This is a genomic window from Coleofasciculus sp. F4-SAH-05 (assembly GCF_040222985.1).
Classification (GTDB): Bacteria; Cyanobacteriota; Cyanobacteriia; order Cyanobacteriales; family Coleofasciculaceae; genus Coleofasciculus; species Coleofasciculus chthonoplastes.
This window is the reverse complement of record NZ_JAVKBY010000044.1, coordinates 1-51363: the sequence shown is the minus strand read 5'-3', so window position 1 is coordinate 51363 and position 51363 is coordinate 1. Positions and strand designations below refer to the sequence as shown.

Genomic DNA, 51363 nt, shown 5'->3' with positions numbered 1-51363 from the left:
GGACATTAACTGAGCTTTATTAACGGCACGGGATGCCCCACCGCGCCGGAACAATACAAAAATGTTCAACACCAATGTAGCTGCTGGAATTTTACCCGTCCACAGATGCGACTACGTGTAGCCTGTTTCTGGACGGAACCCGCTATACCAGGTTGTCTTGGTTCAATGTACAGGAAGCGGTTAGCTTTATTTGATTAACCTGTACGGTATTATGGTAGCATTCAGAAAGCAGATTGACAACTATGAAGCAAGTGACAACACGAGTATCAGATAGGGAATATGAACACCTAGCTAGATTTTGCCAAGTAACGGAGAGAACCCAGTCCGATGTTATCCGTGAACTGATACGCAAGTTGTCAATCTCAGGGGTATTGAACCCCATCGATTGACTGCCTATCCATCCCAACGCCAACCTGGGTTGTTACTGAGCCTGTCGAAGTACAGGTATGGCGTGGGGCTTCCGGCAAAAAAGCCTAACTGCACTCGCACTCTACTGACTTTCGCACTCAATCGCCTGCAAAACAAGTTGATACTCTGTAATTGCCTGTAAGACTAACTGTTCCGCTTTGCCTATTGTACCCGCCCGTCCCAGGGCTTCTAATTGTTGACAAAGCTGGGCAAGTTTGAGCACTCCTAATGCCTGACTGCTGGATTTGAGACTGTGTGCTTTATGATACAGCAACCGAGCATCATTTTGCTTAACGGCATCATGCATGGATTCTAACAATTCCGGCGCTTCTTGTAAGTAACAGTTAATCACTTCGCTAAGTTCATCCCCTGCCATTTCTTGCAAGGTTTGCATCACCCCTGGATCAAGAATCGGCTGTTCCGTTGTCGGCGGTTGACATTGACTCAAAACCTGTTTTAAAACATCAACATGAATAGGCTTACTCATATAGTCATCCATCCCCGCAGCTAAACATTCTTCGCGATCGCCTTGCATGGCATTGGCTGTCATGGCGATAATCCGAGGATGGGCAGCTCCTGAAAATTCCTGACCAATCTGCTGTGTTGCGGTTAATCCATCCATTTCTGGCATCTGTACATCCATGAGTACCACATCGTAGGATTGACGGTGTAACGCTTGTAAGACTTCTAACCCATTGGCAACACTATCGGGTCGATATCCCAACCGCTTCAACATATTAATCGCTACTTTTTGGTTCACTACATTGTCTTCCGCTAAGAGAATTTTCAAGGGGAATCTGTGAGCAAAGGTGGGGTCATATTTGGATGAATGGGAACGAGTTTTTCTTGGTAAACTTACCTCCTGAGTCAGGATATTAACTAAGATATTGTACAACTGAGACTGTTTAATCGGTTTATGTAAATATCCCGCGATCGCAGGGCTTGAATTTGCTAACTGAATGTCAGGCTGTGTCTCGACTTGCCCGATTAATCCCAGCATAATTATCGGTAAGTTTTGGCAATGGGGATGCTGACGGATTTGCGTGATTAAACTCCAATTCTCCATCTGGAGAATCTGGGATGCCAAAATCGCTAAATCAAAGCGTTTTCCCTGTTCTAACCATTCTAAAGCTTCTGTTGTTGATGTGGTAGCTTCCACCTGTATCCCAAAGGATTGGGCTTGTTCGGTCAACATTTGCCGAGTTGCCGGATTATCTTCTACAATTAACAGGCGTTTATCCGTCAATACCTGCTCTCGATTATCGGGTTCTGAATCTGAGGGAACTGGAGTCGCGATCGCGGTGAAATAAAACGTTGAACCCACACTTTCTTGACTTTCGACCCACATTCTGCCTCCCATTAGTTCACTCAGTCGCTGACTAATCGCTAATCCTAATCCTGTACCGCCATATTGACGAGTGGTTGACGCATCAAGTTGGCTAAAGGGTTTAAATAGCCGCTCGATATGCGTTGTGGAAATGCCAATTCCTGTGTCACGTACAGCAAATTGTAAACAGACTTGATCATCGGAAATTTCGGCAGTAGGAGTGACCGAAATCACCACGTCTCCGGTTTCGGTAAATTTAACTGCATTACTAACCAAATTAACTAAAATTTGGCGCAATCGGGTCACATCTCCCCTAATCATCTCAGGCGTTTGATCGTCCATTAAATAGGCTAGCTCAATCCCTTTCTCTCTTGCCTTAGACGATAGCAGATCCAAAGATTCCTCAATACAGGAGCGTAAATTAAACGGATGTTCCTCTAAATTAAGATTGCCTGATTCAATCTTAGAAAAATCCAGAATGTCGTTAATAATCGTCAGTAACGCATCACTACTATTGCGGATAATATCGACAAATTCTCCCTGCTGGGCTGTTAATTTCGTATCCATTAGCAGGCTAGTCATCCCAATTACTGCATTCATCGGCGTGCGGATTTCGTGACTCATCATTGCTAGAAAATCACTCTTAGTGCGATTAGCTGTTTCAGCTTCTTCTTTAGCCGCTTTGAGTTGTTCTTGGGCAATTTTTTTATCGGTAATATCAGTAATAGTGCCGACAATACGGTAGGGATTGCCCTCGCGATCGCGAATACATCTGCCCTTCGCCGCAATCCACAGATAATGTCCATCTCGATGTTTAAGCCGATGGATATTTTTATAAATTTGGGTATCTCCGGCTAAATGATGATTGATATCCTCTATTACCTGATGAAAATCATCCGGATAAACCTGATCAGACCAGCTTGATAGACGGTTTGGCAAAGGATTCTCCTCATAGCCAATAATCCGCATCCAAACGGGAGAATAATACACCTCATTGGTTAAAATATCCCAGTCCCAAATTCCATCATTTGTCCCCGAAATAGCCAGTTCATAGCGTTCTTCTCGTTCCCGTAATAGGGATTCTATCCGTTTACGCTCTTTGATTTCGATGGCAAGTTCATCATTAATCAGTGATAGTTTTTGCGTGCGTTCTTGCACCCGTTCTTCTAATGTTTCTTTTGCCTGTTTAATTTCCTGGAATTTTTGAATCAGTACAGATGCCATCAATTTAAAGTTGCTAACCAGGGAATGAATTTCTCGGACTCGGCTTTGAGACCAATCAACAGGAACAGTGTTATCCAGAAGTTTTTGGGGCAAGTTAGTTGTTACCTGCGCCAATTTAAATAGAGGTTTTACTAATCGATGGCTTAACAGAACGGCAACCAGCAATGCTAAGATCATAATCAGCAGTGTTGTTGCCAGGTTTTGCAGGTAGAGTACTTCTAAATTATCAATGTAAGGGGCAGTCGGAATTTTAAGAATTAACGTCCAAGGAAGATAGGGATCGAGTGAGACTTCTTGGACATGAAAGGAATTTCGCCAACGCACCATGATTGGTGTGCCAGGAGCTTGGGGTAACCACTGAAAAATATCAGCATCAATGGCACGAATTTCACCGCCTTGACGCGGATCAAAGGGTTTCATTATACTCACATTTGACTGGGTACTGGCAATCAAGTTATTTTGATGATCAACTAATGTTATTTGTAATCCTCGTTCTTTAATATTCAGTTTTAGAAATTCCTGAATGTGACTTAAATCCAAGGAACTATACGCAATACCACGAAAACGATCATTGACCATGACTGGCACACTTAAGCCGACATGAGGTAATGGATATGCATCATCTATATGTACATCGGAGAGAATCGGCTTTAAACTAGCGGCAGTTTGCTCCAGTAAGGACTGTTTGGCAATATTCAAGCCGATGATTGATTTCCCGTCTGGATTGGACGGGGGTTGAGCGGCAATTATTGTTCCATTGGCATCGGTGACATAAGCCTTAATAAAATCAGCAAAACTGCGTTTGATTAATTCAGTACTTTGCTGTAACAACTCCGAAGGTTGCTCTGGAGATTGAGCCGCAATCTCAGCTAGTTCCTCAACCGCATGTAAATGTTGATGATACCAAAAATTTAGGTTAGCGACGAGGGATGAAGATGTGGCGTTGAGTTCAGTACGAATGTCAGATTCAATAGTGTTGAGAATCTGCCGCCCGTTAAAAACCGTTAAAATTAATACCGGGAATAAGACAAAAGCTACGAAGAGATTAAAAATCGTCTGCTGAAACGAAAGTCGGTTGGATTTGTGTCGAAGAGTTAGCCATTTTTGCAATGGCAAGTTCGTGATAATTAGCGTAGCAACCAAGGCATTAAAGATACCATTGACTGATTGCTTCAAGATAATCAACCAGGTTTGAGTTGCCCCAATATTTAAAACTCCCCCATAAAATAGTCCAACCAGAGGCATACCAATCAGCACCCAATAGATACCAGCGAGAAGCAGCATGTTTTCTGTTTTGCGGTGCAACAGCAAGCTAATAAACAGGGCTTCCCCGGTTAAAACAATAATGGCGTAGGGATGTCCCCAAAGAGTGTAGGTATAACTACTGGTAATGAAGGCGGCTAAAGTACCCCAGAATATGCCATAAAAATACACCACCATTAAGACGGCAATACTGCCAAATAAAAAGTCCACCCCAAAAAATAGGGATAGACTGAAATAGTTGCCTAAATACCCAATTCCAATCAGGGCGATGAGTAAGAGGTTAACGCGCTTAAACAGGGAGGAAAATCCTTTGATAAAATGAAAATGGAATTTCATAGATGAGAGAGCGTTGTCTGGTTTATCTGGATCTAGACGTGGCAGAATGACCAGAGACTGATCATTACCTGAGTTGGATTGAATCCACCTTAGATCTAGCTTAGACTCAGATATTGCATCTGTCGCTTTTTTCAGACACTATCAGGATCGTTGAGATTTTCGGGATTATCGCCGTTGTAGGGGCGAGTCGCTGCATATCGTAGGTGGTGCAAGAATTAACTTGTCTCGACTCGCCCTTTTCTAAATGTTGTGTCAGATTATCGATACCAGGTGGAGGGCGACCCGATTAAATTAAAGGTTGGGTGGTGTTGATTGGGTACGGCTCTTCGCCCCTACCATTGTTTTTATGGATGCGATGGTAGATAATTTCCAATACTGTATGGAATCCATTGTTGGGATGATCGAGATTATTCGGATGATCGGGATTATTGGGATTATCGCCCTTTTGTTGTATGTACGCGGTGTCGGATAATTACCAATACCAGGTGGAGGGCGACCCGATAACATTAAAGGTTGAGTGGTGTTGATTGGGTACGGCTCTTCGCCCCTACGATTGTTTTTATGGATGCGATGTCGGATAATTCCTGATACTATTCCTACAATGTCCTGGAATGCCACATTTTGGCAATATCTAAGGTACAACTGCAATACATTCAATTTCGACTAAAACATCTTTGGGAAGTCGGGACACTTCCACACAAGCACGGGCGGGCGCGGATGCTTCGTCAAAATAGCGGGCATAAACCTGATTCATTGCCACAAAATTATTCATATCTGAAAGAAATACTGTAGTTTTGACAATATCTTGCATCTGAACCCCAGCCTCTTCTAGAATTGCGGCTAAATTTGCCATCGCCTGTTCCGTCTGCTTGGCAATATCGTTTTCGCCAACAATTGCACCCGTTTTGGGGTCAAGGGGAATTTGACCGGCGACAAAAATCAGTTCTCCTCTGGCTGCGATCGCTTGGTTGTAGGGACCGACGGGTGCAGGGGCGTTGGTTGTGCGGATAATTTTTCGGCTCATGGGTTATTTGTCGTCATTCGTCCTTCGTCATTTGTCCTTCGTCAACGAATTATCGCATATAGGGACGGATGTAGGGGCAGGTTTTACAGATATAGCATTACGAGGATACGTTAGGACATCAGTTAATCCAAGAGGGAACAGGGTATAATGTAAAGCTTTGGCAAATCGCTCTGATCTGTGTGTCGTATTTACGATGAACCAATCGACTCAATCTACCTCGACTCTCCCCAAACTGGCTCTCGTTCCTGGAAAAGAACAACGTCGGCGCATCAATTTCTGGACGCTGGTGGTTTTAGCGATCGCGCTTTTAGTTGCTACCCCTGTCTTATTTGTATTGAGCAATATTTTTACCGATGCGGGTGAGATTTGGCAGCATTTGGCGCAAACGGTTTTATGGCGCTACCTGGCTAACTCGTTCTGGCTGATGATTGGCGTCGGCTGTGGTGTTGGTTTAATCGGTGTGGGAACCGCCTGGTTAGTGACGATGTGCCGTTTTCCTGGATCTCGCCTGTTTGAATGGGCGCTATTATTACCCCTCGCCGCACCTGCTTATGTCTTAGCCTATACCTACACCGACTTTTTGGACTTTTCAGGACCGATTCAATCCGCGTTACGGGATGGGTTTGGCTGGAGTTATGGTGATTACTGGTTTCCCAATATTCGTTCCCTGGGTGGGGCAATTCTCATGCTGACGCTGGTGTTATATCCTTATGTCTATTTATTGGCACGGGTGGCGTTTTTAGAGCAATCGGTTTGTACGTTAGAAGCTAGCCGCAGTCTGGGGTGTGGTCCGTGGCGTAGTTTTTTTACGGTAGCATTGCCCTTAGCTCGTCCCGCGATCGCAGCCGGTGTAGCGTTAGCCTTAATGGAAACCCTAAATGATTTTGGCACGGTGAAGTATTTTGGCGTACAGACATTCACCACGGGTATTTATCGGACGTGGTTTGGTTTAGGGGAACGAGTCGCCGCCGCCCAATTAGCAGCATTTCTGCTGTTATTTATTTTGGCGTTAATTTGGTTAGAGCGATGGTCACGGCGTCAGGCACGATATTATCAAAACACAAACAGTTATCGCCAACTGCCCAGTTATCAGTTAGAGGGTATACGCGGCATCGGTGCGTCGTTGGCGTGTTTTGTGCCATTGAGTTTGGGATTTTTACTTCCGGCTGCACTCCTACTGGAGATGACGCTAAAAAATACTACCGCGACGCTAGAGGGCGAGTTTTGGGTCTATGCCCGTCATAGTTTTATTCTGGCAGTGGTTACAGCGGTTTTGGGTGTTGCGATCGCAATCATCATGGCGTATGGGTTACGGTTGCGATCAACCCTGGTGATGCGTTTAGCCACGCGGATTGCGGCGATGGGGTATGCTGTACCGGGTTCAGTGATTGCTGTCGGAATTCTGATTCCCATTGGCAGACTGGATAATGCCGTTGATGCGGGGATGCAGGCAATACTTGGCATATCCACAGGCTTACTATTCAGTGGTACGATTACTGCCTTAGTTTATGCCTATTTGGTACGCTTCCTTGCCGTATCGTTCAATAGTGTGGAAGCCAGTTTAGGTAAAATTAAACCTAGTTTAGATGATGCTGCCCGTTCCTTGGGGTACAGTCCGACGAGTACCTTAGTCAAAGTCCATGCACCGATGATGTGGGGTGGATTACTCACGGCGGGGATGTTGCTGTTTGTGGATGTGATGAAGGAATTGTCGGCAACTTTAATCATTCGACCCTTTAATTTTGACACCCTTGCCGTCCGCGTCTACAATCTGGCATCGGATGAGCGGTTAGTGGAGGCGGCTGCACCTGCATTAGCGATCGTTGTGGTTGGGATAATTCCAGTTATTCTATTAAGTTGGCGAATTGCTCGATCAAGGTGATTTGTCATTCGTCATTTGTCATTTGTCATTTGTCATTTGGTCGGGGCGGGTTTTGCAGCCAAGCTAGGGATAACAATCAATAGTAGTCCCTAAACCCGCCCCTACACACAGACGCTCCATGGCTCGTCTGGAACATGGCTCCCCCATCTCCCTCATCTTCCCCATCTTCCCCATCTCCCCCATCTCCCGACACCCGACACCCCACACCCCACACCCCATCTCCCCCATCTTCCCTGGTGCGTAATGTCGGTTATTATGATAAATTTTTTAACATACGTTTTAAGATTTGCTGCATCAACTTAATGAAAGCCAGCGATGATCGAACCAGCTAACGAGCAAACCTTGGCAGAACAAGCGCCAAGTCGTTATGAATGCCGCTCTTGCGGCTACGTTTACGAACCAAATAAGGGAGATAGTAACCGTAATATTACTGCCGGGACGCCCTTTGAAGAGCTACCCAGCGACTGGCGTTGTCCAGTATGCGGTGCGAAAAAGCCCCAATTTCAGGATATTGGTGCCAGTGGTGCCCCCTCTGGGTTTCAAGAGAACCTCAGCTATGGCTTTGGGGTGAATCGTTTGACCCCAGGTCAAAAGAATGTCTTGATTTTTGGAGCCTTACTGCTAGGCGTTATCTTCTTTATAAGTTTATACGGACTGCGCTGAACCGAGGAGGCAATTCCTTAATACACAAATGTCTCAGTTACGCCAAACGATAGAATGTTGCCAATGAGCGATTTCATGAAAACCTTGAAACGAATCTTAATAGTCTTCGCGATCGCCTGCTTGTGTGTTAGTTGTAAGTATGCCGAACCCTTGAGCTATAACCCTTGGGAGCTGGTTTCCTTACCCACCCAAGAAACGCTACGGGATATTGGGTTTACCGATAACCCAAGTCATGGATGGCTCGTTGGCAGCAATTCCACACTCCTGGAAACCACCGATGGTGGCGAAACCTGGCAGGAGAAAGTCCTTGATGTTGGGGATGAGAATAAATATCGTTTCACATCCGTGAGTTTTGCGGGTGACGAAGGCTGGATTGTGGGCGAACCCTCAATTATGCTGCATACCACTGATGGTGGTGTTTCCTGGGTACGCATCCCCTTAAGTGAGAAGTTACCCGGAGACCCCAACACGATTTTGGCACTGGGTCCCAAATCAGCGGAGATGACGACCACAATTGGGGCAATTTACCAAACCCAGGATGGAGGTAAAACCTGGAAAGCCCAGGTCGAAGAAGCCGTGGGTGTCCTTCGCAATATTTCCCGTTCCAACGATGGCAAATATGTCGCGGTTTCAGCTAGGGGGAACTTTTACTCAATCTGGAAACCGGGTCAAAGTGCTTGGGAACAGCATGAACGTAGTAGTTCTAAGCGTCTGCAAAATATGGGATTCACCGAAGACGGGCGTCTCTGGGGATTAGCACGAGGAGGAATGCTGCAATTTAGTGGTAGTGAAGATTTAGAAGCGTGGGAAGAGCCAATTTATCCCGAATTTTCCACCAGTTGGGGATTACTGGATTTAGCCTACCGAACTCCCGATGAAGTGTGGCTCGCCGGGGGTAGTGGGAATTTGCTTTGTAGTTTTGACGGTGGCAAAACTTGGCTCAAAGATCTCGAAGTAGAAAATGTACCATCCAACTTTTACAAAGTTGTCTTTATCACGCCAGAACAGGGATTTGTTATTGGTCAAGCGGGTGTTTTGCTCAAGTATGAACCCCCAGCAAAAACAACGGCTTGATTGCTCATAAATCTGTGGTTGACATCTCGGCTTGATCATGGCTATAAAGCCAGCTCGATGTTTTAAAATAGTAAGGTCGAGTGAATTATAACTGTTACTGGGAAGGAGGAATCATTTATGTCAGGTACTACTGGTGAGCGTCCATTCGGCGATATTGTTACCAGCATTCGTTATTGGGTCATTCACAGCATCACAATTCCGGCTCTGTTTATTGCGGGCTGGCTATTTGTCAGCACAGGTCTAGCGTATGATGCGTTTGGCACACCCCGTCCAAACGAGTATTTCACGCAACCGCAGCAGGAAATTCCGATTGTGAGCGATCGCTACGAGGCGAAAAAGCAAATCGATCAATTTACCAAAAAGTAAAGTAAAATTTGGAGATTTTTGTAAAAGATCATGACTAATACTCCCAATCAACCCATTTCCTATCCAATTTTTACCGTTAGATGGCTAGCGGTTCATACCCTAGCGGTTCCCACCGTCTTTTTCCTCGGCGCGATCGCCGCCATGCAATTTGTTCAACGATAGGAGATAAAATCCATGCCAGAACGTTCTCCCAATCCGAATAACCAGCCAGTTGAACTGAACCGGACCTCTCTGTTTCTTGGTCTATTGTTGGTTTTTGTTTTGGGCATTCTCTTTTCCAGTTATTTCTTTAATTAACTCAACTCAATCATTCGTTAGCTTGAACTAGGAGGTATTAGCTGTGTCTGGAAGTGGAAAAATTCCGTTGTGGGTTGTCGCCACAATTGCTGGAACAGGTGTTCTAGTCGTTGTTGGTCTTTTCTTCTATGGTGCCTACGCAGGCGTTGGTTCTGCAATGTAGGATAGATCGCTGTCCTCAGTTGAACTGAATATCTGAGAATTGACACCGCCAGTTTTGTGGAGACTGGCGGTATTTTATGGTGATTTGTCATTTGTCATTTGTCATTTGTCATTTGTCATTTGTCATTCGTCATTTGTCATTTGTCATTCGTCATTCGTCATACAGCAGATTTCAGGTTGATGAGGTACAGCCTTAAGCAAGCTCCCCCAGCTCCCCCTGCTCCCCCAGCTCCCCCAGCTCCCCCAGCTCCCCCTGCTTCCCCTACTCTCTCATCGCCTCGGTACTGGAATTGGTGGGAAATCACTACTTTTGTGTGATCATTTCTGGATAATTGACACTTTTGGCTCAAAAATGTAAAAATATATACAGAAATATTTTGATAAAGCTATCTGAATTTAGGGATCTATCCCAAGTCAGATGCGTTTTCAGTCCAATTAGAGCAAGGAGCCCATTTCCTCCAAGCCAAGATTCACTGGTAGTGGAAATCAATCGGAGGCGTAAATCATGAAACTTCATTATCGAGGAGTCAACTACGATTCAGAGCCATCAATAGCAGACGTAACCGAAGGTGAGACTGGTGGCACATACCGGGGTCACACTTGGAAAATTCACAAGCCGAAGCTGCACCGGGGACGCCAAGGGTCAGTTGGACGCCAAGGATCAACGGAACTGACCTATCGAGGTGTCACTTATCGGCGCTGCTAAGACGCTTAGAGTCTAGACATCACTCAATTCAAATCATTTTTTTTAAAGACTTAAGGGAGACAAGGCAGATGAAACGTTGTTATCGGGGTGTTCATTACGATGAAACACCATCCACATTAGACGTAAGCGAAGGCGAGATTGGCGGCACCTATCGGGGTCAAAATTGGCGATTTCACTATCTTAGACATATTCCCGAACCCCCACCTACCCATGATTTAAAGTGGCGAGGCGCTGTATATCACACAGGAAAACCCCGTGTTGTCAAGTCTACGCCAGTCGAGACACCGATGACGATGGTCGGAACTCGTTCTTGGTTTCTGAAGAATTCGCGCCAAAAAGCCTTCCAGCAAACCAGCATTACTCATCTGGAAAATATCTGTCAGTCCTTGGAACGTCGCTTAGACGTCGCGAGGGCAAAAGGAGATCAAGACTTAGTGCGTCAGCTTGAGAAAGAATCCGAGCAAATTACCTGTCCTTTGAGATAAGAATTTCGTAGAGACGTTCCGTCGGAACGTCTCTATCACAGTTGGTTTGTCCTGTCGGCAATAAGGTTAGCCAAACAACAACCTACCAGTAATAAACCTTCTGCCCTAGAGCCTTTTGCTATATATCAAGCTCAGGGTTGACTCAGTGAATCGTCACTGCGGAGCTTAAATTTTATTTCATGGAGAGTTGAAGAATCAACAGAACCCGGTTGTGGAAAAATTAAAACAGACTGATCTCCGAGTTTGCCAGTCGCTAGCTTGAGTGTGATGTCAGCGTCTACCACTCTCAAATTTTTTATGCCACGGAAGGCTTGGAACGTTCGGTCAAGCAGAGCTGAACCTTCCTCTGGAGTCAGGGGTTGTAGTGGAGTTTCTTTTACCTGTGCAGACAAGCGTTGAACTTGAGATTGAAGCTGAGGATTAAGTTCTTTTAACTGAGCAACTTGAGGCTGTAGATCCTGTATTTGTTGCTGAGCTACCTTTATTTCTGTCTCGGCTTTTTGCTGAGCTTGAACCGCCTCTTGGGTTTTCTGTTTAAATAGATTAATCTCTTTCTCAAGAGCTTCGATGGTTTCACTGGATAGCCGATTTTCTTTGATTAACCCCTCGATTTGCTGTTGAGCCTCCTTGATCGTTAGTGCTTCAACCATACTTTTGTACTACTCTCAATTTATGTTAATATACTTTTCAATGGAAGAATGAGGGTACAAACTCTAAGTAGAAACAAAACACCAAAGCTTATAATTGTACCCCAATTCTGGAGATTTGTACATAGCTCAACTGAGCTAATGACTATTCACTATCGGAAATCTGGATACTGCGAAGGGTTTGACCTCTGAGTTCCTTCACATCTACAATCCACCGTCGTGCCGCACCGACGTAGGTGGTTTCGACTTGCAGTTCGCCAAAGACGTCCTGCAAGCGAGTGATATCGGGACGAGAAAGAACCTGCTCGCGAATGTCTGACGGTTTCCGCACGGGTGGACGGATTTCCTCATTAGGGACTGCCACCAAGCGAGCGCGTAACCCAGATAGAACACCAGGATTAAGATCCGCTAGTCTTGCCTCTCCCGCACTCACAGGTCGAATATTAACTCCAGAACTGTCTTCGTCGAAGACCATTTTTAAGTCAATCTCCGTCTCGCTGATGGCGATACCTGTTTGTAACCCTTCAAAACCAACAGGATGCTCCAGTACCTCAGCATTGATCTGAGCTTGAGCTTGGATCATCGACTTGCCAAACTCACTAAGAAAGGCAATGACTACCTCTGCTGTTGCTTCAGAAAAGGCAAGGAACGTCGGCAATATGCCCAAATCGAGTAAGCTCACCCTGACAGGTTCAGCTTGTTGAAATTCTACCGTCCCATCTTCTCGGATAATCTGCCGAATACTGGGGACAATATCAACTTGAGTTTGTGCTAACTCCTGAACAACTTGGGCGGATGATAGATCAAGCCTCGCCTGTCCTTCGGCAATTGCTTCTGCAAGTTGAGTCAGGACTTCCGCTAATGACGCACCCGCCAGTTCCTGAATTGGCTCATTTGGATCTTTGGGTGTGAGATCGAATGCCATTATGCACCTCCATCAGGACGATTATCTACCACTGTCAATATAGGTGCAATCCGTTCGGGTGGGGGGACGGGAGCGAGGCGAGTAAACAAGCGATTTGTCCCCTGCACTTCCTTGCCAAATTTGCGGTTATGAGAGACATCAACTCTTACCGATGAACTCCATAAGGCAAAGCCAACTTTTGCCTTGGCGGATACGTTAACATTAGTCTGCCGACTGGTTGTCGTTTTAATGTCCATTGAAACCTCAATAGTAGCTTCAGAAAACTGGTAAAATGTCGGCAATAGACCAATTTGTAAAAGTGAGACATCGATAGGAGGTGATGCAGTATTAATATTTATCCTATCACCGAAAGAATAAAAAACCAAGTCAATGGAGCAGAACTGTTTGCAATCGTTCTAAGGTGCGCTGATTCTCCTCTGGAGAACCCACCGTAATTCGTAATCCGCCACCTGTATTCCGGATTACTGTACCTTGGGCTTTCATTTGTTGAACAATCTGACTTAAGCTATTTTGTTCCAATTGGCGAGGGCGAATATAAATAAAATTGGCAGAACTCGACCAAACTTGTAAGCCGGGATACTCTGATAATGCTGCTAATAATTTATCGCGTTCGGCAATAATTTGGGGAATCGTGGTTAAGAGTTGATCGCGGTGAGTCAGGGCGATAAGGGCGGCGGCTTGGGAAAAGCTGGGTAAATTATAAGGTAAGCGCATTTTTTCTAATGCGGCAATTAATTCCGGGTGGGCGACGCAGTATCCTACCCGATGGGCGGCTAATCGAAAGGCTTTGGAAAAAGTTCGCAGAATTGCCCAGTTGGGATGCTGCGCTAATTCTTTAACCACAGAGGTTTGGCTAAATTCAAAGTATGCCTCATCAATCACCACCAAAATATGATCAGGTAAACTTCGCAACCATTTGAGTTCAGACGCCGTGAGAGAATTGCCTGTCGGGGAGTTGGGGTGAACAACGAAAACGACACGGATAGGGGGATGTTCAGATTGGGCGATCGCACGTTGGGCTTGATCTAGGTTAATCTCAAAGTTATCCGGAGAACGCTCAACTGTTACCACAGGAATACCCAGGGTTTGCGCCAGAATCCCGTACATGGAAAACGTGGGATTGGCGACGAGAATTGAACCTTCTCCCCGTAAACAGGTGGTAATTAATAGAGAACGAATCAGTTCATCCGAACCATTACCGACTGAGATTTGGCTAGAGGTTACGGGTGTTTCCAGAGAAGCTGATTCAGTCACATAATGCGCGATCGCGTCTTTGAGGGTTTGATGAGAACCATCGGGATAGCGGTTCGCCTCAATCTCCTGTTGATACGTCCAGGCTAGCTTTTCTTTTAACTCAACAGGCAAATCATCAGGACTTTCATTCGCATCCACGCGATCGCGCGACGACGACGATAGGATTGGCTTACCCGAATCTCCCCCTGGATTAGGAGTGTAAGCCGTAAATTGAGCCAAATCTGACCGGATGAACCCCAACATATTAATTACCTGTTTCTAGCGATACTGGTTTGCCCATTCCCTGTTCCCTGTTTCCTGTTCCCTTTGCCCTCGCCAAAGTAATTATGGTAACTTCTGGCGGACAAAATAGGCGTCCAGGTGCGTAAGTTCCCAATCCACGATTCACATACATACAATTTGCACCAATCTGATGCATTCCTTGTCCCCATTCCCAATGATCGACCACTTGATAACATTCTCTCAGGAAGGGAATCCATTTGTGCAGAGGTCGAGGGACATATCGCCGCAGAATCGGTAGCAATAAGGCGATGGGTCCAAATCCGGGAATAACCACTTGACCCCCATGGGTATGACCCGATAGTTGTAAATCAATGCGCCATTCCTGCAAAGGTTCAGCCGTATCTGGGTTATGAGATAAGACGATACGGGGTATTTGAGGAGCGATTTGGTTCATCACCGGGGCGGGATTGAACTCACGCGACCAAAAATCCGCTAATCCCACCAAGGCTAATTCCTTCCCTAAAGGATAGACAATTTCATTCCATAAAACACGCACGCCAATCTGGGTTAGCGCCTCAGTGACTGTGGTTTTGGCTTGGTGATGATAAATATCGTGGTTTCCCAGTACCGCATAGACTCCAGCACGACTTTCCAGGTATTTTAATCGCCGTACCAGTTGATGAATCGGTTCTGGCTGATATGTGATGTAGTCTCCGGTTAACAGCACTAAATCTGGTTCAGCCTGATTACTGACTTGAATTGCCTCAGCTAACATCGCTTCCGACAGGCGAAAACCATCATAATGTAAATCGGTAAGCTGTACCAATTTGGTTCCTTGCAACGACGGCGGCAAATTCGCGATCGCAACCGTTATCCGCTCAACCCTTAATTGTCCTGAAAATACCCACGCCATAGTATTGGTTGTAATGAATCTGGCAAGAATGATCCCAGATTAGCTTAGCGCTAAACTGGATGGGTTCCTTGTGATCCCCTATACTCAGGTTACTCCGTCGATTCCGAGAACTGATCGGCTATTAGGGCTCAATGACATTGCGCCAACGGTTTTCTAGCAATGTCGGATAATCCAACTTGTTGCAATACAGATTGCCAATTTGATGCTAGAGTAGAATCCTCAGGCTCGGAACAACGCAACTGGACTAGACTGTCAAGAGTTTCATACCAAATCCCATGATTGGCATAGATAGCAGGCTTCGCCTCAGGGGTAGCTCTGTTTAATTCCTGATTAATTCGGGAATTTGGCGTAACTCTGTGTATCCACCCCGCGACATAAGTGCTGTCACTGCGGTCATACTGATCAAAAATGATACTGAAATACCAGAAATAGGGTTTGCCCACCTCTAAGGGGGGTAAATCTGGAGCCTTGGCTAGATCAACGGCAACAATGCTATCACTCCCTTGTAGCGGTATTTCTTTTTCATAGATGATAGTTTTTAAGTTTTGATCGTAGAAACTCAACTCAGCTTTAACATTTTTTAAACTTACGTCCGGAATATAAAAATATAATGTTGGATATTCATCGAGAGTTTTGCCCAATGTAGATTGAGGGATTAACGCCATTAACGGAATCGGCGGGCGGTATCCTTGGCAACGAGTTGCGGCATAGTCTTCAATCCTATTTCCTGGTGTAATGTCTAATTGATTCAAGACTTCCTTATCAGGAGCTTTCAGCGTAATTTGTTCCTTAGTATAGCCACACTTTATCAAATCTTTAATTTGAGTTTCATTATTAAAATTTGTGACAAGCCAAGACTCGGCTTGGGCTGGCGGTGAAATTGCTAATCCAATTAGACTTATCCATGAGCTTAAACAAGCTAGCATCCAAGTTTTATGACTAATCATAGTATTCGCGATCGCGTTCTGCATGACTATGAATTCAGTATAGCTTTCCCGGTCATTGATCATTAGGACTGGACTTGATCCAGATCTTCACAGGACGAATTAAAAAGAATAGAGTCGGAAACTGATCTGTTTGTTGATACTATACAAGAATGTTGAGACTTGGTAGATTTATGCACCGAATGCGTCGAAATGTTACGCTGATTGGACTGGCTGTGTTGACGATGCTGTTCGCGATCGCGTGTCAGGGGGGTGGGAGTGCAATTAAGGTCGGATCGAAAGATTTCACAGAGCAATTTATTTTAGGGGAAATGTATGCTTTGGTACTGGAAAATCAAGGTTTTGACGTTGAACGGAAGTTAAACTTGGGAGGAACTCCCGTAGCACAAGCGGGGTTAGAAACTGGTCAAATTGATTTATATCCAGAATATACGGGGACAGCTTTTTTAACGGTGTTAAAGCGTCCTAACAATAGCAATCCACAGTACGTTTATCAAACCGTGGCGGATAGTTATCGAGAGAAATATAATCTGGTTTGGTTAGAACCTGCACCGATGATTAATACGTTTGCTTTTGTAATGACCCAGGAGGGTGCTAAAGAATACAATATGAAAACAATTTCCGATATGGTGGCTCAAGCCAGTCAATTAACTTTGGTTGGTCCACCAGCATTTGAGGGACGTGAGGATGGATTACCCGGTTTAAAACAAGTGTATGGTGATTTTCAACTTAAAAAATTTATCCCGACTGATCCAGGGTTAAGATATAAAGCCTTAAGCGAAGGGCAAGCTGATGTCGTGGTGGGGTTTAGTACTGATGGTGAAATCAGCGCGTTTAATTTGGTTGTCTTAGAGGATAATCAAAACTTTTTTCCGCCCTACCAAGTTGCGCCAGTGGTTCGTCAAGAAACACTGGACAAGCATCCAGGAATTCGAGAGGCGTTGAATCAGTTAGCGCCCAAATTAACGAATGAAACGATGCGACGACTGAATTATGAAGTGAGTGGCAAAAAGCGCGAACCGGCTGAGGTGGCTAGAGAGTTTCTGATCCAAGAAGGCTTTTTAGACTGATAGAGAATGATTGAGGTTGTGCCATTTAGGACTTACGCTTGCTTGACGGCACAGGCGCTACCTGTAGGGACACGGCAATGCCGTGCCCCTACAATAAATGGCGTTTGTGCGTAAGTCCTGCCATTATAGTGGCACACCTAATTGGATGAATTAGGGACACGGCAATGCCGTGCCCCTACAACTGTGCTGGGAAGTAATTACCCCCCTGAAGAAGTATCCTTAAAGTGAACTGGAATCGAGACTCTGGGCTTCACCTTGAGTTTTTGGCAGATGTAAACCACATTCTTGCTTAATTCCCCGGAAGCGGGTGTCGCGTTCGTGCTGATCTTCTGTAGTCACTGGGCGGCTTGAGTGCCAATCGCCTACAGTCGCATAGCCAAGTTCACGTAAGGGGTGATAGGGCAGATTGTGTTCAGTGATGTACTCATGGACATTTTGGCTACTCCAGTACAGAATAGGTAATACTTTGTAAATCCCAGACTGAATATCGATTGGACGCAATGTTTGACGGTGATGTGTCTGTTGAGCCCGCAATCCCGCTAGCCATGCTGTTGCCTTTAAGTCTCGTAATGCCCGTTGCATGGGTTCGACTTTACGCATATAGTCGTACTGATTCAGCGCTTCGGGATCATCTTTTGTCCAGAGTCTGCCATAGAGGGCTTCCATACGGGCTGGACTAATGGGTGACTGATAGACGTGTAGATTCAGATTCAATTGTTCGGTTAACTGTTCAGCAAATCTGTAGGTTTTTGGGGGTAGATACCCTGTATCGACCCAAATTACGGGAATGTCAGGCACGATGCGAGTGACTAAGTGCAGCATCAGCGCTGATTGGATGCCGAAGCTAGTACTCATCACCAAACCATCACCAAAGGTTTCGGCTGCCCATTTAACCATTGAGGTGGCATCGGCATCGACGAGTTGTCGATTTACCCCCTCTAGATCCAGTTGAGTTTTCTCTGCGATCGCACTTACCATTTCCCTAAACTCCCAGTCTTCTTACCCGTCTTGTGGTTGTTTCCAGTTCCGTGATTTATAGTGTACCGATTTAATCTACGGTAACTTGGTCGGTTTACTGTACTTTTACACCACATTGAACTGTACCACGCCTAATTGTCTACGACAATGCAATTGGAGACAATTAAGTGACATAAAATTAAGTTTTGTATCATTTTAGGGAGAGCGATCGCTCTAAATCTCCCCCTAACTCAAACTTATACCAAACAAAGTAGAAAGCACCCAATTCAGATCGCTAGGAATGGCGTATGTATTGATATCTTTGTGAACTATTTTTTCTTGACGCTGAAAAATAGCAAATTTCCAGGTATCCCCTGTTGTCACCGTGCCATAGAGCATCGGCACAGTTGAATCTGTCCATTGATCGAGGGCAATCAATTCTACCGCCAACTGAGTAAAACCTCTGGCTAAATCAGCATTTTTCGCTTCAATCACTAATAAACTTTGTTCAGTAGAAATGAAATAATCAAAACTGCCTTTGAGCCAGTTACTCACCCGCACGGGATATTCAATTTTGAGGGGGACTTGAATAAACTTACAAATCGTTTTGAGAATCGGAAAAATCAAGGCTTCACGTCTAGCTATCTCGGAAACCGGATCGACCAACGTGAGATTTTCTTGCAGTTCTATTCTCAGGGGTTCTGGATCGATTGGCAACTGCTGTGGAAGTTGGAGTGAGCTATTTTTGAGGGTGACACCGAATTCAGCTAGGATATCAGCAGTATCGTAGGCTAATTGGGCATATTTACTGAAAGTATAGCTCTCGTATGGGTCAAGAATCCTGGCTTTGCTCATAATGATGGCTGAACACCAACGCTAAATCAATGATGTTAACCATAATAGCAATGATGTTAACCATAATAGCAGTCCTCAACCTATATCTCTTTTACCGATGCTACGACATAAGCGTCTCAATTTTATTAAGCGTTTTTGCTCTAAGTGTTGATACCATTTGAATGGTCATATTCAAGGTATAGTTTTCCTCTAGTTTAGCCAGATTCAACCATCAAAAATGACGCCACCAATATTGTTCTAGCTGGTAGGCTTGGCGCAGGTGTTGTAAGGCGGCTGTTGATAGTAATCCTTTCACCAGAGCAATAAATTGTCCCCACGCTAGCAATTGTGATTCACTCGTCGCTCGGTTGAACTGATATCTATAGAAGTTTGTCCAAAACTCTGGAGCAATTGGAGATTTCCAGCGCTTGCGCCAGCGAACCATATCTTGAGGAGTGGGGGGTTCAGCTTCCAGGATGGGTGGAAAGTCGGCGTAGCTGACAAATCGGCTCAACCCTTTACCGTGAACATAAACGATATGTTGCCAACATTCGATGCGATAAATCTCGTCAGGAGAGCGGTTAAACAGCAAGGCGACTGTCTCGACGGTGACAAATCGTGCCAGGGGGTGACGGGTGGAGGATTTGTAATTTAGTTTTGAGGCTTCAAAGGTGGGCGTTTTTGTGGTATGTGTTGATAACATAGAAGATACTTCCCATTTAATGGGATATTGGTGCGATCGCTCTTAAGTTTCTTCGACTGGGAGAGCGATCGCTTTTTCAGATTCCCTTATTAAACGATGTAACTGCATCACTTGTCAAGGATGGGATTAGTTAGGCTAAAGATTCGAGAACTCGCACAAGAGAAGGGATGGACGTTGAAGGAAGTGTCCGACCGTTCCGGCGTAATTTACAGTACGGTGAGAAGTTATGCCCGTCGTTCCAAGTTGTCAATGGTCGATTATACCGCCCTCTATAAGTTAGCTCGAACCTTTGATGTGATGATTGAGGACTTGGTTGAGATTTTGGAGGAGTAGAGACTTTTCGTAACCATATCGTTGGCTGGGAGGAACGGATAACCGCGAGATATACCGTAGGGTGGGCAATGCCCACCAACCAAAATTTCAGTACCATTCACATTAAAACTCAATTACAAGAGTTGAAAGGCTTGAAGCATAAGTGAGTTCAATTGCTGAATTTGATTGACGCCTAACTTACCGATACGTCGTGTAATTCCTGACGCTTCTGGTAGATCCAGGCTTTTTCAGCTTCACAGGATAGAAGTATTTTTTTTTATTCTTTATCTTGGTTATCTAAGTCTGCTTGCACACTATCGATTGCTTGAGCCATAACTTCCTTGACTATTTCAATTCTGGTTTCAAAAGCTAGGGGAACAGTTTCGTAAAATTTTTGAAAAATTGTAGATTGAATTTTATAAAATTGCTCCAAACCTTTTTTAATTACTTCTTCTCTTATTTGATTTCGGATAGAATCATCACTTCCAAAAATACGCCCAATAAAAAACAGAGTACCTATCCAGGGTAAAAAATCGCCATACCCTTCTGTTTTATCCACATTAAATTTAAATTCGTAAGGAAGTTGCTGAACAAATACCTTTTCAGGGTTAATACTAGATAGTTTTGAATTGCCTAATGATTTTAATACATTTAATATTTGATTATCTAAAATTTTAAAATTGAAATTTATGCTATTTTTGTTTTGCTTACCCCACTCAATAATTGCATTTATTAAATCATCTTTAAATTTGTCAGTATAGTCTTTAACTACTTTCTCTTGCTTCCAAACTACGTCACCGTCAGATTTCCATTTCTTAGACTTTTCCTTTAAATCATCAGATAAGGATAAACGAATCCATTTATTCCAAGAACTATTTAGCTCCTTTTTTAAAGGTATATCTAGTTCCGTTATCCATTTTTTTGTCAAAATCTCAAGTCTGACGCTTTGTCCGCTCAACTCACCAATTTGCTCGATTAAAGCTTGTTTTTTTGTCTCAGCCTCTTTTATCTCTTGATTTAAGCTTACTTCATATTTATCTAAAAAAATCAACCCATTTTGAATTATTTCCCCCAGCTTAACTACAGCTTTGTCAAGCTCAGTATTACGGTTCTTCCGTACCTGTTATGCTAAATTGCCTCAGACGACGCCCAAAATCCTTGCTTAGCAAAGATTTTGGGCGTTATTTCGAGTTAACTTAGACTGTTGAGGCATAAAATCACGGTATAACTAAATTTGGAGCCGTTTTAACTAACAGTTTGGCATAGTAAGTCCGGAAGAGCCACTATGAGTTGAGGCTAATTGTCACTGTGGTCATAGCTGGGTGATGATGAGCGATCGCACGTTGATCGGTCATCGTCTTGTTCTCCTGAGTTGAGCCAGATTCAGTCGTCAAAAGTGACGCCACCAGTATTGTTCTAGCTGGTAGGCTTGGCGCAGGTGTTCCAAGGCGGCTGTTGATAGCAATCCTTTCACCAGAGCAACAAATTCTCCCCACGCTAGCAATTGCGACTCACTCTTGGCTCGGTTGAACTGATATCTATAGAATATTGTCCAAAACTCTGGAGCAATTCGAGACTTCCAGCGCTTGCGCCAACGCACCATGTCTTGATGAGTGGGAGGTTCAGCTTCCAGGATGGGTGGAAAGTCGGCGTAGCTGACGAATCGGCTCAACCCTTTACCGTGAACATAAACGATATGCTGCCAGCACTCAATGCGATAAATCTCGTCAGGAGAGCGATTAAACAGCAAGGCGACTGTCTCGACGGTGACAAATCGTGCCAGGGGGTGACGGGTGGAGGATTTGTAATTTAGTTTTGAGGCTTCAAAGGTGGGCGTTTTTGTGGTATCTGTTGATAACATAGAAAGTAATTCCCCTGCAATGGTAAGTCATTCCCTTGTAATGGGATATTGGTGCGATCGCTCTTGCGTTTGCTCGACGGGGAGAGCGATCGCTTTTTCCGATAAATCTATTAAATGACGGCACTCAATCACTTGTCAAGTATGGGGCGAGTCAGGCTTAAGGTTCGAGAATTTGCACAAGAGAAGAGGTGGACACTCAAGGAAGTGTCTGAGCGTTCCGGTGTAATTTACAGCACCGTGAGACATTATGCTCGTTGTCCTGGAATGTCAAAGATTGACTTTATTTCTGTCCAGAAGCTAGCTCGAACCTTTGATGTGATGGTTGAGGATATGGTTGAGATTGTGGAAGAGTAGCGGCTCAACTCTCTCCAAGGTAGCAATTGTGATTCAGTTGTGGATCGGTTAACAAGGATGGGCGTTTTTGTGGTATGTGTTGATAACATAGAAAATACTTCCCATTTAATGGGACATTGGCGCGATCGCTCTTAGGTTTGTCAGACGGAAAGAGCGATCGCTTTATATATCGGAATTATCATAAGGTGCAATTGCACCGATAGTCAAGTATGGGTTTAGTCAGGCTGAAAATTCGAGAACTGGCGGCTGAGAAAGGCTGGACGCTCAAGGAGGTTGCTGACCGTTCTGGCGTGATGTACAACACGGTCAAAAGCTATGCCCGCCGTTCTGAGTTGTCAATGGTAGACTTTACCGCGATTTATAAGTTAGCTCGAACCTTTGATGTGATGATTGAGGATGTGGTTGAGATTTTAGAGGAGTAGACGCAATACACTTCGGTTGAACACCACTAGCGTTAAACGACCTTGGGTTCAACATTTATTCAGCAACCCCTATTTACAAATTATGGAATTCAACAAGAATTTGACTTTTTTAGCATCTCGTATCATACCTAGCTCGATAAAATAATTATGTGCTTTGTTTGCATATTCTCTTGCTTTATTAAAATTTGACCTAGCCTTTTCCAACTTAGCAAAAGAAGCCAAATAATAGGCTGTTCTACGTTTGTCTTTAGCCGCTTTAACTTCATCAAATCCAATGAAAAGAAGATTTTCAGCTTTATCGAATTCACCTTCAGCAATAGCAATATCAGCTAGGATTTTTTGACTGTAATTTTTCTGGCGTTGATTTTTTATTTTATCTGATTCTTGAATGACCTGATTACAAAGAGCTTGAGCTTGAGAATATCGACCTTGCTCAAATAATACTTCTGATCGTTCTCTATCTATATAAATTTGATGAGCAATACGCTTTTCGTTCGTCAAATTTTTATCATTCAGAATTTCCTGTTCTCGGTTCAACCACTTGTGTGCTTCTTCCGGCTTTTCTAAGCGAAGATAAAGTCCAGCTAAGTGATTTGTTAAGTAGTCTAAATCATCAAAATCACCGTATTGGCGTAATTCCCACGCTTCCAATAAAAGTTTCTCGGCGTTTTCTAAGTCATCGGGTTTACCCATCAGTAATAATGTTCGTCCCTTACGAGACTTGGCTCCCAAAGTAGTCTTATGCTCCCCTCTTAATGTAGATGCTTTAATAATCCAGCCAAGCCAGAATCGCCTATCTTGCCAATGACCTCTGAGATTAGCATAGTTATTCAAATATGACCAGAGTTCTTTAACATCTTCATAACGTTCTTCATCTTTACACCAGCGAAGAACAGCTAAAAGATTTTCCCACTCTTCGTGTAAGCGATTGTACCCTGCGAAAAATCGCTCTGGTTTTTTTTCTGGCTCATGATGTTTTTTGGCAAATTTTTTATACCATTCCAGCCATCGATTCAAAGCTTCTTTTTTAAACTCTTGATTTTTGCGTAATTCTGCTAAGGCATACTCACGGGTCAAAGGTAACATTATATAACGTCCTTTGTAAAGGCGTATCAGAGAAATCTGTTGCAGTTTTTCTAACCCCTTATTAATTGAAATCATTGGTTCTGTACTGAGTCCAGCAACTTCAACAACTGCATCTCGATCAGGTGATTTGTGAAAGATGGCTATAGACATCAGTAACCTATATGCATGTTCATGTTGCCTCTTGAGATCATCGACTGACTGTTTAAAGCAAAAATGAGCTACATCATTATGGTTACTTTTTAAGTCTGCTAATACTGTTGTGAGAGAGTTGCTCATAGCTAAACGACCCATAGTATAAATAATGACAATAGGAATCCCTCCACTAGCTTTAATCAGGTTATTTTTATCCTCATTCGTTAGAGAAATTCCTTTATCATCAGCTTGCTGCTGAATTAGTTGTTTACTTTCCCGTTTAGATAATGACTCTAAGTGAATAGGGACAAAACAAACACCTATTTGCTCACGGGTAGTAATGACTGATTTCACAGTTTTGGGTAATTCGTAAAGAAAAGACAATACTCTATTTTTATTTTCGATTGTTTCCAGGTTATCAATAATTAATAAAACTTTTTGCTGTCGGAGTCTTTTCCTTATTCGTTCTATCTCATTTTCATGCATGATTGACGGCTCATCTAATGTAATTGAAATTTTTCTCATAATTTCTTGGAGTGTACGCTGAGAAGTGAGTTTATCTAAAATTCGGTCTGGTAAAAGTTGATTTTCTTTGGCGGAGGTAAAAATAATTGCATCAAATAAAGGGATTTCACAAGTGATTTTTGAAAGGGTAGAACTATCAGACCTAGCATTTCCGTATTCTCTGTACTCAAGACAGCGATATGCTGCTTCTACAACTAAAGCCGTCTTTCCAACACCACCAATCCCATCTACTGTAATAATTGGAGCGGCATGATCCTCAGATAGGTATCTCATCAAGTCGCATAGTTCTTTTTCACGACCGATGAATTTATTATCCTGTGGGGGTAGGTTCTGATTTGGAAGTGTGCTTAAACGTTCACGACTCGGTTTCACGACAAGCGAGTCAGTAGACTCTCTGGTTTGAACAGGTGGATACCAATCATTGGGATCGACGATATCTGTGGGTTCTAGCTGGAGAACTTTGGCAATTTTCTGGATTGCGTCTTTTTGAGTTTTACGTCCCCAGTGAGGATGTAATAAATTTTTAACCTGCTGTTCACCAACCTCAGCCTCTGTTGCTAGACGTTCTTGGGTATAACTCATTTCGCGCATTTTGTTGTCAAGATGTCTCGAACCATCTTGGCTAGCCAGAAAACCTCTTCTGCGTTGCTGAGTCATGAGTGGTAATTAGATGGATTTACTTCTACTGTACTCAAAAATATTCACAATGCCGATAACTGTGGTTAAGTGCGAATAAGAAATCAAGACTTATTTACATTTATTTCGTCTGGACATTAACTCACTAACCTCGATAGGCTTGAAACAAATGGAACGTTTTGAGGAGATACACTGATGTCTTTACAACATACTGCTCAAATCCTTGCAGAAGAACCAACTTCGCAACATTTGCTCAACACTCTCAACTCGGTCAATGTCCCACTATCAGGTAAAAATTTGTCTGCGAAAGTAGACCAAACTTTAAAAACGTCATCCAAAATTCGCATCTGCAAAATAATGAACCATAAACTTCGCCTGTTAATTCCGTCTACCATTCATATTGATATTCCTTGGGAAACTTCGGCTTATGTGGAACAAGCCAACCAACTATTGAGTGAATGTTTTGGGGGCAGTATTTGTAAAAAATTTGTCGGTTTCTATCAAAGTAGTGATTATCGCCTCATCAGTGAGTCAATTTTTGAAGTCGAAGTTTGGATGACAGAGGCAGAACTGCTGCACCATCTTCCCAAGTTAGAAGACTTCATCCTCCAATTGCTAACAGAATTGCAACAAGAAACAGTTTTTTTGGTAATTGATGATACAGCTTCACTAATAGAGAAGAGGAAAACCGATAATTTCAACTTTGAAGCCATAGCTGCATAGAATGATGCATTTAGCTTCTCCCTGGTGTAAGTGCAACCCCATCTGGGTTAGCTAGATCCTTTATAGCAATAGACACATCGATTAGGACGTTCGGCACCATTGTAGAGACCGTCCATGTTTGGTCTCTACATAAATGATGTGTCCTAACAGCCATGGCGGTTGCTATATAAGTCCGCGTAGGCGGACTTTGTTTGTGTAGCCGTGACTTCCAGTCGCTGGAGTAAAAAAGAAATTACTTAAACGAAAAATCCCCCACCCGAAGGCAGGGGATTTATTTAATTACCTACAAGGCTTCAGTTCGCTAACCGAACTTACCCGCAGTCGAGGCAATCACAAACGCCGCGTAGGTCAATATATACCCCACAGTAAAGTGAGCTAAACCAACCACACGAGCTTGAACGATGGACAGAGCAACCGGCTTGTCCTTCCAACGAACCAGGTTCGCCAGAGGAGTGCGCTCGTGCGCCCAAACCAACGTTTCAATCAGTTCTTGCCAGTAACCACGCCAGCTAATCAGGAACATGAAGCCAGTCGCCCAGATCAGGTGTCCTAAGAGGAACATCCAAGCCCAAACGGACAGGTTATTCGTGCCATACGGGTTGTACCCGTTAATTAGCTGAGAGGAGTTCAGCCAGAGGTAATCACGTAGCCAACCCATCAGATAGGTTGAGTTCTGATTAAACGTAGCTACGTTGCCTTGCCAGATGCCCAGATGCTTCCAGTGCCAGTAGAAGGTTACCCAACCAATGGTATTCAGCATCCAGAACATCGCTAGATAGAAAGAGTCCCAAGCGGAGATATCGCAAGTGCCGCCACGACCGGGACCGTCGCAGGGGAAGCTGTAGCCGAAGTCTTTTTTATCCGGCATCAGCTTAGAACCACGGGCATCCAACGCACCTTTGACCAGAATCAAAGTGGTGGTATGCAGACCGAGTGCGATCGCGTGGTGAACTAAAAAGTCACCAGGACCAATGGTCAGGAACAAGGAGTTCCCACCATCGTTAATCGCATCTAACCAACCGGGTAACCAAACGTTCCCGTAGTTGGGCCAAGCCGTAGTCGCAATGCTATCTGGATTAGATAGCAGCGTATCGAATCCATAGAGCAGCTTACCGTGAGCCGCTTGAATCCATTGAGCGAAAACGGGCTCAATTAGAATTTGCTTTTCAGGCGTGCCAAATGCCACAACCACATCGTTGTGAACATAGAGACCTAAGGTGTGGAATCCGAGGAACAAGGAAACCCAGCTCAAGTGAGAGATGATTGCTTCCTTGTGATCTAATACCCGTGCCAACACATTGTTCTTATTCGCTTCGGGGTCGTAGTCCCGCACCAGGAAGATTGCTCCGTGGGCGAAGGCTCCAACCATTAAGAAGCCCGCAATGTATTGGTGGTGAGTATACAACGCTGCCTGCGTGGTATAATCCCGCGCCATAAATGCATAAGGCGGCAAGGAATACATGTGTTGCGCCACCAGCGAGGTAACCACCCCTAAGCAAGCCAAGTGCCAGCCTAACTGGAAGTGCAGCGAGTTGTTATAGGTGTCGTAGATTCCTTTGTGACCTTCACCCAAAATGCCACCAAACGGGGTTCCCGGTGGGGGATTGTGCGCTGCCATGATGTCTTTCATGCTGTGGCCTATACCGAAGTTTGTCCGGTACATGTGACCTGCAATGATAAACAGAACAGCGATCGCTAGGTGGTGATGAGCAATGTCGGTCAGCCACAGGGATTCAGTCTGAGGATGGAACCCACCTAAGAAGGTAAGAATCGCAGAGCCAGCACCTTCGGACGTACCAAAGATATGGTTTGCTGTATCTGGATTCTGGGCATAAACCCCCCAGTTTCCTGTGAAAAACGGAGCTAAACCCGCTGGGTGTGGCTTGACGGACAGGAAGTTATCCCAACCCACATGCTGTCCCCGAGCTTCGGGAATCGCAACGTGAACCAGGTGACCCGTCCATGCTAAGGAACTCACCCCAAACAGACCCGCTAAGTGGTGGTTTAGGCGAGACTCAGCATTTTTAAACCAAGCCAAGCTGGGACGGAACTTGGGTTGTAAGTGCAGCCAACCTGCAAACAGGAAGACGGCGGATAGCACCAGGAGGAATAATGCCCCTTGATACAGATCCCCATTTGTCCGCATCCCTACGGTGTACCACCAGTGATACACCCCAGAGTAAGCAATATCAACAGGGTTAGACGCACCGGCTTGAGTAAACGCATCAACAGCCGGTTGACCGAATTGAGGGTCCCAAATCGCGTGGGCGATCGGACGGACGTTGAGCGGATCTTTAATCCACTGTTCAAAGTTGCCTTGCCAGGCGACGTGGAACAGACTGCCAGAGGTCCACAGGAAAATGATTGCAAGATGACCGAAGTGAGAGGCGAAAATCTTCTGATAAAGATTTTCCTCCGTCATGCCATCATGGCTCTCAAAGTCATGGGCGGTGGCAATTCCGTACCAGATTCGACGTGTTGTCGGATCTTGAGCGAGATCCTGGCTAAATTTCGGAAATTTTGTTGCCATCTGTCTTTCGTTAGGAAATCCTACAGAGACTTATGCTTTTGCTGCTCGTTTTCTGTCTTTGGTGACCCCCTGGAACCGAAGTTCCAGTTTGGTATAGGGTCGAGACAGGCAAGACATGGTGTCCTGCTTTATAGTGGTATCGATTCAAACAGCCGTCATCCGACTGCTAGTATTCGTGCCAGGAAGAATGCCCAAGTGGTGACAATTCCTCCTAGGAGGTAGTGAGCTACCCCTACAGCCCGACCCTGGACAATGCTCAGAGCGCGAGGCTGAATCGCTGGAGCCACTTTTAGTTTATTATGCGCCCAAACGATGGACTCAATCAGCTCTTGCCAGTAGCCGCGACCACTGAACAGGAACATCAAACTGAATGCCCAGACAAAGTGAGCGCCTAAGAACAGGATGCCATAGGCTGATAACGCTGTGCCGTAGGAGTTGATCACCTGAGAGGCTTGCGCCCACAGGAAGTCACGCAACCAACCGTTAATCGTAATTGCGCTGGTGGCAAAGTTACCCCCCGTGATATGAGACACGGTACCGTCGGACGCCACCGTTCCCCAAACATCGGACTGCATCTTCCAGCTAAAGTGGAAAATCACGATCGAGATGCAGTTATACATCCAGAACAGACCGAGGAAGACGTGATCCCAAGCCGATACTTGGCAAGTACCACCCCGACCTGGACCGTCGCAGGGGAAGCGGAATCCCAGGGAGGCTTTGTCAGGAATCAACCGAGAGTTCCGGGCATATAGCACACCTTTGAGCAGAATCAGTGCGGTGACATGAATCTGGAAGGCGTGAATATGGTGGATCATAAAGTCCGCCGTTCCCAAGGTGATCGGCATCATTGCCACTTTGCCACCCACAGCAACCATGCCACCGCCAAAGGCGTAGCTGACAGGTTCTAGGGCATTGGGAGCGGTTCCGCCAGGAGCCAGGGTATGCAAATGTTGCACCCACTGAGCAAAGATCGGTTGGAGTTGAATCCCCGTATCCGAGAACATATCTTGAGGACGACCAAAAGCCCGCATCGTGTCGTTGTGAACGTACAGACCGAAGCTATGGAAGCCCAGGAAGATACAAACCCAGTTCAGGTGAGAAATAATCGCATCCCGGTGACGGATGACCCGATCCAACAGGTTATCCACATGAATATTCGGATCGTAGTCCCGCACCATGAAGATTGCTGCGTGAGCAGCACCCCCAACGATACAGAACGCACCAATCCACATGTGGTGGGTAAAGATTGACAATTGCGTTCCATAATCGGTGGCTAAGTACGGATACGGAGGCATCGCGTACATATGATGCGCCACGATAATGGTCAGCGAACCGAGCAGCGCTAAGTTCCAGGACAGTTGAGCATGCCAGGAGGTGGTGAATATCTCATACATCCCTTTGTGACCTTGACCGGTAAAGGGACCTTTATGAGCTTCCAGAACTTCCTTAAAGCTATGACCAATTCCCCAGTTCGTCCGGTAGAAGTGACCTGCGATGATAAACAGAACCGCGATCGCTAAGTGGTGATGCGCGGTGTCTGAGAGCCACAATCCACCTGTGGTTGGGTTTAACCCACCTTTAAAGGTGAGGAAGTCAGAATACGCCCCCCAGTTCAGGGTGAAGAACGGCTTCAACCCTTGCTCGAAACTGGGATACAACTCTGCCATCAAGCTCTTGTTCAGGATGAACTCGTGGGGGAGAGGAATATCCTCAGGAGCTACCCCAGCATCCAGTAGCTTGTTGATCGGCAGAGAGACGTGAATCTGGTGACCCGCCCAACCTAATGATCCACACCCTAACAATCCAGCTAAGTGGTGGTTCATCATGGACTCTACATTCTGGAACCATTCCAACTTGGGCGCCCGCTTGTGGTAGTGGAACCAGCCAGCAAACAGCATCAGGGCTGCCATGACTAGACCACCAATGGCGGTGCAGTAAAGTTGGAATTCATTCGTGATTCCAGATGCACGCCAGATTTGGAAGAATCCTGACGTGATTTGAATGCCGTGGAACCCGCCACCGACATCCGCATTTAGAATGTCTTGACCCACGATGGGCCAGACTACTTGAGCGCTTGGCTTGATATTGATTGGATCAGTAAGCCAAGCTTCGTAGTTGGAAAACCGAGCGCCATGGAAATACATGCCGCTCAACCAGACAAAAATAACCGCTAGGTGACCGAAGTGAGCGCTAAAGATTTTGCGCGATACATCTTCTAGGTCACTGGTATGACTATCGAAATCATGAGCGTTCGCGTGTAGGTTCCAAATCCAAGTGGTGGTTTTTGGTCCCTTGGCTAGGGTACGGTCGAAATGTCCCGGTTTAGACCACTTCTCAAATGAAGTAGGAACGGGATCTTTATCAACTGTTACCTTTGCCTTCGTGTCCCGCTCAGGAGGGCTGATTGTCATCAGGAGTCTCCTCTCTATACAAGGAACGAGAAATATCCAAAAGGAAGTTTGCTTTTTTATCAATTTAGCGGAAAGTACCGCTTTTGGCGTAACTTTCCTGGAAAAACGATATCCCCTTTGAAATCTAGGGGATAAGTTCTTTTGTTGATGATAGGTCTTGCTGGAGGAAGTCTTGGGCTGCACTTAACAAAAATTCAAATTTCAGCAAATCAAGGTCTACTTTGGGTTTTGATTTGAGCAAACTCCCAAAAAAGTCAAGAGTCTGATTGATAAAATTTACAAAACTAAACAATAGGCGGGTTTAATCTCAGATTGATTCTTTGTTGATTGTTCATCTAGACCTGCCTAGTCTCTACATGGCTCCCCTGCCCCTCCAGAGGAGCCATTGTTCGCTATAGTTCCTAATGAGCAGAATTCGTTGAGGAGATGGTGTGTTGGCTAGGAATCTCTGGTGGAAAACAGTAAAAGCAATTTGTTCAGTCGTACTGATGGTAGTGCTGATGGTGGGACTGGTGGCATGTGGCAAAAGCACCGAAACCTTACCCCCCATTGAAGAGGAAGCCCCACCGCCAACCGAGCCAGTTAGCCGACTCTCAGAAGTCGCCCCACCCCCAGTGATTCAGCAACTGAACCGCCGCTTAGAAACCTATCAGCCTCAAGTCACCATCTTGAGTCCCACTCCGGATCAGATTCTCCAAGACACCACCGTCTCCGTACAATTCCAGGTGCAGGACTTACCCCTGTTCAAAAACCCAGAATTAAACATGGGTCCTCATCTCAATGTAATTCTTGACAATCAGTCTCATATTCCGGTTTACACCGTCGATAAATCCCTAATCCTGGAAGACTTATCCCCCGGAACCCACACCCTAAGAGTTTTCGCCGCTCGTCCTTGGCATGAAAGCTTTAAAAATGAAGGCGCCTACGCTCAAACCACCTTTCACGTATTTACCAAAACTGACGATAATAATCCGGTAGCCAACCTACCGCTCTTAACCTACAACCATCCCCTAGGCAGCTATGGTGCTGAACCTATTCTGATCGACTACTACCTGACGAATGCTCCCCTGCACCTCGTCGCCCAGGAAAACCCAGAAGACGAGATTGTCGATTGGCAAATTCGCGTCACCATCAATGGTGAAAGTTTTACCCTCGATCGCTGGCAGTCTGTTTATCTCAACGGCTTTAAACCCGGTAAAAACTGGGTGCAGTTAGAGTTTCTGGATGAGCAAGGAAATCCGGTTAAAAACGCCTACAATAACACAGCGCGGCTAATTAGTTATCAGCCAGGGGGCAATGATACCTTATCCCAGTTAATGCGGAACGAACTCTCTACTGAAGTTGCCCGTAGCATTATCGATCCCAACTATAAAGTTCAAGCCGAACCAACACCGATACCTTCCGTGTCTCCCACTCCGGTTGAACAAACCCCAACGGCTGAACCGGAGATACCCGCAGAAGTTCCCGCCCCTGAATCCGAAACACCTGTTGAACAAACCCCAACGGCTGAACCGGAGATACCCGCAGAAATTCCCGCCCCTGAATCCGAAACACCTGTCGAAGAAAAACCAATACCTGAAACCAAAACAGGGAAAGAATCCCCCACAGTCGTAGAACCTGCTACGCCAGATGCAACCGTCCCCTCAGCCACAGAGTTGGAAACTCCTGAAGTCAAATCGACAGAAAAATCCCCAGCCCGTGGCTTTTTCAATCGCTTCTATCAAACCATCAGGGAACGATTCCAAAAACCCCAAGTGTCTCCAACCCCATCCACTGAACAACCAGAAGAACTAGAAACACCGTCACCTGAACCTGAGGTTTTGCCAGAGGAAACCGAGTCGCCGCCAGAACCGCAAGTGGAGACAGAACCTGTAACTCCACCCCAAGAAACTCCTGATGAAGCCTCGGATATCGTGACTGAGGAAACCGAATCTCCGCCAGAACCCGAAGCATCTACACCCTTGGATAAAACTCAAACATCCTCAGAGGAACCGCAAGTAGAGACAGAACCTGTAACTCCACCCCAAGAAACTCCTGATGAAGCCTCGGATATCGTGACTGAGGAAACCAAATCTCCGCCAGAACCCGAAGCATCTACACCCTTGGATAAAACTCAAACATCCTCAGAAGAACCTCAAGGGGATATAGAACCTGTAACTCCACCCCAACAAACGCCCTCACAGCCATCCCAGGTAATTCCAAAAGACACAGAATTGAATCCACAGACAACCCAAACAGCCCCAGAAGAGGGAACAGAGAAATCGGTAACTCCCGATGAATCGTTACCTCCGGAACCCCCTGCATCGGAGGAGGAAACCCCAACTCCCTCGCCAACACCAAAAATTAAGCCTGTCGTTCCTGATGCTGACTTGCCACCAACCTTACCCGAACTGATTGAAAAATAATGCGAAGACTAGCTCCCGCATCCTCTGGTTTCCCCCTTTTGAAAGGGGACGGGAGGGGTGAGTAGCTGACTTTTCATGGAAAGTCTAGATACCTGAGTCGGGGCGGGTTTAGTCACATCTGGGTACAACCGAAAAGTATAGTAGTGAAACCCGCCCCTACACACTCAACCCCAGGCGGAAATTGGGAACGAGGCTATCGTGAACGTTAGGATCTGAGCAATAAACAATCAACAATCAACAATCAACAATCAACACTCACTGATAATCGCCTGTTGATTGCGATGGCGGGTTCCCATCAAATCTGGGAAATGCAGCTTGAAACGGGTGAGATTGGCACTTATGCGGGGACAGGTGCAGAAGCTTGCTTAGATGGGTCACTCCATGAAGCCGCCTTTGCTCAACCCAGTGGGATTACCAGCGATGGACGAGAACTCTACGTGGCTGATAGTGAAGTTAGTTCGATTCGGGGAGTGGGTCTAATTAATAATTTACCCGTGCGGACAATTTGTGGCAGTGGTGAACTGTTTGAGTTTGGCGATAAAGATGGTCAAAAGTCAGAGGTACGACTCCAGCACTGTTTAGGGGTGGAATATACCCAAAATTACCTCTGGGTCGCAGATACTTATAATCACAAAATTAAGCGCGTCGATCCGAGTACGGGTAGCTGTCAGACTTTGTTAGGTAACGGACAAGCGGGTCACCGAGACGGTCAGAGTCATGAGGCGGAGTTTGCTGAGCCCTCTGGAGTCAGTGCGATCGCGGCTCGTCTCTATATTGCTGATACGAATAATCATGCGATCCGTTGCGTTGATTTGGGTACATTAGAGGTGACCACTTTAAACTTGAGCGGGTATTAGGGCTGTTGCCTTTTTACTTAACTTTTTGTTTACCATTTATCTAGGATTACTGTATAGATAATGACACTTTCTACGGGAAAAAACTCCCCAACCATTCCACCAACTGAAGCAGAAGCGAATATTGCTCAAGCGAGTTATCAACTATTAGCATCTTATGTTCAAAACAACGGAAAACCTATCACTATTCAAGTGATGCAAGAAGATGCTAAAAGCGAGACTGTGACGATTCCCGCCGCCGCCTTTCATCTGTTAGTTGAGACATTGACACAGATGAGTCAAGGACATGCAGTCAAGGTAACTGCTATTAGAAAAGAACTGGAACTCTATGAGGCGGCTGATATTCTAGGTGTTTCTCGCACTCAGGTTTTAAGCTTGCTGAAATCAGGAGAAATTCCTTACTGGAGAGAGGGAACAGTTTATCGAATGCGTTATCAAGATGTGATGGACTATAAAAATCGCAATGATGCCGAACGAATGAAAATCCTGAATGAGCTTGCTGCACAAGCACAAGAACTCAATATTGGATATTGATGCATGGCGAAGTTAACCGTTGTGTATGATGCCTGTGTCTTATATCCAGCCGCCCTACGTGATTTTTTGATGTGGTTGGCTCTCACGAATTTATTTGAGGCGCGTTGGACAGAAAAAATTCATGATGAGTGGAAAGGATTGCATCGCATCCAATACTGCTGAGGGCGATAATTGGAAATGGTCTAGTAATTGAGACAGAGAAACAGGTTTGGGTTGATTGACTAGCCAGGACACGACATATTTTTCTATTTTTGATAAACAAATGCTTATGTAAAACGGGGTTATATCTACAAAGATAAACAAAAAATACAGGGCGTGATCGCAAATTTTCAGAAAGCTATTAGTCTCTTTTATAAAGAGTTACACCACAGCTTGGAAGGCACGATAGTATCGTGTCCCTACCCAATCAATTATCTCGCTTGTTATGGTAGGGAAAACTGCCGTCCCCTCACAGGTGAAGACTTTACGCGGCTAAAAGATTGCAATTTACGTCGAGAGGGATTAAATTGCAAACTTAAGATATGACCTTCACAGTTTCTTTACTTGATTATCATCTGTGAATCACACTGAAACTCGACAACTCGGATTCTTTTCCCTCGCGGCTTTGCTGGTGTCGGCACATTATGGTTTGGGATTTGTTCTCGGAACCGCCGAAAAAGCCTTGACCTTGGGTTGGGCGGGTAGCCTCTATCCGATTTCCATTGCCCTAGGAACCCTTATTCTCCTGGGATTTGCCCGATTCTATTGGCGGTCAATTGAACCAATCTGGACGCTACTGGGGAACCGCTACGGACATCCCGTCAAAGTGCTGGTGGGAACCATGTCCTGGTTATCGCTAGTTGGGATTTTTGCGGTGCAAATTATTGCGGGCGCATTTATCCTCAACGTTTTGGATTTACCCGTGCATCCCAGTATGCTAGGCTTAGCCTTGGTTTTTCTGCTTTCTTCTATACTCCCAATAGAGAAAGCCAGTTGGTTGTTCCGGGGATTACTGGGATTCAATATCCTGGCATTATTGTACGCGATCGCGAAACTGCACGCTGTTCCCCTCTATTTACACGCCCCAGTGGATTTCATCCCCGCACTACAGCAGATGAGTCCTCCTTCTTTACTCGGCATTTCCTTATCGACAGTATTGCTGGTATTAATTGATATGAAATATCACCAATTTGTCGTGCAAGCCAGGGATGTACGCAACCTCTATATTGGTTGTGTCTTAGCGGCTATCTTATTCCTGTTTCTGGCGTTATTACCGTCTGCTGTAGTAATTGCTAGCCAAACGGCTGGGATTTTACCCACCGATATTGATGGCAAAGCAATCATTCCTTGGATTTTACTATGGCTGGGTGGAGGCGCTAATCACTTGGGGGGACAGTTGTTGATTTTATCGTTAATTGTACCCGCTTTAGGCGTCGGGAGTAGTATTTTGCGGGTGCAGACGAAGGTGGTTTTAGACTTTGAGTTGATTCCCGATTCTCAACTGAATCGGCTACTCGTTGCCATTATCAATACAGGATTGGGACTAGCTGTCGCGTTAAAGGGTGGTTCAATTATCAGTCTCATTGTCTTGTTTTATGCTGTATATGTGGCGACTGTTTGGGTTCCTTTTGCAGCTTACCTCGTCGCTGAAACCGGAGGCTATAGGTTTGCCGCGAGTAGTGTGCGATTGGCATTAATTATCAGTGCTTTGTCGGCAGTGGCAATGCTAATATTGACCCTGTTAAAACCGGACGCTGCCTTTTTTAACAGTGCGGAGTTAAGTATTATCATGTTGGGCATGGGGTTTGGTTGCTTGGGGTTAGGCTTAGGCGAGATAATTGAGAAGTATTTGCCTATTTCTCCCATCAAAGAGGAATTGTAAGTCATTTGTCATTTTTCCTCCGTCCTTTGTCATCCGTTTTGATGCATCCCCGCCGGAAAGATGTAGTAGCGTGGCACATCTAATTGAATGGATTAGGCTTGCGTGCATAAATTGTAGGGGCGTGTAGGGGCGCAAGGCTTGCGCCCAATTTAGTAAATGTTACCGTAGTTGAACCTGCAACAACTCAAGATACCCACCCTTACTCAAAAAAATCAGTGGCGAAGTATTAATTACCGTCAAGCTAGGCACGCTCTAATTCCTGCTCCAAATCATCAAAATCTACCTGAAAAACATCAATTTTATGCCGAGCCAAAACTTCCAGAAAATCCCGACGATTTAACCCAGCTATCTGCGCCGCTTTCTCCTGAGACACTTCCCCCTGCTGATACCAAAAAATCGCCGCTGCCAAACGCATCTCCTCCCCAAACTCCTGGGGAGACTTACGCCGTGCCGACAATATTTCCTCAGAAAAATTTAGAATAATTTGAACCATTTTATTGGACTCTTGGTATTTTTCATTCTCCCCTTATTGTAGAGTAGTGATGCACCCGACAGGATTAGCGATCGCCTGCGGTAGGTTTCGCGATCGCCCTGTAGACTGTAGCGCCTAAGTCCATCAAAACGACTTGAAATATGGGAAGAAATGGCTAAAGCTCTTACTGTTCAATCTTCGGACTAATCAAACTAACAATTTAGCACACTAAGTACGGAAGACCCGTAACAATCAGATGATTGAAGCAAAGATCAGCCTGTGTGTCTTCGTCCCTTTTTAAACTCTCCAGAATAATAACTCGGCTATGCCAAACATTAACATATTCTGGGTTAATTCCTAAAAAAATTAGGCTCGTTGTCAATTTCTTCAAGGACTATATTTCTAAAACTATCGAGTTGTTCGCTATTGCTAAACCCCCGTTTAGGAATCATAAAGAAAATTCTTTTAGATATGTAAAGATTAAACACATTATCTGCTTCTATGAAATAATCAAAGCCTTTCCATTGATATTGAGCTGTTGCATCTGCTGAAGTAACTTGAATAGTGTTTTCGTCTAAATCAACAGTTACACACTGATGCATACGGGGGTCGTTTTTATAATGACCTGAGATTTGCCAACGATATAATTTCTTGGAAATAGGCGGGTTGGTCAAAATATAGCAGCCCTAAATAGGTCGCAACAGATATAATAGTAATAATAACCCCCTAGAAAAAACACAAATGAACATTATAGATGAACTAGCGGATTTTATCAAGGAAACAAAAGAGTCAAAAGAAATCAAGAGAGCTTTGTCAAAGAATATAAAAGTGGAAACAGCGAAAATACAATCGATTTCATCGAGTATTTACAAAGGAAACGACCCGGGAAAAAATTATCGATATTTTGGGATGGTGCAACTTACCATGATTCTAAGCAGTTTCGAGAATACTTAAAGACAATTAATCAAGATTTATCAGAGGAGGACTGGTTGATAAGTTGTACGAAATTTGCTCCGAACGCTCCCGAACAAAATCCAGTCTAAGATATTTGGTTGCAAGATATTCATTGAGGGTAAGCCGATACTCCAGTCGCATCCTTTCCTCCTAAGACGCAGATCATAAATACTGTCATAGAAATATATTAAACGAAGTTAACCGTGAACTGTACTACAGATAAAGTAGAGACGTTGCATATAACCGAATCTCTGGAATACTCCCGTATTTCTTGAGGTGGGGCAGATGTCGGGTTGGGCTTAGGTTGAATCGAAAAATGCCCCAGTTTCGATGGACTCTTACCCTTTTTCTGTACCGTTGAGAGAGTCCAATCGGAATGTTTTTTGTAACGGTTTATACATAATGCCATCTCAGTTGCCTGCCAAAGCTGATCCGTTCCCAATTTCTGCGTCAGTTTTCGGGGAATAAGTCTTTCTGAGAAAGATTTTCCACGACAGTACAAGAAAAAGGCGATCGCGCCTCTAAATCGACATCAAACTTTACTTGATGCTCCGAGGGGAAAAGAGGATTGTCAAGTCCATTCTTTATCGGCTGGCTTATGCAAGTTTTGTTGACCCATGTCAAGGCGCGATTGCTTTCCCTTTCCTCTGGCTCCAAAATGAACACCTGACAAGGTTTTTGATTCACCCTTCTACGGGGCGCGATGTTTAGAATAAATGAAACTTGAATGATTTACACCACAAGCTTGGAGGGCACGATGGTATCGTGCCCCTACCCAATCCATTATCTCGCTTGTTATGGTAGGGACACGGCATTGCCGTGTCCTCTTCTGTACAGCATTATGCAGGAAATAAAATGAAGATGTAGAGACGTTGCATGCAACGTCTCTACAATATTGCCAACACGAACTACCTACTTTACCCCAGACGGTTTCTTCGGCTTATAGGTAGAAGCAACGTGCAATTCTTTCAACTGCTTATCTCCCACCTGGGCGGGTGCTTCCGTTAACAAACAACTGGCTTGTTGTGTTTTGGGAAACGCAATCACATCCCGAATTGACTCTTCCCCAGCTAACAACATAACCAACCGATCTAAGCCATAAGCAATTCCGCCATGAGGGGGTGCGCCATAATCAAAAGCTTCTAGCAAGAAACCAAACTTATTTTGAGCCTCTTCTGGCGACAATCCAATTGCCTCAAATACCCGTTTCTGAATATCAGGTTGGTACATCCGCAAACTGCCCCCGCCGACTTCATAGCCGTTATACACTAAGTCATAGGCTTGCGCCCTTGCTGTTTTCAAATCATCAATATCATCAGGGTGAGGGGCGGTAAAGGGGTGATGAATTGCCTCTAAGCGCTTCTCATCCGCATTCCATTCAAACATCGGATAATCTGTCACCCAGAGTAAATTAATTTTTGTCGGGTTAATTAGTCCCAACTCCCGCCCTAATACCTGACGCAGGCGATCCAAGGTTTTATTTACCACATCGGTAGTACCCGCACCAAACAGGAGTAAATGACCAGGTTTAGCCCCTGTCATCTCTAGTAATTTCTGTTTCTGTTCCTCACTGAGATTATCTTTAATTGCCCCAATCGTGTCGATTTCCCAGTTGTCTCGTACCCGAATATAAGCCAAACCCTTAGCACCTGCGGCGGTGGCTTCGTTAAACAAGTCACCACTCTTACCCGGTTTAATCCGCACGTTGGAAATTTTGTCGTTACCGCCAGGAATGGGCAGAACTTTTACTTTACCCCCAGCCGCGACTGCACCGGAAAAGACTTTAAATCCTGAGTCTTTCAACAATTCCGAGACATCCACCAGTTCTAAGCCAAAGCGGGTATCAGGTTTATCCGTACCGTAGCGTTCCATGACTTCGGCGTAGGTGAAACGGGGAAAGGGGCGGGGAATGTCTATCCCTTTTACGGTTTTAAAGATATGACAAACCAAGCCTTCATTAAGCTGGAGAATCTCATCCTGGGACATGAAACTCATTTCCATGTCCAACTGGGTAAACTCTGGCTGACGATCTGCCCTTAAATCTTCATCCCGGAAGCAACGGGCAATCTGATAGTAACGGTCTAATCCAGCAACCATCAACAATTGCTTGAATAATTGCGGGGATTGTGGTAAGGCATACCATTGTCCAGGATTCACGCGAGACGGCACCAAATAGTCTCTCGCCCCTTCCGGTGTGGAACGGGTTAACATTGGGGTTTCCACCTCAATGAAGTGTTGCTCATCTTCTAAATACCGACGAATCGCCTTAATCACCTCATGGCGCAATTCTATATTTTGGCGCATGCGATCGCGGCGAATATCCAGATACCGATATTTGAGGCGTAATTCTTCCCGCACGGCTTCGGCGTCGGCGGTGGACACCTGAAACGGTAACTGCTTCCGCACCGTATTTAACGGTGTAATCTGATCCGCATACACTTCGACTTCACCCGTGGATAAATTCGGGTTGAGCGAATCATCGGGACGCCGACTCACACGCCCGGTAATTTGCACCACATATTCATTCCGCACGGCTTCTGCATTCGGATAAGAATCCGGCGTGCGCTGAGGATCACTAACAATTTGCACAATACCCGTGCGATCGCGCAAATCTAAAAATATCACCCCCCCGTGGTCACGTCGCCGATCTACCCAACCACAAAGGGTAACGGTTTCACCAACATGGTTACTTCGCAATTCGCCGCAATAATGAGTCCGCATAGCCGATGAAAAAATAAGTGCTTTGACAGGGAGGAAGGTCTAAGGTAACAAAACGTGAAAACTTTGCCCATTATCCTGCATTTGGCAATCATTGTCTCTGTCTTCCCACCAACTTCATCGTCTCTGAATAGAGGAAGATGCCGATCGCACCACAGAGCCTAAGCAAACTCTACCGATCGGAGGGCGACCCCTGTTTGTAAAGTTTGGTAAACATAAGAGTAGAGATATTTTGTTGTATTAGAGAAAAAAAACTATATGGCTTCTACTCAACCGACTGGTGTAACTCCAGCCCGCTCTGAGCAGACAAAGAACGTAGCCCAATCATTTGATGGCTTGGGTACAGATGACAAACTAGCGTTACTTTACTACATCTACGAAAAAATGGGCGATTCGATCACACCGGCGGCACCCACGGCGGCTGATGCGGAAATCTTCCCCCAACTGCTGCGAGACTTCTACAACCTTTCGGATGATCAGCAACTAGCCGCGATGCGAGAAATCGTGAATCGTGAAGATACCCAAGTATCACGGGCGTATGGGGCATTGAGTGAAAATAACCAATTGTTAGTCTGGTATGGTTGGGCGCAAGGAATGGGTGATACGGTTGTCGATATGCCCTTAAACTACAAAGCCCAGTCACAGGTGAATTCGATTCTATCCCAAATCGAAAATCTAGATTTCGAGGGGCAAATCTCTCTACTGCGCCAAGTTGCTGGTGATATGGGTTACAGTATCGTTCAACCCGTTCCTAGCCAGGAAGAAACCGGAAAAACCCCCAGTTTATAGGTTTTCCAGGAAGTGGGGAAGTTTTGAGTTTTGAGGAAAGTAGGGGCGGGTTTAGGGACTTTATATGTGGCTATTGATGGTAACGTTTCTACAAAACCCGCCCTGACTCAGTGTTGAGTTTTGAGTTATAGCTGTAGCTATAAAGGTGAGGATGAATGGTACTGACTGGTATGCTGGTGGGCAGTACCCACCCTACTGGACTGACACAGCTAAAATTGTAGGATAGATTTTGGCGATTTTCTGGGCGCACGCCGTGCGCCCAGAAAATTCTAATCCACCAATTAAGGTGTGCCACTCCACTACGGTATATCAAGGGTTTCGGCGAGTCAAAAATGCAAATTTTCAGTGCCATTCAGGTTAAGATAGTTTTTCTTCCCCAGCTCCCTCATCTCCCTCAGCTCCCCCAACTCCCTCATCTTCCCCAGTTCCCCTAATCCGAAAACGTCCGTGATAAGTTCGATTGTGAGATAGAGTTGGATACTTGGATAATGGATGGATTTAGTGGTATTCATACCCTTTGACTGTCTCACCAGCTCAAACCCGGACTTATCGAGGATGATGACAATGACCATTAACACGGCGAAGATTGAGAACATTTTGCAAAATTTTGTGACGGGCACCAGTGAGGTTCAGGGAGCAGCTTTGGTGTCTCCAGACGGGCTACCCTTAGCTTCAAGCTTGCCCAATGAGATGGATGAAGAACGAGTTTCCGCCATGTCAGCCGCGATGCTGTCGTTGGGAGAGCGGATTGGCTCAGAATTGTCCCGAGGCTTTCTTGATCGCATCTACGTGGAAGGCGATCGCGGCTACGGCATTTTAACCAATTGCGGCGAATATGCGGTATTACTGGTTTTAGCCAGCAAAGCGGCGAAACAAGGTGTACTGTTACTGGAAATTAAGCGTGTGATTCCAGAGTTGAAGGCGGCGCTTGATCCAATCCGGAAAATATCAGGAGCTTATGACACTCAATCACAGGTCGCTGAATAATTGATGACCACGACAAAAACCACAATTGCTCTCCTACCTCTATCATGGCTGTGACGAGGTGGGATACTCTCTTACACTGCCGAAGAGTGAGTTTGCCCAGAATGCAGTGTGGGCTTGAGTTTAAGCTCAAATACAAGATAGAGATTTAATCCCCATAGCTCTATCAAGTCGGTAAGGTAAGCTAAAGCGCCGCTCACAGGTAAGTCTTGAATTTGAAAGAATCCTGAGAACCGACACCCAATCTTGAATCAGGCAGTGTAAACTTGTCCTGACTGTTGCTTTGGCGCTCTGACTGATGTTGCCAAGGTTAGGATAACACGATTACTATAGATCATAAAGATATTTATGATTTATCTAAGATAAGTAACAAAAAATTGATTATTCTTCAATTGGAATTGTAAACCTAAGACAATAAGTCTAGAGTTTGCCTATTTTTTGACAAGTTTTTAGCAAGTAGTGAACAAGTAATGGCAATTACAAGCTGTTTGTCGGAGTTTTCTCTCCCTGAACTATTTCAATTTCTGGATCAAGGCAGCAAAACCGGATTGCTGACCTTGCGGTTTCAGACGGAGAATCATGAGAAACGAGTACGCCATGTACTATTACATCAAGGTCGCATTGTCGCTGTGACCAATCGCTTGGATCACCAGTGCTTGCTCGCCATGATTGTACAACGAGGCTGGATTAGCCCGGAAGTGTTGCGAGAGCAGGTGAACCGTTGCCCAGCGAATATTCCGATTGGTTTATATTTAAAGACTCAATCGTTTCTCCAGCCGGAACAACTCAGACTGTTGTTCCACGCTCAAGTTCTACGGCAAGTCTGTGGTTTGTTTCGGCTGAGAGAGGCTCGATTTAAATTTGATACTAAAGCGACTTTGCCCACGACGGAAATGACTGGCTTAAGCCTCAGCGCCACCGAAGCTACGTTAATGGGTTTACGAGTGTTAAGAGACTGGGTATTATTAGCAAACAAACTGCCAGAACCAACCTCCGCCCTGTCGAGAGTAGTGATTGGCAAGCGTCATCTGCGCTTGGATTCGGTGGAAGGGCAAGTTTGGCAGCGATCAAATGGCTCGATTTCTCTGAACACAATGGCAACTCAGCTCAAACAACCCATAGAAATAATTCAACAAACGGCATTCCGACTGATTAGCGTGGGTTTAGTCCAAGAAGTCCCAATGATGACGGCGACGTCTCGTTCTAAAGCAATGGCAGAAGATGTGTTAGAGCCTGTAGCTGCTGGCACCAATCACGGCAGTAAAGAGGATAATGGCTCTCAGGTTAGTTCTTCGTTTATGCAAAACTTGCTGGGTTTCTTGAGGAGCAGCAAGTAACGGTGGAAATTATGCGTCTAGTTGTTACGGGTACAGTGGGTGCTGGTAAGTCCACCTTCATTCGCTCAGTTAGCGAGATTGCTGTAGTTGATACAGATCGACTCTCAACCGATCAAACTACTGACATGAAGAAAAAAACAACCGTAGCGATGGACTTTGGACGCTTACAATTTGCCCCAGAAATGGCATTGCATCTCTATGGTACACCCGGACAAGCTCGCTTCGATTTTATGTGGGATATCTTGATTCGCAAAGCCCATGCTTATATCCTTTTGGTAGATGCTCACCGACCTAGCGATTTTCGCTCAGCCCGCAAGCTACTGGCGTTTATGAAGCAACGGGTAGATATTCCGATGTTAATTGGCTTGACCCACAGGGATTGTGAAGGCGCTTGGTCTGAAGAAAATGTCGCGATCGCTCTAGGGTTTGTGGATGAAAAAACTCGTCCGCCTTTCGTTACCTTAAATGCGAATGAAAAAGATTCAGTTATTGATACTCTAATTGTCTTAATTGAACATTATTTAAATTGTGTTGTTAAAACATAAGAGTTTGGGAATTTTTACTCCTTTCTAATAAATAAATTCTATAGAAAACTAGATTTACATCACTATATTTAATTATTCCCAACGCCGGAAGCAACAGAAGGCAAATTCCATTTTTGTAAATCATTATGGATCGTGTGAGCATTTTGTTCATATATAGAAGTAAGCTAGCCAGATGTTGGTGCTTCATGTAGGCTTCGGTGTCCTTGCTTCTGCGGCTGACGTGACAGGATCATGCTGAAAAAATTAAGACTATCGGCTAATATAAATAATTGTTAAGCTATAATATTATTAAGAAAATCTAAAATTCAGCTAACTTCCTTTAAAGCTTTAACACGTCCTGCCTGATTGAAGTCTGCGCTGATGTTCTTAAAACTGTCCTTTTAAAACTATGGCTATTAGAGGTTACTTATCGGACTTGTCCCTTCCCGAACTGTTTCATTTGATTGAACAAGGGAAAAAAACCGGGTTACTCACATTACGCACCGCATTAACCAGCCCATCAATTCCCTATTATGTATGGGTTCACCAAGGTCGTATTGTCGCGACGGCTAATCGCTTGGATGGTCAAGGTTTAATCGCACTGATTGAGCAATACCAGTGGGTGAGCGATCGCGTAGTCGCCAAGTTAGTCCAATGGTGCTGTCCGACGGGAAAACCTCTGGGGTTGTGTCTCAAAAATCACGGTGTTTTACAAACCGAACATCTCAAGCAGTTATTCCAAGTTCAGGTTTTACAGCAAATTGGTGTCCTGTTCCAACTCAAAAATGCTCAATTTAAATTGGAGCAGAATGTACCTCTACCGGGGCGAGAAATGACGGGGTTGAGCATACCCGCCACCGAAGCCACATTAATGGGATTACGGGTGCGGCCAAACTGGGATACCTTAGCTGATAAATTACCTGATCCCAATAGCGGTTTAATCAGTACAAAGACAGGTCAACTTCGTTCCCGATTAGATCCAGTCGAATGGCAGATTTGGGAGTACACCAAAGGGACAGTTTCGCTGAAAATGATTGCCAGGGAACTACGACTCCCGATAGAAAAAGTGCAGCAAATTGCTTTTGCTCTGATTACCGTCGGTTTAGCTGAAGAAGTGCCGTTATTCGTGGGAAATCTACCCACTCAATCCGTTGAACCTTTACCCGCGCAATTGACCGAAGAATCGGAAAGCAAAACACTCAGTCAATCTTTCGTACAAAACTTTATGGGTTTTTTGCGGAACAGTAAATCAAAACCGATATCCGTTGGCACTTAAGTTTTGAGTGATTATGCTGTTGCCACTTGCACCATTTCCTCTGGAGTTAAATGAGAATGAATAACTTCACCATCCCGAAACCAAACAATACGTTTCGTCAAACGAGCAACATCTGGTTCGTGAGTCACCATCACCACCGTAATTCCCTCCTCATTGAGTTGGCTGAATAACCCAATGACTTCAGCCGTTGTATGAGAATCCAGCGCCCCCGTTGGTTCATCTGCCAACAGTAATACAGGTTGATTGACGATCGCGCGGGCAATGGCTACCCGTTGCTGTTGTCCGCCAGACAGTTGATTGGGCTTATTTAACTGGCGATTTTCCAATCCCACTCGCTTTAACGCACTCATCGCGCGATCGCGCCGTTCTTGGGGGAAAATTCCAGCATACACCATGGGTAACATCACATTTTCCAAGGCGGTGAGTTGGGGGAGAAGATGAAATTGCTGAAACACAAAACCAATCTTGACATTGCGAATCCCAGCTAATTGGGCATCATTGAGATGAGAAACATCCACACCATCGAGGTAATAGCGTCCAGAGGTGGGTTGATCAAGACAGCCGATAACATTCATGACGGTTGATTTTCCGGAACCCGACGCCCCCATAATCGAGCAGTATTCACCTTTGTTTATGGTTAGATTCACTTGGCTGAGGGCTTTGACTTCTGTGTTCCCTGTACCATAAACCTTAGAGATATTTTCTAGACGAATAATGATGGGTGTTTCAACTGACGTTGAATGAATCGACGATGGAAAATTGATAGAGTCGTGCATAAAGCTCTACGGTTAATAAAGAATACAATTGTAGGGGCGGGTTTAAGAACTCAATTATATATTCACCGATAACTAAACAACAAAACCCGCCCTACCCACTGATAACGGAACAACAAAAGCCAATTTTAGGGGCGGGTTTAGGAACTCAATTATGTATTCACTGATAACTAAACAACAAAACCCGCCCTACTAAATAGTATTTTGGCTGTATAATCATTATATTTCATCAAAGCTATAGATATACCGGGTACATTCAATGCTGAAAAAACTGAGAGGTGGATGTTTAATGGGAATTGGTTATATGCTCTCACCGTTATCGTGGTGGAATGACTTATTTTTTAATATGCCCATTGCCTATCTTTTTGCCTATTCATTCAGTTGGATTTTTCCTGACCTTTTCTTACCGCTCACCGCTGTTGGTTACTGGCTCTCAAACATTATAGGAATTTTGATGATGCATAGGGGGGCTACAGATATGTTGTTTGAGCAAAAGCAGCGGGATTTTAAAAAAGATTTACTCATTGGTTTTGGTACATCAACGGTTTACACCTTAGTTGTTTTAGTGAAGTCGGGCGGGTTTTGTTGTTCAGTTAGTTCTGAGTAGCTGACTTTAGTTCCTAAACCCGCCCCTACGTTCCTAAACCCGCCCCTACGTTCCTAAACCCACCCCTACAAATTGTCGCTAAACCCGCCCCTAAAATTGACAGACGTGCCATGGCACTCTAAGCACTTCTCAACGCCACAATTGGGTTAAGTTTCGCTGCTTGTCGGGCGGGGACAACGCCAAAGAATAAGCCAATTCCACCAGAAACGCCAACAGCCACGAGAATAGCAATGGGAGAAATTCCAGCTTTTAACGGCGAGAAAGCACCGACAAGCAAAATACCACTAACACCAATTGCCGTTCCAATTATCCCCCCGGCGGCGGAGAGAATAATGGCTTCAATCATAAACTGAATCAGGATATCCTGTTCTTTTGCACCTATGGCTTTCCGCAGTCCAATTTCCTGGGTTCGTTCCCTAACTGATACCAGCATAATGTTCATCACACCAATACCACCAACGATTAAGGAGATGGCTGCGATCGCGGCAAGCATTATCGTTAATGCACCTGTAACAGCATTGACGATTTGCAAAATATCTTCCTGAGTCTGAACACCAAAATCATCTTCACCCACAATCTTGTGGCGTCGCCGCAGTAAGTTTTCAATTTGGAACTGCGCCGCACTAATACTCTCTCGATCCCTAGCCGAAACCGAAATCCAACTGACTTCGACTCCATAAGGAGACGTGCGTCCCCGCAATCGATTCGCCATTGTACTCAGAGGGATAAACACCACATCATCCTGATTGCTGCCTAAAAACGTTCCTTTGGGTTCCATCACCCCAATCACTTCAAAGCTAACATCTTTAATCCGCACAGATTGACCAATGGGATCTTGATAGCCAAATAGTTTTTCGACAACTTCAGAACCGAGAACGGCAACTTGGGTATTGCGTTTGATGTCAATATCGGTAAAAAACCGTCCTTTTTTAACATTAAAGCTGCGAACTGATAGAAATTCTGGAGTTGTTCCGGTTACCAATGAATTACTATTGCGATTACGGTAGGTAATTAAATATCTCAGATTAATTTGTGGGGCAACTTCGGCAACGGCTGGAACTTGAGTCGCGATCGCCTGAGCGTCTTCCCATACCAATGTTTTTGGAAAATCAACCGTTGTCTGTTGTGCTTCACGAGAGCCAGGAATAACAAATAAAACATTGGGTCCGAGAGCCTCAAACTGTTCAGAGGCTAGCTTTTGCGCTCCCTGTCCAATTCCCACCATCGCGATCACTGAGGCATTGCCAATAATGATGCCCAGCATGGTTAAGCTACTGCGTAGCTTGTTCGCCATCAGCGTGGTGGACGCCATTTTAATGCTTTCTACAATATCCATTGGTCATTGGTCATTGGTCATTGGTCATTGGTCATTGGTCATTCGTCATTCGTCATTGGTCATTGGTCATTCGTCATTGGTCATTGGTCATTCGTCATTGGTCATTCGTCACTATAGGATTATCGTGGTTGTAGGGGCGAGTCGCTGCACATCGTAGGCGGTGTAAGAATTAACCTATATCGACTCGCCCCTGTCTAAATACGGTGTCAGATAATTACCGATACTCTGCGGGGGGCGACCCGGTAAAATTAAGGGTTAGGTAATGTTGATTGGGTATGGCGGGTCGCCCCTACAATGTTTACCTAGAGAGAGTTCTTCGCAAGACCAAGAGATAAAAGAGGTGACAAAGACGGATTTGCAATTAGCGATCTTAGTCACCGTTAAACTTCTCCACATTTCTCCTACTCTTCTTCTTCCGGGTTATAGTTCTCAGGTAAATCAATAAAAACCTTTTCACCTTCTCTCAATCCCCGGATAATCTGAGTTTTATCATCAATCGTGGCTCCAATTGTGACCGATTTAAACTTAGGCTGATCTTCAAAATCAGGAACCATAACCCCAGTTTCGCCCTCTTGAGTCACAACCGCCACCGTAGGAACAACAAGAGCGTTACTAATGGGTTTCCCTAAAAATGTCAGGTCAACATTCATTCCAGATCGCAATTTCTTTTGCGCTTCGGGTGCTAGGGCAACTCGCACTTGAAAGGAGGTAACATCATTCTGGACAACGGCTTCTGGAGCAACCAGTCTCACCTGACCTCGAAATACCTGATCGGTAAACGCATCGGATTTTACTTGTACAGGTTGTTTTTCTTGAATTTGTCCAATATCAACTTCAGGCACCTCCGCCAGAACTTCCAGTTGTTTGGTGGCTAATGCCACGATTGATGTAGAGGTGGCTGAAGCTGTACTCGATGCGGAGGTTGTCGGCGTGACAAATGCGCCAACGGTAGCATATTTCTGAGTGATAATTCCCGGAAAAGGCGCCCGAATAATCGTGTCTTGTAATTGGATGTAGGCAGCTTGGGTTTGGGCTTTCGCCGCTTCTACCGCGGCTTCAAATTGAGCAATTTCTTCTTGGCGCGTTCCTTTGAGCAATTCCTGTACCGCAAAACCCGCTTCATTGACCGCCGCTTTGAGTTGAACAATCTCTGGGCTAGTTGGCTCCTCAGTATTTTTAGTATTACGGACTTGGGCTAGACGTTGTTTGGCTTCCTCAAGCTGGGCTTCAGCGGTACGGGCTTCCGTTAATGCCTCATGAAACCGATCTTGAGATACTACTCCCTCTTCCACTAAGTACTTATACCGTTGGACTCGTACCGTGGCTAAATCTAAGCGGGAACTGGCAGTTTGGGCTTGAGCAACCGCTTGGTCAATTTCTCTGGGATTACCGACGAGGGCTTCCGCTAAACGGGCTTGTGCTTGCTGAAATCGCTGTTTGGCTTGTTCAATTTCTTCTGGACGAGGACCTGCTTTGGCTTCAGCGAGACGGGCTTGTGCCTGTTTTAGGTCAGCTCTGACGGCTAAAAACCGAGCTTTAACATCCTCTTGTTCCATTACCGCCACCACGTCTCCCGCGTCAACCCGATCCCCTTGTTCGACTTCTAGCTTGACCAAACGACCCGACGTTTTCGGACTCAGGTTAACGGTTTGAATTGGTTGTACCGTACCATTTGCCGTGATCTGTACGGCTAAATCCTGCACATCCACTGGCACAGTTAGTTCATCAAGATCAACTGTGTCTGGTTTTGCCGCAATCACAAAATATCCCGCACCACCCGCGACAAGAAGGCTGGCTGTGATGAATCCCATTACCCAAGGGAGAGGATTTTTGACTTTACCCATAGTCTGTGTCAGGTTTTCCCATTAATCTGCTACAGCAGAGTTTTTGCGCTCAAGTTTCTAAGTTCTTCTTCTCTATGGTAACGACATAAACCAAGCGGCTGGCTTACAGATAAGCGATGGTGAAAGCCCCCGTATTTTAATCGGGGGATGAAACCGAGCGAACCGCTTAGGCAGCAAATTTATTTGCCAGTCAAATATTCCGAATGACACTCGCCTTATAAGTGTATACAATACTAGGTAATCATGAGAGGTCGATTCATGAAATCAAGATACCAGTACAGGATTTATCCCACTCCCGGTCAGCGAATAGCATTAGCCCAATTATTTGGGTGCGTGAGAGTTGTCTGGAATGATGCACTTGCCTTATGCAAACGGTCGGATAAGCTACCCAAGAATAGTGAACTCCAGAAAATTTGTATAACGCAAGCCAAAAAGACTAGCCAGCGGGAATGGTTAGGACTGGTGTCGGCTACTCCACTACAGCAGTCAATTGCGGACTTAGGAATAGCATTTAGCAATTATTTCTCGTCCAAAAAGGGTAAGCGCAAAGGTAAAAAACTTAAGCGACCTCGGTTCAAGAAAAAGACCAGCAGGCAATCGGCGCGTTTCACTAAAAGTGCTTTTTCTCTCAAAGGAGAAAAAGTCTATCTTGCCAAGATTGGCGACCTAAAGGTCAAATGGTCACGTCCTTTGCCCTCTGAACCCACGTCTGTAACCGCCATCAAAGACGCTAGCGGTAGATACTTCTTAAGCTTCGTGGTAGAGGTACAGCCAGAAATTAAACCCGCCCTATATCCATCAATCGGGATAGATCTAGGGCTGAAAACATTTGCATCATGCAGCAACAAGGAAAAGATCGATAGTCCGGATTATGGCTACCTGTACCGAAAGCTTAAACGCTACCAAAGACGGTTGGCTAAACGAGAAAAAGGGAGTAAGCGACGTGAGCAAATGCGTCGTAAGGTGGCTAAACTGAATGCCCGAATTAGGGACAAGCGCAAGGACTTCCTGCACAAGTTATCCTCTAAGGTCGTCAACGAGAACCAAGTCACAGTGTTAGAGGATCTCAACGTAGGGGGAATGCTCAAAAACCGCAAACTCTCACGGGCAATCAGTCAAGCTGGCTGGTATGAATTCCGGACAATGTGTGAGTCCAAGGCTGATAAATATGGTCGAGATTTCCGGGTCATCAGCCGATGGGAACCTACCAGTCAGGTATGCTCCGTATGCGGCTACCGATGGGGGAAATTAGACCTATCAGTTAGAACAGTTGTATGTTTGACACTCCCCGCCCTATAAGTGCGGGGATTCTTAGTTCCGCGACACACCTTACAATTATCTATCCTTGCGGCAATACTTAAACCAAACACCCGTAGAAAACTACCAAGTATTGAGCCTAATTTAGATAACTCCAGAG

50 protein-coding genes and 3 pseudogenes are annotated in these 51363 nt (G+C 45.1%); 29 read left to right on the top strand and 24 right to left on the bottom strand.

Annotated features, from left to right (window positions below; translation table 11 throughout):
* Window positions 1–490 precede the first annotated feature (490 nt).
* Both RIG27_RS04900 and RIG27_RS04895 read right to left on the bottom strand, forming a co-directional pair.
* Window positions 491–4558, bottom strand: a complete 4068-nt coding sequence (locus RIG27_RS04900) for a response regulator (RefSeq protein ID WP_446342975.1) — start codon at window positions 4556–4558, stop codon at window positions 491–493.
* 631 nt (window positions 4559–5189) lie between these two features.
* Entirely contained in the window at window positions 5190–5582 is a 393-nt protein-coding gene (locus tag RIG27_RS04895) for a RidA family protein (protein WP_446342973.1), read from the bottom strand.
* Between the two features lie 157 nt (window positions 5583–5739).
* On the opposite strand from RIG27_RS04895, the gene RIG27_RS04890 reads away from it, so the two are divergent.
* The 10 genes from RIG27_RS04890 (at window position 5740) to pirA (ending at window position 11217) form a co-directional block, all read left to right on the top strand.
* Entirely contained in the window at window positions 5740–7464 is a 1725-nt protein-coding gene (locus tag RIG27_RS04890) for an ABC transporter permease (RefSeq protein WP_446342971.1), read from the top strand.
* A gap of 315 nt (window positions 7465–7779) precedes the next feature.
* Window positions 7780–8127: a rubredoxin gene (locus RIG27_RS04885; RefSeq protein WP_446342969.1), complete on the top strand. Its 348-nt coding sequence runs from the start codon at window positions 7780–7782 to the stop codon at window positions 8125–8127.
* A 63-nt stretch (window positions 8128–8190) separates the two neighbouring features.
* Window positions 8191–9201 (top strand): photosynthesis system II assembly factor Ycf48, encoded by a 1011-nt coding sequence (locus RIG27_RS04880; RefSeq protein ID WP_446342967.1) that lies wholly within the window; start codon window positions 8191–8193, stop codon window positions 9199–9201.
* A gap of 117 nt (window positions 9202–9318) precedes the next feature.
* Window positions 9319–9567, top strand: coding sequence for a cytochrome b559 subunit alpha (gene psbE / locus RIG27_RS04875; RefSeq protein WP_446342965.1), 249 nt, complete (start codon window positions 9319–9321; stop codon window positions 9565–9567).
* A gap of 30 nt (window positions 9568–9597) precedes the next feature.
* Entirely contained in the window at window positions 9598–9729 is a 132-nt protein-coding gene (gene psbF / locus RIG27_RS04870; protein WP_446334989.1) for a cytochrome b559 subunit beta, read from the top strand.
* 12 nt (window positions 9730–9741) lie between these two features.
* Window positions 9742–9864, top strand: coding sequence for a photosystem II reaction center protein L (locus RIG27_RS04865; RefSeq protein ID WP_006106150.1), 123 nt, complete (start codon window positions 9742–9744; stop codon window positions 9862–9864).
* A 43-nt stretch (window positions 9865–9907) separates the two neighbouring features.
* A complete protein-coding gene (locus RIG27_RS04860) occupies window positions 9908–10027 on the top strand; it encodes a photosystem II reaction center protein J (RefSeq protein WP_006106138.1) in 120 nt (39 codons plus the stop codon).
* A 39-nt stretch (window positions 10028–10066) separates the two neighbouring features.
* A complete protein-coding gene (locus RIG27_RS04855; RefSeq protein WP_446342962.1) occupies window positions 10067–10207 on the top strand; it encodes a hypothetical protein in 141 nt (46 codons plus the stop codon).
* A 324-nt stretch (window positions 10208–10531) separates the two neighbouring features.
* Window positions 10532–10732 (top strand): DUF4278 domain-containing protein, encoded by a 201-nt coding sequence (locus tag RIG27_RS04850; protein WP_446342960.1) that lies wholly within the window; start codon window positions 10532–10534, stop codon window positions 10730–10732.
* 68 nt (window positions 10733–10800) lie between these two features.
* Window positions 10801–11217, top strand: coding sequence for an arginine synthesis PII-interacting regulator PirA (pirA, locus tag RIG27_RS04845; protein WP_446342958.1), 417 nt, complete (start codon window positions 10801–10803; stop codon window positions 11215–11217).
* Window positions 11218–11348: 131 nt separating this feature from the next.
* On the opposite strand, the gene RIG27_RS04840 is transcribed toward pirA, so the two are convergent.
* The 6 genes from RIG27_RS04840 to RIG27_RS04815 all read right to left on the bottom strand — a co-directional run bounded on the left by RIG27_RS04840 (window position 11349) and on the right by RIG27_RS04815 (window position 16188).
* Entirely contained in the window at window positions 11349–11867 is a 519-nt protein-coding gene (locus tag RIG27_RS04840) for a hypothetical protein (protein WP_446342956.1), read from the bottom strand.
* Window positions 11868–12009: 142 nt separating this feature from the next.
* Window positions 12010–12789: a hypothetical protein gene (locus tag RIG27_RS04835; RefSeq protein ID WP_446342954.1), complete on the bottom strand. Its 780-nt coding sequence runs from the start codon at window positions 12787–12789 to the stop codon at window positions 12010–12012.
* The gene (locus tag RIG27_RS04830) at window positions 12789–13025 is read right to left on the bottom strand and encodes a hypothetical protein (protein WP_446342952.1); all 237 of its coding nucleotides are present in this window, start codon (window positions 13023–13025) and stop codon (window positions 12789–12791) included. The genes RIG27_RS04835 and RIG27_RS04830 overlap by 1 nt, the downstream gene beginning before the upstream one ends.
* A gap of 130 nt (window positions 13026–13155) precedes the next feature.
* Window positions 13156–14286, bottom strand: a complete 1131-nt coding sequence (locus tag RIG27_RS04825) for a histidinol-phosphate transaminase (protein WP_446342950.1) — start codon at window positions 14284–14286, stop codon at window positions 13156–13158.
* A gap of 1 nt (window position 14287) precedes the next feature.
* The gene (locus RIG27_RS04820) at window positions 14288–15178 is read right to left on the bottom strand and encodes a metallophosphoesterase (RefSeq protein ID WP_446342948.1); all 891 of its coding nucleotides are present in this window, start codon (window positions 15176–15178) and stop codon (window positions 14288–14290) included.
* A 128-nt stretch (window positions 15179–15306) separates the two neighbouring features.
* Entirely contained in the window at window positions 15307–16188 is an 882-nt protein-coding gene (locus RIG27_RS04815; protein WP_446342946.1) for a DUF928 domain-containing protein, read from the bottom strand.
* 107 nt (window positions 16189–16295) lie between these two features.
* Between RIG27_RS04815 and RIG27_RS04810 the strand changes: the two genes are divergently transcribed.
* The gene (locus RIG27_RS04810; RefSeq protein ID WP_446342944.1) at window positions 16296–17192 is read left to right on the top strand and encodes a glycine betaine ABC transporter substrate-binding protein; all 897 of its coding nucleotides are present in this window, start codon (window positions 16296–16298) and stop codon (window positions 17190–17192) included.
* Between the two features lie 219 nt (window positions 17193–17411).
* Here the strand turns inward: RIG27_RS04810 and RIG27_RS04805 are convergent, their stop codons facing one another.
* The 3 genes from RIG27_RS04805 to RIG27_RS04795 all read right to left on the bottom strand — a co-directional run bounded on the left by RIG27_RS04805 (window position 17412) and on the right by RIG27_RS04795 (window position 19686).
* Window positions 17412–18170: a phosphoadenylyl-sulfate reductase gene (locus RIG27_RS04805; protein ID WP_446342942.1), complete on the bottom strand. Its 759-nt coding sequence runs from the start codon at window positions 18168–18170 to the stop codon at window positions 17412–17414.
* Between the two features lie 225 nt (window positions 18171–18395).
* Window positions 18396–19004, bottom strand: a complete 609-nt coding sequence (locus RIG27_RS04800; RefSeq protein WP_446342940.1) for a hypothetical protein — start codon at window positions 19002–19004, stop codon at window positions 18396–18398.
* 211 nt (window positions 19005–19215) lie between these two features.
* Window positions 19216–19686 carry a hypothetical protein gene (locus RIG27_RS04795; protein WP_446342938.1) on the bottom strand — a complete coding sequence of 157 codons (471 nt, stop codon included), beginning with the start codon at window positions 19684–19686 and terminating at the stop codon, window positions 19216–19218.
* Between the two features lie 120 nt (window positions 19687–19806).
* On the opposite strand from RIG27_RS04795, the gene RIG27_RS04790 reads away from it, so the two are divergent.
* The gene (locus tag RIG27_RS04790) at window positions 19807–20019 is read left to right on the top strand and encodes a helix-turn-helix domain-containing protein (RefSeq protein WP_446342936.1); all 213 of its coding nucleotides are present in this window, start codon (window positions 19807–19809) and stop codon (window positions 20017–20019) included.
* A 256-nt stretch (window positions 20020–20275) separates the two neighbouring features.
* Here the strand turns inward: RIG27_RS04790 and RIG27_RS04785 are convergent, their stop codons facing one another.
* A complete protein-coding gene (locus RIG27_RS04785; RefSeq protein WP_446342934.1) occupies window positions 20276–21049 on the bottom strand; it encodes a hypothetical protein in 774 nt (257 codons plus the stop codon).
* A 339-nt stretch (window positions 21050–21388) separates the two neighbouring features.
* The gene (locus tag RIG27_RS04780; RefSeq protein WP_446342932.1) at window positions 21389–21859 is read right to left on the bottom strand and encodes a hypothetical protein; all 471 of its coding nucleotides are present in this window, start codon (window positions 21857–21859) and stop codon (window positions 21389–21391) included.
* A 141-nt stretch (window positions 21860–22000) separates the two neighbouring features.
* On the opposite strand from RIG27_RS04780, the gene RIG27_RS04775 reads away from it, so the two are divergent.
* Entirely contained in the window at window positions 22001–22213 is a 213-nt protein-coding gene (locus tag RIG27_RS04775; protein WP_446342977.1) for a helix-turn-helix domain-containing protein, read from the top strand.
* A gap of 209 nt (window positions 22214–22422) precedes the next feature.
* Entirely contained in the window at window positions 22423–22635 is a 213-nt protein-coding gene (locus RIG27_RS04770; protein ID WP_446342930.1) for a helix-turn-helix domain-containing protein, read from the top strand.
* Between the two features lie 69 nt (window positions 22636–22704).
* On the opposite strand, the gene RIG27_RS04765 is transcribed toward RIG27_RS04770, so the two are convergent.
* Complete coding sequence (locus RIG27_RS04765; protein ID WP_446342928.1) at window positions 22705–25035, bottom strand: NB-ARC domain-containing protein; 2331 nt, start codon at window positions 25033–25035, stop codon at window positions 22705–22707.
* Window positions 25036–25209: 174 nt separating this feature from the next.
* On the opposite strand from RIG27_RS04765, the gene RIG27_RS04760 reads away from it, so the two are divergent.
* On the top strand, window positions 25210–25737 hold the full coding sequence (locus RIG27_RS04760) for a hypothetical protein (protein ID WP_446342927.1): 528 nt from the start codon (window positions 25210–25212) through the stop codon (window positions 25735–25737).
* A gap of 301 nt (window positions 25738–26038) precedes the next feature.
* On the opposite strand, the gene psaB is transcribed toward RIG27_RS04760, so the two are convergent.
* A complete protein-coding gene (gene psaB / locus RIG27_RS04755) occupies window positions 26039–28267 on the bottom strand; it encodes a photosystem I core protein PsaB (protein ID WP_446342925.1) in 2229 nt (742 codons plus the stop codon).
* A 155-nt stretch (window positions 28268–28422) separates the two neighbouring features.
* Window positions 28423–30678: a photosystem I core protein PsaA gene (gene psaA, locus RIG27_RS04750; protein ID WP_446342923.1), complete on the bottom strand. Its 2256-nt coding sequence runs from the start codon at window positions 30676–30678 to the stop codon at window positions 28423–28425.
* A 434-nt stretch (window positions 30679–31112) separates the two neighbouring features.
* Between psaA and RIG27_RS04745 the strand changes: the two genes are divergently transcribed.
* The 5 genes and pseudogenes from RIG27_RS04745 to RIG27_RS04725 all read left to right on the top strand — a co-directional run bounded on the left by RIG27_RS04745 (window position 31113) and on the right by RIG27_RS04725 (window position 36332).
* On the top strand, window positions 31113–33083 hold the full coding sequence (locus RIG27_RS04745; RefSeq protein ID WP_446342921.1) for a hypothetical protein: 1971 nt from the start codon (window positions 31113–31115) through the stop codon (window positions 33081–33083).
* Window positions 33084–33346: 263 nt separating this feature from the next.
* Window positions 33347–33940: pseudogene (locus RIG27_RS04740) on the top strand (thioredoxin-like domain-containing protein); the annotation flags it as partial.
* A 60-nt stretch (window positions 33941–34000) separates the two neighbouring features.
* Window positions 34001–34471, top strand: coding sequence for a helix-turn-helix domain-containing protein (locus RIG27_RS04735; RefSeq protein ID WP_446342919.1), 471 nt, complete (start codon window positions 34001–34003; stop codon window positions 34469–34471).
* A gap of 3 nt (window positions 34472–34474) precedes the next feature.
* Window positions 34475–34603: pseudogene (locus tag RIG27_RS04730) on the top strand (PIN domain-containing protein); the annotation flags it as partial.
* Window positions 34604–35027: 424 nt separating this feature from the next.
* A complete protein-coding gene (locus tag RIG27_RS04725; protein WP_446342917.1) occupies window positions 35028–36332 on the top strand; it encodes a hypothetical protein in 1305 nt (434 codons plus the stop codon).
* A 241-nt stretch (window positions 36333–36573) separates the two neighbouring features.
* On the opposite strand, the gene RIG27_RS04720 is transcribed toward RIG27_RS04725, so the two are convergent.
* Both RIG27_RS04720 and RIG27_RS04715 read right to left on the bottom strand, forming a co-directional pair.
* On the bottom strand, window positions 36574–36825 hold the full coding sequence (locus RIG27_RS04720; protein WP_446342915.1) for a UPF0175 family protein: 252 nt from the start codon (window positions 36823–36825) through the stop codon (window positions 36574–36576).
* A gap of 329 nt (window positions 36826–37154) precedes the next feature.
* Window positions 37155–37478, bottom strand: a complete 324-nt coding sequence (locus tag RIG27_RS04715; protein WP_446342913.1) for a YcxB family protein — start codon at window positions 37476–37478, stop codon at window positions 37155–37157.
* Window positions 37479–37613: 135 nt separating this feature from the next.
* Here RIG27_RS04715 and RIG27_RS04710 point away from each other — a divergent pair.
* Window positions 37614–37844: pseudogene (locus tag RIG27_RS04710) on the top strand (IS630 family transposase); the annotation flags it as partial.
* Between the two features lie 364 nt (window positions 37845–38208).
* Here RIG27_RS04710 and RIG27_RS04705 read toward each other — a convergent pair.
* A complete protein-coding gene (locus RIG27_RS04705; protein WP_446342911.1) occupies window positions 38209–38445 on the bottom strand; it encodes a hypothetical protein in 237 nt (78 codons plus the stop codon).
* Window positions 38446–38670: 225 nt separating this feature from the next.
* Window positions 38671–40479 (bottom strand): aspartate--tRNA ligase, encoded by a 1809-nt coding sequence (gene aspS, locus RIG27_RS04700; protein ID WP_446342909.1) that lies wholly within the window; start codon window positions 40477–40479, stop codon window positions 38671–38673.
* Between the two features lie 255 nt (window positions 40480–40734).
* Here aspS and RIG27_RS04695 point away from each other — a divergent pair, with 255 nt between their 5' ends.
* A complete protein-coding gene (locus RIG27_RS04695; RefSeq protein ID WP_446342907.1) occupies window positions 40735–41265 on the top strand; it encodes an orange carotenoid protein N-terminal domain-containing protein in 531 nt (176 codons plus the stop codon).
* A gap of 88 nt (window positions 41266–41353) precedes the next feature.
* Here the strand turns inward: RIG27_RS04695 and RIG27_RS04690 are convergent, their stop codons facing one another.
* On the bottom strand, window positions 41354–41617 hold the full coding sequence (locus tag RIG27_RS04690) for a hypothetical protein (protein WP_446342905.1): 264 nt from the start codon (window positions 41615–41617) through the stop codon (window positions 41354–41356).
* Between the two features lie 212 nt (window positions 41618–41829).
* Here RIG27_RS04690 and RIG27_RS04685 point away from each other — a divergent pair, with 212 nt between their 5' ends.
* The 4 genes from RIG27_RS04685 (at window position 41830) to RIG27_RS04670 (ending at window position 45386) form a co-directional block, all read left to right on the top strand.
* On the top strand, window positions 41830–42252 hold the full coding sequence (locus RIG27_RS04685; RefSeq protein ID WP_446341190.1) for a roadblock/LC7 domain-containing protein: 423 nt from the start codon (window positions 41830–41832) through the stop codon (window positions 42250–42252).
* Window positions 42253–42719: 467 nt separating this feature from the next.
* Complete coding sequence (locus RIG27_RS04680; RefSeq protein WP_446341191.1) at window positions 42720–43586, top strand: DUF4388 domain-containing protein; 867 nt, start codon at window positions 42720–42722, stop codon at window positions 43584–43586.
* An 11-nt stretch (window positions 43587–43597) separates the two neighbouring features.
* Window positions 43598–44131: a GTP-binding protein gene (locus tag RIG27_RS04675; RefSeq protein ID WP_446341192.1), complete on the top strand. Its 534-nt coding sequence runs from the start codon at window positions 43598–43600 to the stop codon at window positions 44129–44131.
* A gap of 388 nt (window positions 44132–44519) precedes the next feature.
* On the top strand, window positions 44520–45386 hold the full coding sequence (locus RIG27_RS04670) for a DUF4388 domain-containing protein (protein ID WP_446342902.1): 867 nt from the start codon (window positions 44520–44522) through the stop codon (window positions 45384–45386).
* A gap of 11 nt (window positions 45387–45397) precedes the next feature.
* Here the strand turns inward: RIG27_RS04670 and RIG27_RS04665 are convergent, their stop codons facing one another.
* Window positions 45398–46162 (bottom strand): ABC transporter ATP-binding protein, encoded by a 765-nt coding sequence (locus tag RIG27_RS04665; protein ID WP_446341194.1) that lies wholly within the window; start codon window positions 46160–46162, stop codon window positions 45398–45400.
* Window positions 46163–46418: 256 nt separating this feature from the next.
* On the opposite strand from RIG27_RS04665, the gene RIG27_RS04660 reads away from it, so the two are divergent.
* Complete coding sequence (locus tag RIG27_RS04660) at window positions 46419–46766, top strand: hypothetical protein (RefSeq protein WP_446342900.1); 348 nt, start codon at window positions 46419–46421, stop codon at window positions 46764–46766.
* A gap of 118 nt (window positions 46767–46884) precedes the next feature.
* On the opposite strand, the gene RIG27_RS04655 is transcribed toward RIG27_RS04660, so the two are convergent.
* Window positions 46885–48102, bottom strand: coding sequence for an ABC transporter permease (locus RIG27_RS04655; protein ID WP_446341196.1), 1218 nt, complete (start codon window positions 48100–48102; stop codon window positions 46885–46887).
* Between RIG27_RS04655 and RIG27_RS04650 the strand changes: the two genes are divergently transcribed.
* Window positions 48083–48259 carry a hypothetical protein gene (locus RIG27_RS04650; RefSeq protein ID WP_446342898.1) on the top strand — a complete coding sequence of 59 codons (177 nt, stop codon included), beginning with the start codon at window positions 48083–48085 and terminating at the stop codon, window positions 48257–48259. The genes RIG27_RS04655 and RIG27_RS04650 overlap by 20 nt on opposite strands.
* Window positions 48260–48503: 244 nt before the next feature.
* On the opposite strand, the gene RIG27_RS04645 is transcribed toward RIG27_RS04650, so the two are convergent.
* Entirely contained in the window at window positions 48504–49946 is a 1443-nt protein-coding gene (locus RIG27_RS04645) for an HlyD family secretion protein (protein ID WP_446342896.1), read from the bottom strand.
* 258 nt (window positions 49947–50204) lie between these two features.
* On the opposite strand from RIG27_RS04645, the gene RIG27_RS04640 reads away from it, so the two are divergent.
* Window positions 50205–51245: an RNA-guided endonuclease InsQ/TnpB family protein gene (locus tag RIG27_RS04640; RefSeq protein ID WP_446342894.1), complete on the top strand. Its 1041-nt coding sequence runs from the start codon at window positions 50205–50207 to the stop codon at window positions 51243–51245.
* The last annotated feature ends 118 nt before the right edge of the window (window positions 51246–51363 follow it).

Bases quoted from the DNA above. Each gene is read 5' to 3' on its own strand.
- RIG27_RS04900 (WP_446342975.1), bottom strand. From the start codon at position 4,558: ATGAAATTCCATTTTCATTTTATCAAAGGATTTTCCTCCCTGTTTAAG.
- RIG27_RS04895 (WP_446342973.1), bottom strand. From the start codon at position 5,582: ATGAGCCGAAAAATTATCCGCACAACCAACGCCCCTGCACCCGTCGGT.
- RIG27_RS04885 (WP_446342969.1), top strand. From the start codon at position 7,780: ATGATCGAACCAGCTAACGAGCAAACCTTGGCAGAACAAGCGCCAAGT.
- RIG27_RS04880 (WP_446342967.1), top strand. From the start codon at position 8,191: ATGAGCGATTTCATGAAAACCTTGAAACGAATCTTAATAGTCTTCGCG.
- psbE (WP_446342965.1), top strand. From the start codon at position 9,319: ATGTCAGGTACTACTGGTGAGCGTCCATTCGGCGATATTGTTACCAGC.
- psbF (WP_446334989.1), top strand. From the start codon at position 9,598: ATGACTAATACTCCCAATCAACCCATTTCCTATCCAATTTTTACCGTT.
- RIG27_RS04865 (WP_006106150.1), top strand. From the start codon at position 9,742: ATGCCAGAACGTTCTCCCAATCCGAATAACCAGCCAGTTGAACTGAAC.
- RIG27_RS04850 (WP_446342960.1), top strand. From the start codon at position 10,532: ATGAAACTTCATTATCGAGGAGTCAACTACGATTCAGAGCCATCAATA.
- pirA (WP_446342958.1), top strand. From the start codon at position 10,801: ATGAAACGTTGTTATCGGGGTGTTCATTACGATGAAACACCATCCACA.
- RIG27_RS04840 (WP_446342956.1), bottom strand. From the start codon at position 11,867: ATGGTTGAAGCACTAACGATCAAGGAGGCTCAACAGCAAATCGAGGGG.
- RIG27_RS04835 (WP_446342954.1), bottom strand. From the start codon at position 12,789: ATGGCATTCGATCTCACACCCAAAGATCCAAATGAGCCAATTCAGGAA.
- RIG27_RS04830 (WP_446342952.1), bottom strand. From the start codon at position 13,025: ATGGACATTAAAACGACAACCAGTCGGCAGACTAATGTTAACGTATCC.
- RIG27_RS04825 (WP_446342950.1), bottom strand. From the start codon at position 14,286: ATGTTGGGGTTCATCCGGTCAGATTTGGCTCAATTTACGGCTTACACT.
- RIG27_RS04820 (WP_446342948.1), bottom strand. From the start codon at position 15,178: ATGGCGTGGGTATTTTCAGGACAATTAAGGGTTGAGCGGATAACGGTT.
- RIG27_RS04815 (WP_446342946.1), bottom strand. From the start codon at position 16,188: ATGATCAATGACCGGGAAAGCTATACTGAATTCATAGTCATGCAGAAC.
- RIG27_RS04810 (WP_446342944.1), top strand. From the start codon at position 16,296: ATGCACCGAATGCGTCGAAATGTTACGCTGATTGGACTGGCTGTGTTG.
- RIG27_RS04805 (WP_446342942.1), bottom strand. From the start codon at position 18,170: ATGGTAAGTGCGATCGCAGAGAAAACTCAACTGGATCTAGAGGGGGTA.
- RIG27_RS04800 (WP_446342940.1), bottom strand. From the start codon at position 19,004: ATGAGCAAAGCCAGGATTCTTGACCCATACGAGAGCTATACTTTCAGT.
- RIG27_RS04795 (WP_446342938.1), bottom strand. From the start codon at position 19,686: ATGTTATCAACACATACCACAAAAACGCCCACCTTTGAAGCCTCAAAA.
- RIG27_RS04790 (WP_446342936.1), top strand. From the start codon at position 19,807: ATGGGATTAGTTAGGCTAAAGATTCGAGAACTCGCACAAGAGAAGGGA.
- RIG27_RS04780 (WP_446342932.1), bottom strand. From the start codon at position 21,859: ATGTTATCAACAGATACCACAAAAACGCCCACCTTTGAAGCCTCAAAA.
- RIG27_RS04775 (WP_446342977.1), top strand. From the start codon at position 22,001: ATGGGGCGAGTCAGGCTTAAGGTTCGAGAATTTGCACAAGAGAAGAGG.
- RIG27_RS04770 (WP_446342930.1), top strand. From the start codon at position 22,423: ATGGGTTTAGTCAGGCTGAAAATTCGAGAACTGGCGGCTGAGAAAGGC.
- RIG27_RS04765 (WP_446342928.1), bottom strand. From the start codon at position 25,035: ATGACTCAGCAACGCAGAAGAGGTTTTCTGGCTAGCCAAGATGGTTCG.
- RIG27_RS04760 (WP_446342927.1), top strand. From the start codon at position 25,210: ATGTCTTTACAACATACTGCTCAAATCCTTGCAGAAGAACCAACTTCG.
- psaB (WP_446342925.1), bottom strand. From the start codon at position 28,267: ATGGCAACAAAATTTCCGAAATTTAGCCAGGATCTCGCTCAAGATCCG.
- psaA (WP_446342923.1), bottom strand. From the start codon at position 30,678: ATGACAATCAGCCCTCCTGAGCGGGACACGAAGGCAAAGGTAACAGTT.
- RIG27_RS04735 (WP_446342919.1), top strand. From the start codon at position 34,001: ATGACACTTTCTACGGGAAAAAACTCCCCAACCATTCCACCAACTGAA.
- RIG27_RS04720 (WP_446342915.1), bottom strand. From the start codon at position 36,825: ATGGTTCAAATTATTCTAAATTTTTCTGAGGAAATATTGTCGGCACGG.
- aspS (WP_446342909.1), bottom strand. From the start codon at position 40,479: ATGCGGACTCATTATTGCGGCGAATTGCGAAGTAACCATGTTGGTGAA.
- RIG27_RS04695 (WP_446342907.1), top strand. From the start codon at position 40,735: ATGGCTTCTACTCAACCGACTGGTGTAACTCCAGCCCGCTCTGAGCAG.
- RIG27_RS04690 (WP_446342905.1), bottom strand. From the start codon at position 41,617: ATGGCACTGAAAATTTGCATTTTTGACTCGCCGAAACCCTTGATATAC.
- RIG27_RS04685 (WP_446341190.1), top strand. From the start codon at position 41,830: ATGACCATTAACACGGCGAAGATTGAGAACATTTTGCAAAATTTTGTG.
- RIG27_RS04680 (WP_446341191.1), top strand. From the start codon at position 42,720: ATGGCAATTACAAGCTGTTTGTCGGAGTTTTCTCTCCCTGAACTATTT.
- RIG27_RS04675 (WP_446341192.1), top strand. From the start codon at position 43,598: ATGCGTCTAGTTGTTACGGGTACAGTGGGTGCTGGTAAGTCCACCTTC.
- RIG27_RS04670 (WP_446342902.1), top strand. From the start codon at position 44,520: ATGGCTATTAGAGGTTACTTATCGGACTTGTCCCTTCCCGAACTGTTT.
- RIG27_RS04665 (WP_446341194.1), bottom strand. From the start codon at position 46,162: ATGCACGACTCTATCAATTTTCCATCGTCGATTCATTCAACGTCAGTT.
- RIG27_RS04660 (WP_446342900.1), top strand. From the start codon at position 46,419: ATGCTGAAAAAACTGAGAGGTGGATGTTTAATGGGAATTGGTTATATG.
- RIG27_RS04650 (WP_446342898.1), top strand. From the start codon at position 48,083: ATGCTTTCTACAATATCCATTGGTCATTGGTCATTGGTCATTGGTCAT.
- RIG27_RS04655 (WP_446341196.1), bottom strand. From the start codon at position 48,102: ATGGATATTGTAGAAAGCATTAAAATGGCGTCCACCACGCTGATGGCG.
- RIG27_RS04645 (WP_446342896.1), bottom strand. From the start codon at position 49,946: ATGGGTAAAGTCAAAAATCCTCTCCCTTGGGTAATGGGATTCATCACA.
- RIG27_RS04640 (WP_446342894.1), top strand. From the start codon at position 50,205: ATGAAATCAAGATACCAGTACAGGATTTATCCCACTCCCGGTCAGCGA.